The organism is Pseudomonas sp. A39 (assembly GCF_058145955.1).
In genome coordinates this window covers 1-57,671 of sequence record NZ_JBYVMD010000020.1, presented here as the reverse complement: position 1 = coordinate 57,671, position 57,671 = coordinate 1, and the positions used below count along the sequence as shown (strand labels likewise).

Here is a 57,671-nt window from a genome sequence, read left to right as displayed (position 1 = left end):
GGCAATCGCCACGCGCACTTCGGGGCCGACGCCACGGGCGATCAATGCATGGGCCAGGCGGTTGGCCTGGCGGTCCAGCTCGCCATAGCTCAGGGTTTGTGCGTCGAATTTCACCGCAACTGCCTCCGGGTTTTCCCGGGCGCGGTCGGCGACTAATTCGTGGACCAGGCGCTTGGCCGAGAAGCCGGCGTCGGTCTGGTCCCACAGCTGAAGAATGTGTTGTTGCTCGTCCTGGCCCAGCAGGTTGAGTTGGCTGATGGGTTGCTGTTGGTCGGCGACCATCGCCTGCAACAGGTTCTGCCAGTGGCCGGCCATGCGTTCAATCGTGGCGGGCGCAAACAGGTCGGTGGCGTAGTTCAGGGAGGCACGCAGGGTCGCCTGGCTTTCCTCCACATCCAGTGCCAGGTCGAACTGGGCAACGCCTTCATCCCAGCTCAGCACCTCGACATCAAGTTCGGTGAGGCGCTGCAGGTGATTGGCTGCCGAGGTCACGCGATGGTTGAACAGCACCTGGAACAGCGGGCTCAGGCTCATGCTGCGCTCGGGTTGCAGGGCTTCTACCAGTTGCTCGAACGGCAGGTCCTGGTGGGCCTGGGCCTCCAGGGAACGCTGGCGTACCTGTTGCAGCAGTTGCACGACGCTCATCTGCCCGTGGATATCGGCCTTGAGTACCTGGGTGTTGACGAAGAAGCCGATCAGCCCCTCGGTTTCCAGGCGATTGCGGTTGGCAATCGGCACGCCGACGCGCACGTCTTCCTGGCCGCTGTAGCGGTGCAGCAACGCCTGGTAGGACGCCAGCAGCACCATCGGCAACGTCACACCGGCGCCTTGCGCCAAGCGGCGCAAACCGGCCAGGAGCTGCGGTTGCAACTCAATGCCCAGGCGTGCGCCACGGTGACTTTGTACCGCGGGGCGCAGGTAGTCGAAAGGCAACTCCAGCACCGGCTGCACGCCACCCAACTGGGCCTGCCAGTACGCCAGTTGGCGGGCCTTCTCGCCGGCCTCCATCCAGTTGCGCTGCCACAGGGCGTAGTCGGCGTACTGGATCGGCAAGGCTGGCAAGTCTGGCATGTGGCCTTGGCTGAAGGCGGCGTACAGCTGCACCAGTTCCTCGACCATCAGTTGCATCGACCAGCCATCGGAGACGATGTGGTGCTGCACCAGCACCAGCACATGATCATCAGCCGCCAGGCGCAGCAGGTTGACCCGCAGCAGCGGTCCGCGCAGCAGCTCGAATGGCTGCGCGACCACCTCAGCGACCCGGGCCTTGAGGCTGGCTTCATCGGTGTCGGCCAAGTCGATTTCGATCAGGCCCGAGTCCTCAATCACCTGCACGGTAGCGGCGGCGTCCTGGCGCACATGGGTGCGCAGGCTTTCATGGCGCGCCAGCAAGGTATCGAAACTGCGTTGCAGCGCACCGAGGTCAAGCGGCCCTCGCAAACGCAAGGCGCTGGGGATGTGGTACGCGGTGCTGTGTGGGTCCAGTTGCCAGAGGAACCATTGGCGCTCCTGGGCGTAGGACAGCGGCAGCGGTTGGCGGCGGTCGGCCTTGAGCAAGGCCGGCGCAACCACGCCCTCCTCGCCCAGGGCCTGCACGAAGTCACCCAGCAGCGGGTGTTCGAACAGGGTCTTGAGCGCCACTTCCAGCGCCAGTGCCTGGCGAACCCGCGAGACCACCCGCGTGGCCAGCAGCGAATGCCCGCCCAGTTCGAAGAAGTGGTCATCTAGACCGACCTGCGGCAGGTCCAGCACGTCGGCCCAGATGGCCGCGACCTGCTGTTCACGCGGCGTCACGGGCGCCACATGACCTGTGCGCAACAGCGCCGCGTCCACCGCCGGCAATGCCTTGCGATCGAGCTTGCCATTGGGGGTCAGGGGCAGGCTGTCGAGGAACATCAGGTGCGCCGGTACCATGTAGTCCGGCAGGCGCTCGCGCAGGACCGCCTTGTAGACCTCCGGGGCGTCGGGCGCGGAACTGACCAGATAGGCGATCAAGCGGTCGTTGTCGGCCAGGACCACGGCTTCGCGTATACCGGCCTGCTCGCGCAGGCAGGCTTCGATTTCACCCAGTTCGATGCGGAACCCACGTACCTTGACCTGATGATCGACCCGGCCGATGTACTCCACCACACCGTCGGCGCGGTAGCGGGCCAGGTCGCCGGTGCGGTACAGGCGCTCGCCCGGCGCACCGTACGGGTTGGGCACAAAACGCTCGGCGGTCAGCGCCGGGCGCTCGTGGTAACCGCGCGCCAGGCCGACGCCACCGATCAGCAACTCACCGGCCGCGCCCACCGGGCTTGGGGTCAAGCCGGCATTGAGGATGAACAACGTGGTATTGGCGATGGGCCGCCCGACAAAAGGCTGGGCCTCGTGCAGACGATGGGCCGCCGACCAGATAGTGGTTTCCGTCGGGCCATAGAGGTTCCACAGCGGGCCTTGCAGGTCGAGCAGGCGCTGGGCCAGGTCCGACGGCAGTGCTTCGCCGCCGCACAGGCTTTTGATACCGCGCAGCCGTTGGGCGCGCGGGCTTTCCAGCAGCATGCGCCAGGTCGACGGCGTGGCTTGCAGGACGTTGGCGGATTGGCTGTGCACCAGGTCGATGATGGCTTCGGGGTCGAGGGCCAGTTCCTGACCACTCAGCAGCACGGTGGCGCCGACCGTCAGCGGCACGTACAGCTCCAGGGCGAAGATGTCGAACGAGAAGGTGGTCAGCGACAACACGCGGGCGTCAGCGCCGATGTCCAGGGTGCCGGCCATGCCGCAGGTGAAGCTGCACAGCGCCTGGTGGCGCACCATCACACCCTTGGGCTTGCCGGTGGAGCCGGAGGTGTAGATCACGTAGGCCAGGTGTTCCGGCGTGACGTTGACCTGCGGGTTGTGCTCGGCGGCGTTGTCATCCGCCTCGACCATCAGCACCTGCACACCCTGCGAGTGCGCCAGGCGGCCGTCCAGGTGCGGCTGGGTCAGCAACACTCGCGCACGGCTGTCTTCAAGCATGAAGGCCAGGCGGTCCGCCGGGAATTGCGGGTCGAGCGGCACGTAGGCACCACCCGCCTTGAGGGTCGCCAACAGGCCGATCACCATGTCCAGCGAACGCTCGACATGCACCGCCACCAGTACGTCCGGCCCTACGCCCGCCGCGATCAGGCGATGGGCCAGGCGGTTGGAGCGAAGGTTGAGTTCGCCGTAGCTGAGGGCCTGGCCATTGAACTGCAGCGCCAGCGCGTCCGGTTGTGCCAGGGCCTGGGCCTCGAACAGCCGGTGCACGCAACGCTCGCGGGGGTAATCAACCGACGTGTCATTCCAAGCCTCGACCATCTGTTGCCATTGGGGCGCGCTGAGCATCGCCAGCTCATCCACAGCCTGGGATGCATCGTGCACCACGGCGCGCAACAGGTTTTGCCAGTGCTCGGCCAAGCGCTCGACGGTCGTGGCATCGAACAGGTCGGTGGCGTAGGTCAGAGACGCCCACAGGCCTTCGGCGGACTCTTCGGTTTCCAGGTTCAGGTCGAACTGGGTGCTGTGCCCGGCCCAATCCACCGCTTGCAGGTCCAGGCCCGGCAACTGCAGCGGGGCTGCACGCAGGCTGTCCTGGTGATTGAACATCACCTGGAACAGCGGGTTATGGCTGAGGCTGCGCTCCGGTTGCAGGGCTTCGACCAGTTGTTCGAACGGCAGGTCCTGATGCGCCTGGGCGTCCAGGGCCTGCTGCTTGACCTGGGCGAGCAGTTGGTCGAAGGCCATCTGCCCGTGCACGTCGGCTTGCAGCACCTGGGTGTTGACGAAGAAGCCCAGCAGACGCTCGGTTTCCAGGCGATTACGGTTGGCGATCGGTACGCCGACGCGGATCCGGGACTGGCCGCTGTAGCGATGCAGCAAGGTCTGGAACGACGCCAGCAGCACGACGAACAGGGTCACCTCCTGACGCTGGGCCAGGGCCTTGAGCTCAGTGACCAGCGCGTTGTCGAGCTGGACTTGGCGGCGTGCGCCACGATGGCTTTGCAGCGCCGGCCGCGGGTGATCCAGCGGCAGCTCAAGCACCGGATGCTCGGTGCCCAGACGGGTGCGCCAGTAGTCGAGTTGGCGCTGTTTTTCACCGGCCGCCATCCAGTCACGTTGCCACTGGGCATAGTCGACGTACTGGATCGGCAGCGCAGGCAACGGGGACTGGCCCTGATAGAGCGCCACCAGCTCGTCGACCATGACTTGCATCGACCAGCCGTCGGAGATGATGTGGTGCTGGGTGATCACCAGCACATGGTGCTCGGCCTCGACCTCCAGCACGTTGACGCGCATCAGCGGGCCACTGACCAGGTCGAACGGGCGCTGGATTTCCTGCGCCACCGCGTGTTCGATCGCCGAGGCCGCGACCCGCTGGTGTTCGATCGGCATCGCCAGGCGCGGATGAATCACTTGCCAGGTGTGCTCGCCCTCTTCCACAAAGGTGGTGCGCAGTGGCTCATGGCGCTGCACCAGGGCCTGGAACGCCTGCTCCAGCGCCGCGACGTCCAAGCGGCCGCGCAGATGCAGCGCACTCGGCACGTGGTAAGCCGCGCTGGTCGGGTCCAGTTGCCAGAGGAACCATTGACGCTCCTGGGCGAACGACAGCGCCAGCGGCTGGTCCCGCGTCACCGCCACCAACGGCAGCGCCCTGGCGGTCTGCAACCCGGCGCAAGCGGCTGCGAACGCTTCCAGCGTCGGTTGTTCGAACAGTGTGCGCAACGGCACTTCCAGCTTCAGGTCATGACGCACCCGCGAGACCACTTGGGTCGCCAGCAACGAATGGCCGCCACGTTCGAAGAAGTGGTCGTTGAGCCCCACCTGTTCCACTTGCAACACCGCTTGCCAGATGGCGGCCAATCGCGCCTGCAGGGGATTTTGCGGCGCCAGGTAGGCCTGTTGCGCTTGATTCAGGTCCGGCGCTGGCAGTGCGCGACGGTCAAGCTTGCCGTTGTTGTTCAACGGCAAGGCCTCGAGGATGACCCAGTGCCCCGGCACCATGTAGTCCGGCAGGGACTGGCGCAAGGTGGCCGCCAATGCTTGCGGGTCCAGCGTCTGCCCCGTGACGGGCACCACGTACGCCACCAATTGCGTGCCCGTCGCGCTCGATTGTGCGATGACCGCCGCTTCACGCAACGACGGCAAGGCTTGCAGGCTGGCTTCGATCTCGCCCATTTCCACGCGGAAACCGCGAATTTTCACTTGATGGTCGATACGCCCGACATACTCCAGCGCACCCGCCTCGTTGTAACGGGCCAGGTCGCCACTGCGGTAGAGCCGTGCACCCGGCACGGCGGAGAACGGGTCCGGCAGGAAGCGCTCGGCGGTCAACGCCGGCCGGTCAAAATAGCGTTGCGCCAGGCCGTGCTCGGCGCCGATGCACAGCTCGCCGACGCCCTCGGTGGCCAGCAGCTCGAAACCACTGTCCAGCACATACAAGGCACGGCCTGCGATGGCCCGGCCAATCGGCACGCCAAACGCATCGCTGGCGTCCGCCCACTGGCAGTCGTGCACGCTGGACACGACGGTGGCCTCGGTGGGCCCGTAGGTGTTGACCAGGCGCACGCCACCCAGGCCGGCGGCGTGCCAGGCGCGCAGACCTTCCACCGACATCGCCTCGCCCCCCACGTGGACCTGGCGCAGGTTGCCCAGGGAGCGTCGGTCGACGGCGCATTCCTTGGCGAGCAGATACCAGTACGCAGCCGGTAAGTCCGCCAAGGTCACGCCCTGCTCAACGATTTCGCGGGCCAGTTGCCCGGCATCCCACAGCTCATCACCGCGCATGATCAACGCCGCGCCCACACACAGCGGCGGGTAGCATTGCTCGACGAAGCCGTCAAAGCTGAAGGTCGCGAATTGCAGCACGCGATCAGCAGCACTCAAGCGGCTGTAAGCCTCGGCGCTGTCGCAGAACTGGCTGAGGGCGGCATGGTCGATGGCCACCCCCTTGGGCAACCCGGTGGAGCCGGAGGTGTAGATCACATAGGCCAGGTCGGCAGCGGCGGCCTGGTTGGCTGGATGGGTCGACGGGTAGTCAGCCAACTCTGCACCGGCCGCGGTGAAGTCCAAACGCACCAGCCCTTGGGGCAGTGGCAGGTCGGCCAACAGCCCGGTTTCGCTGAGCAGCAGGTCCAGGCGGCTGTCCGCCAGCATGTAGGCCAGGCGTTCGGTCGGATAGTTCGGGTCCAGCGGCACATAGGCGGCGCCACTTTTGAGCACCGCCAGCAGGCTGACGATCAACTGCGGGCCACGTCGCGCTGCCAGGCCTACGCGCTGGCCTGGGCCAACACCCAGCGCCAGCAGGCGATGGGCAAGACGGTTGGCGCGGTCGTTCAGCTGTGCGTAGCTCAGGCACGCGTCGCCCGCTTGTACCGCCAGCGCGTCAGGCGTGGCGGCCGCCTGGGCGGCGATACGTTCGTGCACGCGCAGCTGGCGCGGGGCGGCACCGGGCGCCCGGCTATGGGCGAGCACGTCGCGGCGAGTGGCGGCGTCGAGCAGGCGCAGGTTGCCAAGCGGTGCCTGCGCGTCTGCGAGCATCTGCACCAGCAGGTGACGCAGGTTGCCGCTCAGTCGAGCGACCTGTTGCGCGCTGAATCGGGCCTGGTCGTAGCCGAACTCCAGGCGCAGGCTGGCGCCCAACTCGATCCCCAGCGTCAGCGGATAGTGGGTCTGCTCATGGTTGTGCAGGCGGCCGAAGGTCAGGCTGGCGGGCGCACCTTGTTTCAAGGCTTCGGCCACCGGGAAGTTTTCGAACACCAGCAAGGTGTCGAACAGCGCAGTGCCCTGCTGCCCCGCCCAGCCCTGGATGTCGTAGAGCGGCACATGTTCGTGGTCGCGCAGGCTCAGGTTGAGGGCTTGCAGTTCGCTCAGCCAGCCGGCCACCGACAGCGCAGGCGAGGCCGCGCTGACAATGGGCAGCGTGTTGATGAACAGGCCCAGTTGCTGTTCGATCCCCGGCAACGGTGCCGAGCGCCCCGCCACCGTGGCACCAAAGGCCACGCAGTCCTGCCCGGTATAGCGCTGCAGCAACAGGCTCCAGGCGCCTTGAAGCACGGTGTTGAGGGTGACTTTGTGGCGGCGGGCAAACTCGCCGAGGGCACGCGTGAAGTCGTCGCCCAGCAGCACCTGATGCTCAGCCATGCCTTTGCCTTCGGCCGGTACACGCAGCGCCTGCGCCAGCAAGGTTGGCGTTTGCAACGGTGCCAGGGTGGCTTTCCAGAACGCCTCGCCCGAGGCTTGCTGTTGCAGCCAGCCCAGGTAATCGCGGAACTGCCCCAGCGGCGCCGGCACGGCGTGCCCGGCGTAATGAGCGATGACTTCACCGAGCAACTGGGCATTACTCCAGCCGTCCATGAGGATGTGGTGGCTGGTGAAGATCAGGTGCCAGGCCGTACCGGCACCGCGTACCAGCATCAAGCGAAACAGCGGCGCTGCATTCAGTGCGAAACCTTTCTCGCGCTCGGCCACGGCGAGCGCATCGCAATCGGCGTCGATGTCTTCGATCACGTGCAACTGCACATCGACCTGGCGCTGGATCACCTGGTGCGCGCTGTCCAGGCCGAGCCAGTGGAAGCTGCTGCGCAGGATGTCATGGCGGTCCAGCGCGGCTTGCCAGGCACGGCCGAACGCCAGCAGGTCCAAGCCTTCGATGTCCAGGCGCAACTGGTTGATATAAGCCTCGGCCTCAGGTGCATAGAGGGTGTGGAACAACATGCCCTGCTGCATGGGCGACAACGGGTAGAGATCGGCAATCGCCGGCCCGGCGATGGGCAAGCCATCCAGTTGCTGCTGGGTCAGGCGTGCCAGAGGGAAGTCCGAAGGCGTGACCTGCCCCGCCGGCGTGGCGCAACAGTGTTCGATCAGGGCCTGGAGTTCCGCCGTGTAGTCATCGGCCAGGCGCTGGACCGTCGACACCTCGAACATCTCGCGGCTGAACCCCCACTGCAAGGCCAGTTCACCGCCATACACCTGCCCTTCCACGGTCAGCCAGTTGGCCAGCGGCGCCTGCGGGTCCTGGGCCTGGCCACTGCCCTGGGTGGACGGGACGAACAAGGCCGACTCGTTGAACTGGCGGTCGAACTGGCCCAGGTAGTTGAAGGTGATGCGTGGCGCGGCCAAGGCCGACAACGCTTCGCGGGCGTCAGGCGTGCCGAGGTAGCGCAGCAGGCCGTAACCGATGCCTTTGTGCGGCACGGCGCGCAGTTGTTCCTTCACCGATTTGATCGCCGCCGACAGCTCGCCATCGGCATGCAGGCGCACGGGGAACAGGCTGGTGAACCAACCGACGGTGCGGCTCAGGTCAACCGTGTCGAACAGGTCTTCGCGGCCATGGCCTTCCAGTTGGATCAGCGCGGCGGGCTGCTCGCTCCAGCGGCTGATGACCCGCACCAACGCAGTCAGCAGCAGGTCGTTGACCTGGGTGCGGTAGGCCGCCGGGGCGTCTTGCAGCAGTTGCCGGGTGTGTTCGGCACTGAGGCGGACTTCGAGCGTGTTGCCCAGGTGATTTTGCAGGCCGCCCTGGGGGTTGTCGCACGGCAGATCGGCACTCGCGGTCTGCGCCTGCCAATACGGCAGTTGCTCGTCCAGCGTCTGCGCATGGCGCTGCAACTGCTGCGCCCACCGCTGGTAGGCGCTGGTCTTGGCCGGCAGCGCGACGTTGCGATAGGCCTGTTGCAGGTCTTCGAGCAGGATGCGCCACGACACGCCGTCCACCGCCAGGTGATGCACCACCAGCAGCAGGCGCTGGGTGCCGTCGGCCATCACGGCCAGGACCGCGCGCAGCAGCGGGCCCTGTTCGAGGTCGAGACTGCGTTGCGCCTCGTCGCACAGTGCGGCCAACTCGGCCTCGTCAGCGACATGGGACTGCCACAACGAAGCAGTGGCAACCGGCTCGGCGTGAGCTTGCCGCCAACCGCCTGCCTGCTGCACAAAACGCAGGCGCAGGGCGTCGTGGTGGTTGACCAACCGGGTCAAGGCGGCCTCAAGGCGCGCGGGCTCAAGGGGTTCACGCGGGGTCAGCAGCAACGACTGGTTCCAGTGCTGACGCGCCGGGATCGCCTGCTCGAAAAAGCTGTGTTGCACGGGCGTGAGGATCACTTCGCCGGTCACCGGCCCCTGATCGATAGCCGTCGCCTGCTCGAAGGTCGCTACCCGCGCCAGACTGCGCACGCTCTGGTACTGGAACAGGTCCCGTGGGCTGAGGCGAATGCCTGCCTGGCGGGCACGGCTGACCACCTGGATGGAGATGATCGAATCGCCGCCCAGTTCGAAGAAGTTGTCGTCCAGGCCGACCGGTTCCACACCCAGCACATCGCTCCAGATCGCCGCGACGGCTTTCTGCAGGTCATTTTCCGGAGCGACAAAGGCCTGCTGTGGCGCGGCATCCGGCAATGGCAGGGCCTTGCGGTCGAGCTTGCCGTTGGCGGTCACGGGCAGCCTGGCCAGGGGCACCATATGGCTGGGTACCATGTACTCGGGCAGGCTGCTGAGCAGCCAGGCTTTGAGGTCGGCCGGCGCGGGGTCCTCCAGCACCAGGTACGCCACCAGTTGCTTGCCGCCCTGCACCAGCACCACGGCTTCGCGCACCGAGGGGTGTTGCATCAGGCGTGTCTCGATCTCGCCCAGTTCGATACGCAGGCCGCGCAGCTTGACCTGATGATCGAGGCGCCCCAGGTATTCGATCACCCCGTCGGCGCGCTGGCGTACGCGGTCGCCGGTGCGATACAGACGCGCACCATCACCGAAGGGGCTCGGCACAAAACGCTCGGCAGTCAGGGCCGGGCGTCGATGGTAACTGCGTGCCAGGCCAGTGCCGCCCAGGTACAGCTCGCCGCTGACGCCGGCAGGCACCGGGTTAAACTGGGCGTCGAGCACGTAGGTGCCGAGGTTGGCGATGGGCCGGCCGATGGGCACGCTGTCGGCGCCTTCGTCGACGCAGGTCCAGTGGGTCACGTCGATGGCGGCCTCGGTTGGCCCATAGAGGTTGAACAGACCGGCCTGTGGCAACTTGGTGAACACCTGCAGCTGCGCATCCAGTGGCAAGGCTTCGCCGCTGCACACGATGCGCTTGAGGCTGGCGCAGGCCTGCACACCGGGCTCATGGATAAACGCCTGGAGCATCGACGGCACGAAGTGCAAGGTGGTGATGCCATGCTGCCCGATGGTCTCGATCAGCCGCGCTGGCTCACGGTGTTCACCGGGGGCCGCCACCACCAGGCGCGCGCCGGTCATCAGCGGCCAGAAGAACTCCCACACCGAGACGTCGAAGCTGAACGGGGTTTTCTGCAACACCGCATCACTGGCGTCCAGGCCATAGGCCTGCTGCATCCAGCACAGGCGGTTGACCAGTGCGCGATGGCTGTTGCCGGCGCCCTTGGGCTTGCCGGTGGAGCCGGAGGTGTAGATCACGTAAGCGAGGTTCAGCGCGTGCAGCCTGACCTTCGGCGCCTCGGTGCTGTGGCCATCGAGCCAGCTGGCGGGGCGGTCCAAAGCCATCACCTGGATGCCATCGACAGGCAGCAACGGCAACAAGCGTTGCTGGCTGAGCAGCAACTGGATGCCGCTGTCCTCGATCATGTAGGCCAGGCGTTCCTGCGGGTATTCGGGGTCGAGCGGGACATAGGCACCGCCCGCCTTGAGAATCGCCAGCAGGCCGACCACCATTTCGACGGAGCGCTCGACGCAGATCCCCACCAGCACGTCCGGGCCAACACCCTGCTCGCGCAAGGCGTGGGCCAGTTGGTTGGCGCGCGCGTCCAGTTGGGCGTAGGTCAGCGTGGTTGCACCGAACACCAGTGCCGGCGCACCAGGGGTGGCTTGCACCTGGTCTTCGATCAGGTGGTGAATGCCGCGCTCGGTCGGGTACACCTCGGCGGTCTGGTTCCACGCGTGGACCAGCAATTGCTGTTCATCTGCGGCCACCATCGGCAACTCGCCGATGCGCTGTTCACCCTCGGCGACCATCGCCTGCAACAGGCTGATCCAGTGCCCGGCCATGCGTGCGATGGTCGGCGCGTCGAACAGGTCATTGGCGTAGGTCAGCGCGGCGTGCAGGGTGCCGGATTTTTCATAGGTGTCGAGGGTCAGGTCGAACTGGGTGGTACGGCCTTGCCACTCCACCAGCGACAACTCCAGGCCGGAGGCGGTGCTGACGCCGGCAATGTCGGCCACCACCGGCTGGTGGTTGTACATGACCTGGAACAATGGCGTATGGCTCAGGCTGCGCTCGACCTTGAGCGCTTCCACCAGCCGCTCGAACGGCAACTCCTGATGGGCCTGGGCCCCCAGTGCGTGTTCCTTGATGCTTTGCAGCAGCTCAGTGATACGGGTTTGCCCGGTCAGCTCGGTGCGCAGGACTTGGGTGTTGACGAAAAAGCCGATCAGGCCTTCGACTTCCGTGCGGTTGCGGTTGGCGATCGGCACGCCGACGCGGATATCGCCCTGCCCGGTGTAACGATGCAGCAGCACGTTGAAGGCACCGAGCAACAGCATGAACAGGGTGACGTTGTGCTTTTGCGCACAGGTGCGCAATTGCGCGGCCAGCTGCGGGTCGATCGCAAAATCATGCCGCGTGCCCTGATAGCTCGGCATGGCCGGGCGTGGGCGGTCGGTGGGCAGCTCCAGCACCGGGTGCTCATCACCCAGGCGCGCCTGCCAGTACTCCAGCTGACGCGCCTGCTCGCCAGCTTCGAGCCAGCGGCGCTGCCACAGGGCGTAGTCGCTGTACTGGATCGGCAACGCCGGCAATTGTGGGGCTTGGCTGCGCTCATGGGCGTCGTAGCAGCGGATGAACTCGTCGATCAGCACGTTCATCGACCAGCCGTCGGAGACGATGTGGTGCAGGGTCAGCAGCAACACGTGTTCCAGGGCGTCGAGCTTGAGCAGTTGCACGCGCAGCAGCGGACCGTTTTCCAGGTCGAACGGCAGCAGCGATTGACGGGTCGCAGCGGCGTTGACGGCCTCTTCACGCTCGCTGGGGGCCAGATGGCTCAGATCGAGTTGCTCGACGGTCAACGACGTGTCGGCCGCCACCTGCAACAGGCGTTCATCCGCCTGGCGCTGGAACACGGTGCGCAGGGTTTCGTGGCGCGCGACCAGGCTGGCAAACGCCTGCTCCAGCGCATCCAGGCTCAACGTGCCCTTTAGCCGCACCGCACCCGGCAGGTTGTAGGCTCCGCTGGCCGGGTCCAATTGCCAGAGAAACCACATGCGCTGCTGCGCGTAGGACAGCGCTTGGCGATCCTCCACTTGCACCCCTGCCGGAATCGGAAACCGGGAAAAGTCCACGCCTTCTTTCTGCAAGGCCTGCAGGAACAGTTGGCGCTTTTCCAGGGGCAACCCGATAAACCGGCGAGCAAGTTTCAAGGAGTCTTCAGCATTCATTTCTTGGAGTCCGGAGCAATAGGCAGGAAGCACAAAGGCACGTCGTCCCTATAAAACGAACCGGAGAGGGAAAAATTAGCGGGGGATGGGAGGCGCAGGGCGAGGTGTCATCAAGGGTTACATCAAACTCAGGAAGACCGCACAAAGTCGGGCTAGCATTGACGAACACCACTTTTTGCAACTAAGTTTAGTTACACGCAGAGAGCGCCGTGTCCAAAAATGAAAAGCTGCTCGCCAAACCGCTCAATGAGCACATGGCATTTACCTGGCCCGAACTCGTCACGCTGCTGCGTCGACTGGGCTACACACAGATTGAAGGGGCTGAAAGCCGCGTCAAGTTCGACATCGGTGACCCCAGTGCAATGATCACCTTGCACAAGCCTCACCCTGGCAACGAACTGAAACACTACATTCGGCGCCAGATCATCGAGCAATTGAAGTCAGGAGAACTGATTCAGTGAACAATCAACTGAAACACAAAGGCTACATCGGCTCTATCGAAGCCAGCCTCGAAGACAACTGCCTGTTCGGCAAGATTCTGTTCATCAAGGCGCTGGTGAGCTACGAAGCAAAAACCGTCGCAGAACTGGACGCCGCATTCCGGGAGGCGGTGGACGACTACCTCACTACGTGCCAGTCCCTGGGCCACACACCGGAGAAGCCTTGCAAGGGTTCCTTCAATGTCCGGGTCGGCCATGACCTGCACTTGGCGGCGGCCCTGGCGGCGACCCGCAAGAAAGTGACCCTTAATGACCTGACTCGCCAAGCCTTGAGCGATTTTCTGCAACACCACAGTGCAGACGCTTGCCCAGCGATAGGCTGATTATCCCAACCGCCGATACCCCAGCACCGCGGCCCCCAGCACCACCGCCCCGGCCACCAACGCGACCCAGAACCCGCTGGTGGCGCCAAAGTGGTCGATCATCCAACCGGAACTGGCGGCGCCGATGGCCACGCCGATGCTGAGGCCGGTGATCAGCCAAGTCATGCCTTCGGTCAGGCGGCTGGCGGGCACGATCCGCTCCACCAAGGCCATAGACACGATCAACGTGGGGGCGAAGAACAGCCCGGAGATAAAGATCGCCACCGCCAGCCCCGGAATGTTGCTCACCAGCAGCAACGGCAAGGTGGTCAACGCGGTGGCCACGCCGCAGAACAGGAACTGCCTGGGCAACGGCGCCTTGAGCTTGAGGGTACCGAACGCCAGCCCCGCCAGGCACGAACCAATGGCGTACACCGACAGCACAATGCTCGCCGCCGCCGGCTGGCCCTGATGCTGGGCAAAGGCGACGCTGACCACGTCCACCACGCCGACGATCACGCCCATGGCCAGCAGCAGGATCATCAGGATCAGCACCGAGGGCGATGCAATCAGCCAGCCGCCGTGATGGTCCTGATGTTCATGGACGGGAGGCTCGGTCTCACGTTGCAATACAAAGGTGGTGACGCCGATCGCCAGTAACAGCGCCGCCACCAAGGGCCCCGCCTCGGGGAACAGCACCACGCTCAAACCCACCGAAATGGGTGGCCCGATGATGAAGCACACCTCATCCAGCACAGACTCCAGGGCGAACGCGGTCTGCAATTTGGGCTGGCCACGGTACAACTCGGTCCAGCGCGCACGCACCATGGCCGACATGTTCGGCATGCAACCGGCCAAGGCGGCAAACAGGAACAACGCCCAGTTCGGTGCTTGCAAGCGGGTGCACAGCAACAACATCAACAAAGCCCCGCCGCCGATCAGCGCGGCAATCGGCAGCACCCGGCCCTGGCTGTAGCGGTCCACCAGCCGTGATACCTGGGGTGCACAAAACGCCGTGGCCAGGGCAAACACCGCCGCCACCGAACCCGCCAGGCCGTAACCGCCGTGCACCTGGGCAAGCATGGTGATCAAGCCAATCCCCGTCATCGACACGGGCATGCGCGCCAGCATGCCTGCCAGTACAAAAGCCCGGGCGCCGGGGACCTGGAACAACTCGGCGTAAGGGTTTGCCATCCTGCTGGACCTCTTCCTGAATGCCTGCGACTTGCTATCTGCAATGACCGAGGCAAAATACATACGGTGCGTATGTGACAAATCATGCGTAACATACGCAACGTATGTCAATCGTTCACCTGCCCATTGTGAGACCTACCATGAGCCGAGCCCGTGCCGAAATGATCGAAGACACCCGCGCCCGGCTGATCGCCAGCGCGCGACAGGCCTTTGCCACCCAAGGCTACGCGAACACATCGATGGACGATTTTACCGCTCGCGCCGGCCTGACACGCGGCGCGCTGTACCATCACTTTGGTGACAAAAAAGGGCTGTTGGCCGCCGTGGTTGCCCAACTCGACAGTGAGATGGACACACACCTACAGCGCATCACAGATGAAGCAACTGATCCATGGGCCGGCTTTTGCGAACGTTGCCGCGCCTATTTGCGCATGGCTCAGGACGCCGAGATCCAGCGCATTGTGTTGCAGGATGCGCCGGCCGTACTGGGCGATACCGGCTCCCAGCAACAGTGTGTCGAGTCATTGCGCGAACGGCTGGAAGCCCTGATGCAAACCGGTGTCATCCGCCCCGCCCCAAGCACCGCGCTGGCGCAATTGATCAACGGCAGCCTGGTCAACACCGCCCTGTGGATCGCCCGGGATGAGCATCCGGGCGAGCGGCTGGAGCAAGGTTTGCAGGGCCTGGAGCTGTTGTTGCGTGGCCTCAGCCTTACACCAACCGCTTGATCTGCTTGTGTCGCCACACCAAGCGGTAATACGCAGTCTGCAATACCAGCATGGCCAGGTAGGTCACCGGAAACGCCATCCACACCCCTTCCAGGCCGAAGTGGGCGTTCAACAGGTAAGCCATTGGCAGTTCAACGCAGAGCACACAGAAAATCGAGATCACCACCGGCATCAGCACCACACCGCTGGCGCGCATGATCCCGCCGATCACGGCCTGGAAGCCGAACACCAGGATGCTCCACAGCATGATGTGCAGCAGGTGTTCGGCATTGACCCGCGCCGCGTCGTCGGTGATGAACAGGCCGAGCAACCAATGCGACAAGACATAACCCAGCACAATCAGGCCACCGGTAAGGCAGGTGTTGATCAACAGGCCGGTGCGCAGGATCGGGCCGATGCGCTCCAGACGCCCGGCGCCAATCGCCTGGGCGCCGAGGATCGACGCGGTGATGGCAATCGACAGCGCGGGGAACTGCACGTAGTTGACGATCTGCGTCACCGCGCCATAGGCCGCCGTGGCCTGGGAGCCGTGGCCGTTGACCAAGGCGAGGATGACCAGTTCCGACAGCGACAGCACCACCATCTGCAGGCCGGTGGGCAAGCCGATACGCAGGACTTTGCCAAGAATCACACGGTCCAGGCGCAAAGCCGCGAGCAGTTCGCGGTCTGGCGCCATCACATGGTTTTTATGCCGAAGGCGCAAGATCAAAAACAGCATGGCTAACGCGTTGCCCACCAGCCCGGCATACACCGCGCTCTGGATGCCCAAGGGTGGCAAGCCGACCCAGCCGCGAATCAGCGCCGGGGTCAGCAGCAGGCCGACCAGGGTCGAAACCATCAGCGCCAGCAATGGCGAGATCGTGTCGCTGACACCGCGCAGCAACTGGGTGTAGAGGATGAACACCAGCAGCAACGGCATGATCAGCATCATCTTCTGCGCATAGCCGACCGCATCGTCGAGGACATCAACCGGTGTGCCCAGCGCCTGCAACGCCGGGCGCGCAAACAGGCTGCCCAACACTGCGGCAATCACACCCACCAGCGCGCCCAGGGTCAGGGTCGCGCCGGTGATAGCCTTCACCATTGCCGTTTCCTGGGCCCCCCAGGCCTGGCCGATCAACACCGAGGCGCCCGCCCCCAGGCCAATCACCAGGGCAATGAAAAAAAACACGATGGGAAACATCCCCGACACCGCCGCCAGCGCCTGGGTGCCGAGCATTTGCCCGACATAGATACCGTTGAGGGTGCCGGAAAAACTTTGCAGGAAGTTGGACAGCACCATCGGTGCCAGAAAGATCAGGTAGATCTGCCACAGCGGGCGTTGCAAAGGGCTTTGCATGAAAAACGGGGCCTCGAAGAACTAAAGCGTCCGAGGGTTATACCGTAAGTGGATCCTATCTTCCTGTGCTTTCGGGTTCGACCACCAAACAGGCGTTGCGCACTGTCGCACTCAGGTGTCGGGCATTGCCTTGCAACAGGCATTCGGCAATCGCGGGTTCCAGCTCGACCCGCAAGCGCCTGGCCAGCGCCCTCGCGCCAAATCGCAGGTCGTGCTGGCGGCACAGCCAAGCCCGCGCCTGCGCGTCCAGCACCAACGAACGCTGCTGCACCGCCAGGCGCTGGTTGAGTTTGTCGAGTTCCACCGCCAGCAGCGCCTCCAGCCACTGCGCGTCAATGGGCTCGAACATCAGGATACGGTCGATCCGATTGAGAAACTCCGGTTCGAAATGCCCATGCAGCGCCTCTTCCAACACCTGTGCCTCACCCCGTACAAACACGCGCAGCAGGCGTCGCCAGCCCTGGGTAAAACGCAGGCGATGCCGACGCGCCTGTTGCGCGCCGATGTTGCTGGTCATGAAGATCAGGCTGTTGCGAAAGTCCAACGTGCGCGTGCCGCCGGCTAAAGTCAGTTGACCATTTTCCAGTATGCCCAACAGGCTGCGTACCACCTCCTGGCTGGCCTTTTCCAGTTCATCGAACAGCACGATCCCCGGCCGGCTGTAGGTGCCCTGGATCAACTCGCTGTTGAACAGGCTGATGCCCTCCTTGCTGCCCACATACCCTGGCGGCGCGCCGGTCAGCGCGGCCGCGTAATGTTCCTGGGCCAGGGTGTGCATGTCGATGCGGCAGAAACCGTCGGCGCGACCGTGCAGCGCCTGGGCCAGCAGGCGCACGATTTCGGTCTTGCCGACACCGGTCGGCCCCATGAACAGGTTGACGCTGAGGGGGCGGTCACGCTCACTGATATCGGCCTTGACCACCTTGAGCAGGCCTTCCACCTGGGCCAGCGCCGCCTCCTGGCCGACGATCCGGCTGCGCAGCAGGGCCATCACCTGGGCCGGTTCAAAGGTAAAGCGCATGCCCTACCCCGCCGTCTGTTCTTTACCACCATGGGGCAAATTCCCCACCGGGCACTCCGCGACGCCTACCGTGCTGCGGGTGATTTTCTCCACGTTTTCCTGGGCTTTCTGCGCATCCAAGACCCAGGTGCGATAGAACTCGAACGGACAATCCGCCACGCCCTTGTCGCCATCGCCCGAGGCATGCATGCCGGTGTAGCCCCGATGCAGCAGCTTGAACAGATGGTTCTGCGACTGGTCATTGGCCCGCGCATCGCGGATCTGCGACACCGACAACTGCGCATACTGAATGCCCATCTCCTCCTCGCCGCACTCGCCCAGGGTGCGCCCATCAAAGCCGATGATCGCCGAGTGCCCGAAGTACGAGTACACCCCGTCGAACCCCGCTGCATTCGCCACCGCCACATAGCAGTTATTGGCCCAGGCCATGCTCTTGGACATCTGTACCTGCTGCTCCTTGGCCGGGTACATATAGCCCTGGCAACGCACGATCAGCTCGGCGCCCTTCATGGCGCAGTCACGCCAGATCTCCGGGTAGTTGCCGTCGTCGCAGATGATCAGGCTGATCTTCATGCCCTTGGGCCCGTCGCACACGTAGGTGCGGTCCCCCGGATACCAACCCTCGATCGGGCACCAGGGAATGCACTTGCGATAGCGCTGCACGATCTCGCCCAGGTTATTGATCAATACCAGGGTGTTATAGGGCGCCTTGTGCGGATGCGCTTCGTGGCGCTCGCCGGTCAGGGAGAACACGCCCCAGGTATTCGCCTGGCGGCAGGCCGCCGAGAAGATCGCGGTCTCCTCGCCGGGAATGCTCGCGGCGGTCGCCATCATCTCGTCATGGTCGTACATGATCCCCATGGTGCTGTATTCCGGGAACACCACCAGGTCCATGCCGGGCAGGCCCTGTTTCATGCCGATAATGATTTCGGCAATCTTGCTTGCGTTGTCGATGACCTCGGCCTTGCTGTGCAGGCGCGGCATCTTGTAGTTCACCACCGCTACACCGACGGTGTCCGGGCTGCTGGAAATGTCGCCATGGCGCATTACAACGCTCCTGTTCTAGTGACTGATCATCCACGGCCGTGGGCCGGTGCGGGTCTTGAGCCCCAAGGGATTGGCCTTGCTGGGCTCCACCTTCTTGCGGCTGCCGCAGCAACTGCAACCGGACGGGTGTTTGCGGCTGTCCTGGTATTCACCAAGGGTTTGCGGCGCGTTGGCGCTGCGCTCGTTGCCGGCGATGGCCCTGCGCTGGTTGGCCGACAGGGTTTGCAGCGCCGGAGCCGACACCCGCAACTGCCCGCCCGGCCCTGCGCAGTACGGGCATTGGCTGGGTTCATTACGCTGTGCAATCGGGCGCAACATCGTGAAGGTGCCGCAGGTGTCGCAGGCGTATTCGTAGGTCGGCATGGCTAGAGGTCCGGAGCGATGGGCAGGTCGATGCTGCCGTCGAGGAATTGAGTGGGGCCGCTGGCGTTGGGGTTGATGTCGAATTCGAAGATTTCCGTCGGCAGCCACAACGTGGCGCAGGCATTCGGGATGTCCACCACGCCGCTGATATGCCCTTGCACCGGTGCCGAGCCGAGCAGCGCATAACCCTGGGCCGGCGAGTAGCCGAACTTGGTCAGGTAGTTGATCGCATTCAGGCACGCCTGGCGGTAGGCGACATTGACGTCCAGGTAGTGCTGCTGGCCCTGTTCGTCCACCGAGATGCCTTCGAAGATCAAGTAATTCTTGTAGTTCGGGGTGATCGGGCTCGGCTTGAACACCGGGTTCTTGATCCCGTACTTGGCCATGCCGCCCTTGATCAGCTCGACCTTCATGTGCACCCAGCCAGCCATCTCGATCGCGCCGCAAAAGGTGATTTCGCCGTCGCCCTGGCTGAAGTGCAGATCGCCCACCGACAGCCCGGCGCCGTTGACGTACACCGGGAAGAAGATCTTCGAGCCCCGGGATAAATCCTTGATATCGCAGTTACCGCCATGCTCGCGCGGCGGCACTGTGCGTGCGCCGGTCGCTGCCGCATCGTCACGGGCCTGGCCGGTGAGTTTGCCCATGTGGGCGGTGGCGGCCAGCGGTGCGTTGGCCAGGGGCGGAACGCGAGTCGGGTTGGTGTCAATCAGCTCCTGCTCGCGACGATTCCAGTCGGCGAGCATCACCGGGTCGGGCAGGCAACCGATCAAGCCTGGATGGATCAGACCGGCAAAGTTCACCCCGGGAATGTGCCGCGAGCGGGTGAACATGCCTTTGAAATCCCAGATGGCTTTCTGCGCGCTGGGGAAGTGATCAGTAAGGAAACCACCGCCGTTCTGCCGCGAGAAGAACCCGTTGAAGCCCCACTGGGAATCGGCCTTGGCACCGATATCCAGCAAGTCCACCACCAGCAAATCCCCCGGCTCGGCGCCGTGTACACCCACCGGGCCCGACAGGTAGTGCACGGTCGACAAGTCCACATCGCGCACATCGCTGGCGTCGTCATTGTTCTTGATCGCGCCGGCGGTCCAATCGTAGGTTTCCAGGATGAAGTCATCGCCCGGCTTGACCCAACAGGCCATAGGGATATCCGGGTGCCAGCGGTTATGGATCTGCTCGTTCTCGGTGACAGGCTGGTTGAGGTCGACTTTGATCAGCGTTTCGGTCATGGACTGGCTCCTGGACGGATGACGGGGTGCGTGCGATCCAGTCTCGGGCGGCCAGGAAAAACGGGAAATACGTTGGATGACGTATGAACGACGGTGTCGCGGTTTTATTCCATCAATTCGCTCGATGACAGCTTAAGTATTTACTGATTGGACGCCAGGCCGGCAGGTCGTTAGATTCCACCGCGAAGATAGCTTTTAGCCATCACTCCTGACCCCTTGAATATCGAGCCTTTCATGAAAAACCCTGTGTCGTTGGCAATGCGTATCGGGCTGGGCTTCGCGTCCACCCTGTCGTTGCTGGTGCTGATCACTGCCGTCGGTATTCAACGCGTGGGTTTTATCGACAGTACGCTCAAGGATGTCGGTGAAAAAGCCGCCGTCGTCCAGCGCTACGCGATCAACTTCCGTGGCAGCGTGCACAACCGCGCCATCGCCATTCGCGATGCGGTACTGGTCAAGGATGAGCCGGCGCTCAACCGCCATCTGGCCGAGATCGATCAGCTCAAGCGCGATTACCAGGACTCTGCCGTGATGATGGACCGCCTGTTCGCCAACACCACCGCCAGCGCCGAGGAAACCCGTCTGCTGGGTGATATCAAAGCCATCGAGAGCCAGGCCCTGGCTTCCACCGAACGGGTGATCAACCTGCGTCGCAGCAATGACATCGCCGGCGCCCAGGACTTGCTGCTGGCCCAGGCCTCGGCCCACTACACCGAGTGGCTCAAACGCGTGAATGCGCTGATCGACTTCGAAGAAGCGCACATCAAGCAACGCCTGGATACCGTGCAATCGGCCGCAGGCACCTTTGCCGTGCTGATGGTGCTGGCCAGCGCCGTAGCGATCATCTTGAGCGTGCTGGTGTCACTGCTGATTATCCGCAAGGTCAAGGCCACCCTTGGCGCAGAGCCGGAGGAAGTCGCCGAGGCGATCCGCCGCCTGGCCGATGGCGAGCTGAACCAGCGCATCGAAACCCGCTACCCCGACAGCGTGATGGGCATCCTGAAAAACGCCCTGGCACGCCTGAGCGACACCATCAGCGAAGTGCGCTCGGCAGCCCAGGCCCTGCGCCATTCCTCGGTCACCCTGCTGTCAGTGGCCAGCGATAACCGCCAGCAGATCAACCTGCAGACCAGCGAAGCCCAGCACGTGGCGGCCGCGATCACGCAGATGGCCGCCTCGGTCAGCGAGGTCTCGGGCTACGCTTCCGCCGCCTCCAAGGCGACTATCCTGGCCGACGCCGAAGTGGACAGCGGCCACCGCCTGGTGGGCGAAGTGACCGTGTCCATCGAAGAATTGGCGACGATCCTCGACCAGGCCACCCTTCGGGTCAACCAGGTGTCCAGCGACAGTGAAAACATCGAAACCGTGATCGAAGTGATCAACGCCATCGCCGCCCAGACCAACCTGTTGGCGCTGAACGCGGCGATTGAGGCCGCGCGTGCCGGTGAACATGGTCGAGGGTTTGCGGTGGTGGCCGATGAAGTGCGCTCCCTGGCGACGCGCACCCAGGAGTCCACCCAGGAAATCCGCGACATGATCGGCAAGCTGCAAAGCGGCACCCAGGACGCCGCCGACATCATGCAACGCAGCCGCAGCCTGGCCCAGGCCACCGTGACGCAGACCCGCGACTCTCAGTTGGCGCTGGGCAAGATCAGCCAGGAAGTCGGCGCGATCAATGCGATGAACGCGCAGATCGCCAGTGTTTCCGTGCAGCAAAGCGCGGCGGCTGAAGAGGTTGCACAGAACGTCACGCGCATCCATAGCTCCACCGTGCAATCGGCGGCGGGCTCCGAGCAGGTGGAAAATTCCAATCACGAACTGGCGGAGCTGGCGGATCGCTTGAGCACCAAGGTGGCGTTTTTCAACGTGGCCTAGTGTTTGTCGCGTTTCATCTGCATGGTCAGGGTGAAACTGTCGGCGGGGTAGACCGATTCCGATACGGCGATCAGCACGCCGGCCTCATCGCGGTACTGGCGAATGATGGTCAGCCCCAGCGCACCGCTCTGCGCCTTGAGGCTGGCGGCCAATTCGGACGATAACTGTACCGGGCGCACCTGCTGGTCGACCACATCGATGTGCCGCGAGAAGGCCTTGCCGATCAGTGCCGCGATCAGTTCACCCGGGTGCTTGCGTGCTTCGGGAATCACCTCGGCAAAGGTCTGCTCGGCATACACGTCGGTCCAGCACAACGGCGCGTTGCCGGCGCCGGCATCGACCTTGATGCTCGACACGCAGAAGTAATGCCCGCCCGGCTCCAGCCCCAGGCGCCGGGCCAGGGCGATGTCGGCGACGAACTCGCGCACCGCCTGGATATCGCGGATATGGGTTTCGGCCACTTGCACGAGGTCGGCCACCGACGCCATCGCCTGGGAGTACCCCCCCTGGGGCGACGCCGCTTCGACGCGCGTGCCCACGCGCTTGCGCCGCGAGACCATGCCCTGCCCCTGCAACTGGTCAATGGCCGCGCGCACGGTGTGTCGGCTCACCGCATACAGCGAGCAGAGTTCGAACTCAGTCGGCAACAACGAACCCACCGGGTAATGGCCGCTGCCAATCCGGTCGATCAAATCCTTGGCAACCGCCGCATAACGCCTCTGGCTCACGCTTTCCATTTTTACCCTCGTTATCGAGTTGACAGTGTATCAGCACAGGCGCAATCATAATGTACGGACATATTAAATATGTATGGTTTAAAAATAACAATTAGGATTTTCCCATGTCGAGTACCGTTTTTGATTCCGCCCTGTTCCGCGACATGTTCGGCACCGCCGAAATGCGCGGCGTGTTCTCCGATAAAGCCCTGATCGAACGCTACATCGAAGTGGAAGTGGCCCTGGCCCGCGCCGAAGCACGTTGCGGCGTGATCCCGGCCGACGCGGCCGAGCAGATCGCCGCGCTGTCGCAGTACGAAGCCCTGGACCTGGCGCTGATGCAGCACGAAACGGAGATCGTCGGTTACCCGATCCTGCCGCTGGTTGAGCAACTGTCGACGATCTGTGGTGAAGCGGGCCGCTACGTGCATTGGGGCGCCACCACGCAGGACATCATGGACACTGCCGTGGTCCTGCAAGTACGCGCCGCACTGGCTATCGTCGAGCGCGATATCCAGACCGTGCGCGGGCTGCTCGCCGGCCTGGCCGAGCGTTATCGCGACACCCCCATGGCCGGTCGCACGCACTTGCAGCACGCGCTGCCGATCACCTTCGGCTACAAGTGCGCGGTGTGGCTGAGCATGTTCGACCGCCACGCCGAGCGCTTGGTGGAACTGCGCCCACGTGTCGAAATCGGCCAGTTCGCCGGGGCTGCGGGTACCCTCGCCTCCCTCGGCGACAAAGGCCTGGAAGTCCAGGAAGCGTTGATGAGCGAACTCGGCCTGGGCGTACCGCAGGCCACCTGGCACGTGGCCCGCGACGGGCTGGCCGAGACCCTGAACTTCCTCGGGCTGGTCACCGGTTCCCTGGGCAAGATCGCACTCGACATCATGATGATGATGACCAGCGAGCTGGGCGAAGTGTACGAGCCGTTCGTCAAGGGCCGTGGCGCCAGCAGCACCATGCCGCAAAAGCGCAACCCGATTTCCTGCGAGCTGATGTACGCCGCCGCCAAGGGCGTGCGCCAACACGCCGGGCTGATGCTCGACGCGATGATCCAGGACTTCGAACGCTCCACCGGGCCGTGGCAGGCGGAGTGGATCGCCATTCCCGAAGCCTTCGCCCTCAGCGCCGCGTCCCTCGGCCAGGCGACCTTTATGCTCGCCGGCCTGGAGGTGCGCCCCGAGCGCATGCGCAAGAACCTCGACATGACCCAGGGCCTGATCGTCGCCGAGGCCGTGATGATGGGCCTCGCCCCGGCCCTCGGCCGCCAGGTGGCCCATGACGTGGTGTATGCCGCGTGCCGCATGGCCAACGACCAGGGCACCAGCTTGCTCGACGCCCTGCTCGCCCAGGGTGAAGCCACCGCGCAACTGGACCTGGCCGAACTGCAACGCCTGACCGACCCGGCCAACTACCTGGGGCTCGCGCCGCAGATGGTGGACATCGCGCTGGCGCGCCCCGGCTCAGTCAAACGCTGAGTTGGCCTGGCTTTTGTCGTGAGCGAGCTTGCCTCGCGCGGGGCAAGCCCGCTCACTACAAAAAGCAGGGCAGAGCCCCCTATTAACATGTGCCCATAACAACAATGAGATCACAGACATGTCATCCACCCCCGCAAAAAAACCGCTCTACAAGGACCTGACCTTCCAGGTCGTCGCCGCCATGTTCCTCGGCATCGCCTTCGGCTTTCTCGCTCCCGAGCTGGCCGCCAGTTTCAAGATCCTTGGCGATATATTCCTCAAGCTGATCAAGACCGCCGTCGCGCCGCTGGTGTTTTTCACCGTGGTCCACGGCATCGCCTCGGCCGGCGATATCAAGCGCGTCGGTAAGGTCGGCTTGCGCGCGTTGATCTACTTCGAAGTGGTCTCCACCCTTGCCCTGGCCATCGGCCTATTGTGGGGCAACCTGTTGCAGATCGGCTCCGGCATGCACGACGCCCATCCGAGCAGCGCCGCCGCGGCCGCCGCGAGTGCCGCCGTGGCCAAGGGGCATGCGCCTGCGTCGACCCTGGACTTTATCTACGGCATCTTCCCGGACAATTTCGTCGGTGCCTTCGCCGGCGGCCAGTTGCTGCAAGTACTGGTGATCTCGGTGTTGTTCGGCTTCGCCCTGCTGGCGTTGAAGCCCGAACGCCGCGAAGTGATCGAAGACGGCCTGAACCGCATCTCCGAGTGCTTCTTCGAGTTCATCAACTTGATCATGAAGTTCGCGCCCCTGGGTGCCTTCGGTTCGGTGGCTTACGCGGTGGGCAGCAATGGCACGGCAGTGCTGATGTCCCTGGCCAACCTGGTGTTGATGTTCTACGTCGGCATCGCATTCTTTATCTTTGTGGTGCTCGGCGCCGTATGCCGGTTGAGTGGCTTCAGCCTGTGGCGCTTCCTCACCTATATCAAGGATGAAATCTTCATCGTGCTCGGCACCGCCTCGTCGGAAAGCGCCCTGCCGCGCCTGCTGCAAAAACTCGAGAAATTCGGCTGTTCCAAACAGAGCGTCGGCCTGGTGCTGCCCACCGGCTATGCGTTCAACCTCGACGGCACCTCGATCTACATGTCGCTGTGCGTGCTGTTTATCGCCAATGCCTACGGGGTGCCGCTGAGCTGGGAACAACAGCTGGGCATCATCGCGATCATGCTGGTGACCTCCAAAGGCGCGGCGGCGGTGTCGGGTGGCAGCTTCGTGGTGTTCGCCGCGACCGTCACGGCCATCGGCGTGCTACCGGCGGAAGGCCTGGCGCTGCTGTTCGGCGTGTACCGCTTCATGTCGATGGCCATTGCCACCTGCAACACCATCGGCAACAGCGTTGCAACGGTGGTGGTGTCGAAATGGTCCGGGGAGTTCTCCCAGCAGACCGCCCAGGATGAATACCAACGTGTGCTCGGGCGTGCTGCCGGCGCTGCGCTTTAACGGAGCCTCTTGATGACGACGCTGCGAATCGAACATGACGCGTTCGGCCCCGTGTCCATACCGGCCGACCGCTACTGGGGTGCGCAAACCCAACGGGCGCTGGAGGTCTTCGGCGGTAAACAGCCGTTCCCCGCCAGCCTGATCCGCGCCTTTGGCCAACAAAAACGTGCGTGTGCGCGTGCCAATGCACGCCTCGGCGTACTGGCGCCGGCCCTGGCGCAAGCGATCGAACAGGCCGCCGAAGCACTGGCCAAGGGCGACCTTGACCAGCACTTCCCGCTGTCGATCTGGCAAACCGGCTCCGGCACCCAGACCAACATGAACGCCAACGAGGTGATCGCCAACTGCGCCAACCTCGCGCTCGGCGGCGAACTGGGCAGCAAGTCGCCGGTGCACCCCAACGACCATGTAAACCGCTCGCAGTCGTCCAACGACAGCTTCCCCACGGTGATGCACCTGACCACCGTGCTGGAACTGCGCGGCCGCCTGCTGCCGGTGCTGGGCCATCTGCGTGATGAGCTCAGTAACAAGGCCGACGCCTGGCGGGAGGTGCTTAAAATCGGCCGCACCCACCTGATGGATGCGGTGCCCATGAGCCAAGGCCAGGCGTTTGGCGCGTTTGCCCAGCAGATCCAGCACGCTATCGCGCGCATCGAAGCGTGCATGCCGCGCCTGCGCCTGCTGCCCCAAGGGGGGACAGCGGTGGGCACCGGACTGAATACACCGGTGGGTTTTGACCGGGCGTTCTGCGAGGAAATCAGCCGACTCACCGGCGAACGCTTCGAAACCAACCCGTGCAAGTTCGAAGGCATGGGCACCCACGATGCCTTGGTAGAGGCCTCTGGGGCGTTGAATGTGCTCGCCGTGTCACTGACCAAGATCGCCAATGACATCCGCCTGCTCGGCTCGGGACCGCGCTGCGGCCTGGGTGAATTGATCGTGCCCGACGACGGCCTGACCTCTTCGATCATGCCCGGCAAACGCAACCCCACCATCGCCGAAGTGCTGGTGCAGGCGGCGATGCAGGTGATCGGCAACCACACCACCATCACCCTGGCGGGGGCTTCCAGCACCTTCGAATTGAACGTGGCCAAGCCGGTACTGATCCACAACCTGCTGCACTCGATCGAGGTACTCAGCGACTGCGCCAGCCTGTTCACCCACAAGCTGCTGGGCGGCCTGGAACTGAACCGCCCGCAACTGGCGCACAACGTGGAGCACTCATTATTGATGGCGACCGCGCTGAACCCGGTGCTGGGCTATGACCGCGTGGTGCAGATCACCCGCAAAGCCGCGGACGAGGGCCTGTCACCCAAGGACGCGGCGGTGCAACTGGGGCTGATAACCGCCGAAGAATATGAGCGACAGGTGCGGCCGGAAAGGATGATCAGCCCCGGCTGATCACGGAACGTCGCGGCCCACACTCAACCCCGTAACGACTGCGCTTGTTTTTCTTTTTTTACGTAGTCGACATTGACCCAATTAAACCTTTCATCTTCTGCGCCCCTGCCGCCTTTGCCATCAGTGCCAATATCGACTTCTTTCATCAGGCCCGGGCGCCGGAGAAGTTCAGCCGCGAGTCCAGACCGGTCTGTCGGTGGAGACTCTGCAGCAGCACTTTTTAAGCTATCGAAGCTGATATAGTTATCCGCGCCCCAATACTGTTTGAACTTTTCGTCAAGGGCTTGAAGCAGTTCAACGTCACTCATTTTTTCATAGCTTGGCGCTGCATTCTGCCTGGACACCCTTTCAATAGTGTCGCGCCCAATAAGCCCGTCGGACTTGTCAGCATCATGGTCGGAATCCAGTTTGCTATTGAGTCCCGGCCGACTGATGATTTCCCTGGCCAACAGGGTCATCCGGTCATCCGACGCATTGCCAGTCAAGGGCTGACCCGCGACTTCACGAAGCGCTCCCTGAGTGATTTTTCCATTCGCGTCGGGTTTGAAATAATCAAGATTATTACTCAACTCGCTCGCCAAGTCTGAGTCCTTGGTTCCTTTGAACGCATTAGCGACCTCAGTATTCTGCGGGCTCATGCCTTCGCCTTGCGACGATGCGGACATCCCCCAGGAAAGAGGTTGAATGGGCGCATTTCTGCCGAATGCCTGGGGGCGATAGTTCTCGTCATAGGTGTTTTCAACACGTTGGCGCTGCATGGAACCGGTGTACCTTCCGGCCCCGCTCTGCATGGAGGGTGCCTCTTGGGTTTGGTAGTAATCAACCACCCTGTTCGCGTCACCCTGGCTGATCAGCCCGTCTTCACGGCCGTCTTGGTTGATTGCATCGAGCAAATGACTCATTTCAGGACGGCTGAGAATCTCGTTGGCCAGCATTGTCATGCGGTCGTGCACCGGGTGACCGGTCAATGGACGGTTGGCAGCGTCCTCAAGGACTGCACGTGTGACAAAGCCGGACGGTCCCTGGAAGTAACTGAAGCTATCGGCAAAATCCCGTGCAACCGTGGTATTTGAGGGCGCGCGATAGTCCCCGGGTGAATGATTCATCGCAGGCGGGTTAAACGCTCCGACGTTATTAACGGGACGCTCATATTGCGCAGGGTAAGCCTGCGAAAATGACGGTGCAGTGCTCGGCTCTCCGGCCCTGGACTGCTGGCCGGCAGACGCGTCATCGCTCGTGTAGTAATCAACGAGCTGTTCAACGTTTTCACGGTCAACAAGACCGTCGTGTATACCGCGCTCATTCAACTTATCCAACTTACGGTTCACATCCGGGCGATTCAGGATTTCGCCTGCCAATAGCGTCATATTGTCGTCGACGGAATTACCCGTCAGCGGACGAGCCGCCACTTCACGGAGTTTGGCCTGGTCCACAAAGCCGGTCTTGGTATTGACGAAGTAGTCAAAGTTATTCCCAAACGTCTTCACCAGATCCAAATTTGAAGTGTGCTTGTATTTGTCCTCCCGCGAGGTGGGTTGCCCGTCAAGATCAGGCCGATTGAAACTGAGTGGATAATTTTGACCGTAGTGAGTATTTAACATGGCAACACCTCAGGGAGTAGATGCATCACAGCCGACCAACGCTCGGCTGGACACTTTGTCGACACCCATCTGTGGCCACACAAAGAGCAACGGTTCCAGTGGAATATAGGTAAAAAACAGCACTTACGAGGCGGCAAACCAACCTGCATTCACACCGATAAGTACCGGCTGATGATCGCCTCATCCACTCGGTCGCGGGTCTCTTCAATCACAAACCGCCCCTTCTCGATCACCAGAAAACGGTCCGCGATTTCCAGGGTAAACGACAGCACCTGCTCCGACACCACAATGGTCAAATCGCGCACGTTACGGATTTCCTTCAGCGTGCGGGCAATGTCCTTGATGATCGACGGTTGGATGCCCTCTGTCGGCTCATCCAACAACAGCACCTTGGGGTTGGTCGCCAGCGCCCGGGCTATCGCCAGTTGTTGTTGCTGCCCGCCGGACAGGTTACCGCCCTTTCGCGACTGCATGTCGTGGAGCACCGGAAACAGCGCATACAAGTCTTCCGGCACCTTGCCGCGTGCCGATGCCGGCAAGCCGGTCTGAATATTTTCCAGCACGGTCATACTCGGGAAAATCATGCGGCCCTGGGGCACATAGGCGATCCCCCGCGCGACCCGTTCATGGGTTTCCAGCGCCGAGACATCCTGCCCATCTACGCTGACTTGGCCCTTCCACTGCGGCAGGATGCCCATCAGGCTCTTGAACAACGTGGTCTTACCCATGCCGTTGCGGCCCATCACCGCGACAATCTCGCGCTGGGCGACGTTCAGGTCCAGGTCATGGAGAATCTGGCTCTGCCCGTAGCCGCAGGCCAATTGGTCGATCTTGAACATGCGCGGCTCCTCAGTGGCCCAAATACACTTCGATGACTTTCGGGTTGCTTTGCACCGACGCCATGCTGCCCTCGGCCAGCACCTTGCCCTGGTGCAGCACCGTGACCTTGTGGGCGATGCTTTTGACGAACTCCATGTCGTGCTCGATCACCAGCACCGAACGGCCCTGGCTGATGCGGTTGAGCAGCTCGGCGGTTTGCGCGCGCTCATTGACGCTCATGCCAGCCACCGGTTCATCGAGCATCAGCAACTCGGGGTCCTGCATCAGTAGCATGCCGATCTCCAGCCACTGCTTCTGGCCGTGGGACAGCAGGTCGGCCTGTTGTTGCAGCAGGTCGCCGAGAAAGATCTCCCGCGCCACCTCCTCCACCCGTGCGATCACCTGGGCATTGCGCTTGAAAAACAGCGCGCCCCATACCTTGCGACCGGCCGGGTAAGACATCTCCAGGTTCTCGAACACCGTGAGGTTTTCGTAGATCGACGGGTTCTGGAACTTACGACCCACGCCGGCACGCACAATGTTGTACTCGCGCATTTTCGTCAGCTCCTGGCCGTCGAACTGGATGCTGCCGCTGGTGGCGCGGGTTTTGCCGCAGATCAGGTCAAGCACGGTGGTCTTGCCGGCGCCGTTAGGGCCGATCACCACGCGCACTTCATTGCGGTCGATATACAGGTTGAGGTTGTCGACCGCCTTGAAGCCGTCGAACGACACGGTGAGGCCTTCGATGGCCAGCACCGGTTTTTTCATTTCAAAGCCGACGGCGGTCATGGCTGGGTCTCCAGGATTTTGCTTGTGGCCTTGGGTGTTAACGGTGCGTTCACCGGGGTCGCCGCTACAGGTTTACGCCGCAACATTCTCGCCAGCGCCTGACGCCCATGGCTGTCCCACAAACCGGCGAGGCCGTTGGGGAAGTACATCACCACGGCGATAAACAGCCCGCCCATGAGGTACAACCACAACTCGGGGAAGGACTCGGAAAAGTAGGTCTTGCCGTAGTTCACCAGCAACGCGCCATACACCGCACCGAGCAGTGACATGCGCCCGCCTACCGCCGCGAAGATCACCATCTCGATCGACGGCACGATGCCCACGAACGACGGCGACATAAAGCCCACCTGCAAGGCAAACATCGCCCCGCCAATCGCCGAGAACGCGGCGGCCACGCAGAACACGAAGATCTTGAAGCTGGCCACGTCATACCCGGAGAAACGCACGCGTTCTTCCTTGTCGCGCATCGCCATCAGCAACCGGCCGAGCTTGGAAGCAAGGATGAACCGGCCAATGAAGATGCAGCCGAACAGCAACCCGGCGTTGATGAAGTACAGGATCATCTTCGCGCTGTCGGTGCGCAGGTCCCAGCCAAGCAGGGTCTTGAGGTCGGTGATGCCGTTGACGCCACCGGTCAGGCCTTGCTGGCCGACGATCAGCACCGTGAGGATCAGCGCAATCGCCTGGGTGACGATGGAGAAATACACATCGCCCACGCGCCGCTTGAACAGCGCCATACCGATGATGAACGCCAGCAGCACCGGCACCGCAATCACCGCCGCCAAGGTGAAGCTGAAACTGTGGAACGGCTGCCACAGCCACGGCAGCTCGGTGATCTGGTTCCAATCCATGAAGTCCGGAATGCCCGGTGTGGACTGGATCTTGGTGCTTTCCGGGTCCGAGGCCTCAAGCTTGAGGAACATTGCCATGCAGTAGCCGCCGACGCCAAAGAACACGCCCTGCCCCAGGCTGAGAATGCCGCCATAGCCCCAGCACAACACCAGGCCCACCGCGACAAACGCGTAGGTCAGGTATTTGCCGACCATGTTCAGGCGGAACGCATCCAGGGTCAGGGGGAATACCACCAGGATCAACAGCGCCAGCAACACGATGCCGATCAGGTTTTGCTGGCCGCCCAGCAGCTTGTCTAAAGCCTTCATCCGCTCGCCTCTACTTGCGCACTTTGATGGAGAACAACCCTTGCGGGCGCAGCATCAGGATCAGAATCACCGAGGACAAGGTGAGTACCTTGGCCATCGAGCCACTGAGGAAGAACTCCGACAGCGATTGGGTCTGGGCAATCACGAAGGCCGAAGCGATGGTGCCGAACAGACTCTGCGCGCCCCCGAAGACCACCACCAGGAAGGTGTCGACGATGTACTGCGAGCCCGCCGTCGGCCCGGTGGAGCCGATGGTGGTGAACGCCGCGCCGGCCACCCCGGCGACGCCGCAGCCCAAGGCGAAAGTCATGCGGTCGACCTTGCGCGTATTGATGCCCACCGCGCGGCTCATCAGGCGGTTCTGCACCGTGGCGCGCACCTGCAGGCCCCAACGCGAGCGGTAGAGCATCAGGAAGATCGCGGCGGTGAGCAGCAGGGTCAGGGCCATCATGAACAGGCCATTGCGCGGGATCTCGACGGCATCGGTGAAATTCACCGAGCCCATCAGCCAGGCCGGTGGTTCAGCGCTGACCTCGCGGGCACCGAACACTGAGCGGAAGGTCTGCTGCATCACCAGCGACAGCCCCCAGGTGGCGAGTAAAGTGTCCAGCGGGCGCTTGTACAAGCGGCTGATCATCGCCCATTCCACCAGCCAGCCAATCGCACCGGCAACCAGGAATGACAGGGCAATGGCGAAGAAGAAGTAATAGGGTTGGAAGCCCGGCGCAAAGTGCGCCGTGAGGCTGGAACACACGTAGGTGGTGTACGCGCCGATGGTCAGGAACTCACCGTGGGCCATGTTGATCACCCCCATCTGGCCAAAGATGATCGCCAGCCCCAATGCCATCAGCAACAGCACGCAGAACACGGACAAACCGTTGAACCCCTGCATCGCCGCGATGGCTCCAAATTCCGATAGCCATTCCATGATGATGGTCTCCTGAGAGCCAGGTTGAATTGCAATCTGCGTCTGCTTTATGTGGAGCGGGCTTGCTCGCGAATGCGCAGTGTCATTCACAGGTGTATTGACTGATCCACCTCGTTCGCGAGCAAGCCCGCTCCCACATTTAGCTCAGCGCCAAGACCAGGGTTATTGATAGCCTTTGGGGAACGGATTCGGCTCGATCAGATCCGACTCGTAGATCACCTTGAACTGGCCGTTGGGCTGCACTTCGCCGATGCGCGACTTGCTCCATAAGTGATGGTTCTCGTGAATCTTCACGTAGCCTTCCGGCGCGGTTTTCAGCTCGATGCCAGGCGACGCGGCCACCACTTTATCCACGTCGAAACTGCCGGCCTTCTCCACCGCCGCTTTCCACAGCCACGGCCCCAGATAGGCCGCCTGGGTCACATCGCCGATCACTGCGTCCTTGCCGTATTTGGCCTTGAAGGCCTCGACGAAGGCTTTGTTGTTCGGGTTATCCAGACTCTGGAAGTACTTCATCGAGGCATAGAAACCGGCCATGTTTTCACCGCCGATGCCGAGCAGTTCGTCCTCGGTGACCGACAGGGTCAGCAGGGTCTGCTTGGCCGAATTAACGCCCGCCGCGTTGAGTTGTTTGTAGAACGCCACGTTGGAACCACCCACCACCGCCGCAAACACCACATCAGGCTTTTTCAGCTTGACCTTGTTGATCAGCGAACCGAACTGGGTGTTACCCAGCGGGTAGTAGTCTTCGCCGACCACGGTGCCGTGCAGGACGTTCTCGATGTGCTTGCGCGCGATCTTCATCGAGGTGCGCGGCCAGATGTAGTCGGAGCCGACCAGGTAGAAGGTCTTGGCGCCCTTGGTCTTGGCGATCCAGTCAAGGCTGGCGAGAATTTGCTGGGTGGCCTCCTGCCCGGTGTAGATCACATTTTTCGACTGTTCCAGGCCTTCATAGAAGGTCGGGTAGTAGAGCAGGCCGTTTTCCTTTTCGAAGATCGGCAGCACGGCTTTGCGCGAGGCCGAGGTCCAGCAGCCGAACACGGCGGCGACCTTGTCGTTGACCAGCAGCTTCTTGGCTTTTTCGGCGAAGGTCGGCCAGTCGGAGGCGCCGTCTTCCTGGATCACCTTGATCTGCCGTCCGAGGATCCCGCCTGAGGCGTTGATCTGTTCGATGGCCAAGCGTTCGGCCTGGATCGAACCGGTTTCGGAAATCGCCATGGTGCCGGTGGCGGAGTGCAACTGGCCGACGGTGACTTCGGTCGGGGTCACGGCGAGGCCTTCGTTATCGGCCAGCACGCCCTGGCTGAACAGAGCGGCCGCCAGCAATGACAGGGCCAACAGCGGTGTGGAGCGGATCAATCGTAGTGCCATGGGGCGACTCCTCTGCAATGAGGGGTCCAGCATGGCGGCAGTGGACCGGTGCGGGTATACGCAGCCTGACGTAACGGGGTACGTCATTTGACGTATGCCGCTGCGCACTGTTTTCGAGCAAGATCCCGCCCGCCCTGACAGCACCGATCAATGTGGGAGCTGGCTTGCCTGCGATGGCGGTGTATCAACCGACTTCCCCATGCCTGACCCACCGCCATCGCAGGCAAGCCAGCTCCCACATTTTGAATCGGGGCACGGAACTTGCTCATCCACCTTGCCCACTCCCCGGAGCCATCCCGCCGTGCACCCTCCTTCCGGCACCCAGCGCATCGTCAAGATCCGCCGCGACTACAACACCTGGGTCGCCGACGAGACCATGGAAGACTACGCCCTGCGCTACACCCCCAAGTCCTTTCGCAAGTGGTCGGAGCTGCGCATTGCCAACACCGCCCTCGGCGCGGTGTCGTTCCTGGCGCTGGAGGCCATCGGCGGCGTGCTGGCCTTGAACTACGGCTTTACCAACACCTTCTGGGCGATCCTCGCCATCAGCATGGTGATCTTCCTCACCGGCCTGCCCATCAGCTATTACGCCGCACGCTACGGCGTGGACATGGACCTGCTCACCCGTGGCGCCGGCTTCGGCTATATCGGCTCCACCATCACCTCGTTGATCTACGCCAGCTTCACCTTCCTGTTCTTCGCCCTGGAAGCGGCGATCATGGCGCTGGCACTGGAGCTGTATTTCCATATCCCGCTGGCCCTGGCCTATGTGATCTGCTCGCTGCTGGTGATCCCGCTGGTGGCGTACGGCGTGACGCTGATCAGCCGCCTGCAACTGTGGACGCAACCGATCTGGCTGTTGTTGCTGGTGCTGCCGTATGGCTTTGTGGGGTGGAAGAACCCCGACGCCTTCAGCGACTGGACCAGCTTTGTCGGACGCAGCGGTGACGGCGGCGGCTTCAACCTGTTGGCGTTCTGCGCCGCCTGCACGGTGGCGTTGTCGCTGGTGACGCAGATCGGCGAACAGGTGGACTACCTGCGTTTCCTGCCCGAAAAAACGGCTGCCAACCGCAAGCGCTGGTGGGCCGCCCTGCTCTGCGCCGGCCCCGGCTGGATCATTCCCGGCGCCTTGAAGATGTTCGCCGGGGCGTTCCTGGCGTTTCTCGCGCTGCAACATGAAATCCCCATGGAACGCGCCGCCGAGCCAACCCAGATGTACCTGGTTGCGTTCCGCTACGTGTTCAGTTCGCCGGAATGGGCGCTCGGCGCCATGGTGCTGTTCGTGATTATTTCGCAAATGAAGATCAACCTGACCAATGCCTACGCGGGCTCCCTGGCCTGGTCGAACTTTTTCGCCCGTGTGACCCACAGCCATCCCGGCCGCGTGGTGTGGCTGGTGTTCAATGTGGCCATCGCGCTGATGCTGATGGAGTTGGGCGTTTTCGACGTGATCGACCAGGTGCTGGGGCTCTACGCCAATATCGCGATCGCCTGGATCGGCACGCTGGTGGCGGACCTGGTGATCAATAAGCCATTGGGCCTGTCGCCCAAGCACATCGAGTTCAAGCGCGCGCACCTCTACGATATCAACCCGGTGGGCGTCGGCTCGATGCTGATTGCGTCGTTGCTGTCGATCCTCGCCCACTTCGGCCTGTTCGGTGCCCTGGCCCAGGCGGCACCGCCCTTCGTGGCCCTGGGCACGGCGCTGGTGATGGCGCCGCTGCTGGCCTGGCTGACCCAGGGCAAGTACTACATCGCCCGCACCAGCGACGTGCAGTTGATTCACCCGGTTGCCCCCGCGACCCACGCGGTGTGCGGGCTGTGCAGCAACCCGTTCGAGACCGCGGACATGGCGTTCTGCCCGGCCTACAGCACGCCGATCTGCTCACTGTGTTGCTCGCTGGATGCGCGCTGCGGTGATCGTTGCAAGCCCCACGCCCGCCTGGTCACCCAGTTCGAAGGCGTACTGCGCTGGCTGCTGCCCAACACGATGATGCCGCGCCTGCACACACGCCTGGCCCATTACCTGGGATTGTTGCTCGCCCTGGTGCTGATGCTTGCCGGCGCATTGGCGTTGATCTACGTACAGGCGGCCCAGGGCTTGCCCCATTCCGAAACCCTGTACCAGGCGTTCTTCAAGGCGTTCCTGACGCTCTCGGTGCTGGCCGCCGTGCTCGCCTGGTGGGTGGTGCTGACCCGCGAAAGCCGTGGCGTAGCCCAGGAGGAATCCGATCGCCAAACCCTGCTGCTGATGCAGGAAATCGACGCCCACAGCCTCACCGACCAGGCCCTGCAGCAAGCCAAGGAAGCCTCGGAAGCCGCAAATGCCGCCAAGAGCCGCTACGTCACCGGGCTGTCCCACGAACTGCGCACGCCGCTCAACAGCATCCTTGGCTTCACCCAGATTCTGCAGCGCGACAGCGCCATGCCCGAGCAGCATCAGGATGCGCTGGCGACCATCCTGCGCAGTGGTTCGCACTTGGTGTCATTGATCGACGGTTTGCTCGACGTGGCCAAGATCGAGGCCGGCAAGTTGCGCCTGGAACTCACCGAAATCCCCTTCCCCGAGCTGCTCCACGACCTGGAGCAGATGTTCACCCCGCAAGCCCACGACAAGGGTCTGCGTTTTCGCCTGGACTGCGTGGGCAAGATCCCGGCGGTGGTGCGTGGCGATGAAAAACGCGTGCGCCAGATCCTGATCAACCTGCTGGGCAACGCCGTGAACTTCACCGACAGCGGCGAAGTGCGCCTGCGGGTCAGTTATATGCGCGAGACCGCCAACTTCGAGATCATCGACACCGGCATCGGCATCGATCCTGGGCAGTTGGAGCGGATATTCCAGCCGTTCGAGCGCGGCGACCTGATGCGCCAGGACAACGGCGTGGGCCTGGGGCTGACTATCACGCGCATGCTCACTGCATTGATGGGCGGCGAGCTGCGAGTAACCAGCGAGCTGGACAAGGGCACCTGCTTCCAGGTGCGGCTGTTCCTGTCTCAGGTGCGCGCGCCGCAAGCGGTGGTGCACGTGGAGCACGACATCATCGGTTATCAAGGCGAGCGGCGGCGCATCCTGGTGGTGGATGACCATGTAGACCATCGCAAGGTGCTCAGCGGCATGCTCACGCCGCTGGGCTTCGAGGTGATCCAGGCCAGTAATGGCCAGGACGCGATCCGCCAGGTGGCGCTGCTGGCGCCGGACCTGATCCTGATGGACCTGTCGATGCCGACCCTGGATGGCTACGAAACCAGCCGCCTGATACGCCGTAATGCGCTGTGCACCGCACCGATCATCGTGATCTCGGCCAACGCCTTTACCGACGACCGCGAACGCAGCATTGCCGCCGCCTGCAACGACTACCTGGCCAAGCCGGTGCGCACGCCGGAGCTGCTCGGGCGCCTGCAACAGCACCTGGACCTGCACTGGCTACGGCGCACCCAGCGCTCGATACCGCCACCGCCACCCCGTGTGCTGCCCGGCGCCGAAGACCTGGCGGTACTCGCCGAACTCAGCGCCATCGGTTACGTGCGCGGCCTGCACGAAAAACTCGACACGATCCTTGCGCAGCACCCCGACACCGAGCCTTTCATCAGCAAGGCACGCGGGTTGCTCAAGGGTTTCCGCCTGGATGAACTCAACCGAACCCTCAAGGAGGCCGAAGATGAATGCACTCACCCGCAGCACTGAACCCGGCGTTGTGCTGATCGTCGACGACACGCCGGATAACCTCGCGATGCTCTCCGACGCCCTCGACGACGCGGGCTATATGGTGCTGGTGGCCCTCGACGGCCTCAGCGCGTTGAACCGCGTACAACGCCGGCGCCCGGACCTGATCCTGCTGGACGCAATGATGCCCGGCCTGGACGGTTTCGAAACCTGCCGCCGGCTCAAGGCGCAACCCGCCAGTGCGGACATCCCGGTGGTGTTCATGACCGGGCTGACCGACACCAGGCACGTGGTGCAGGGCTTTGAAGTGGGTGGCAGTGACTACGTGACCAAGCCGATCCAGACCGACGAGGTACTGGCGCGGGTGGCGGCACATTTACGCACGTCGCGTATTTTGTTGTCGGCGCGGGAGGCGCAGCAGCCGAGTGTGTTGACGCTTGAAGATGAGCCGGCGCATAGGCTGCTGTCGGCCCGGTTCCAGTTGACCGAGCGTGAGGTAGAGGTGCTGCGCTGGGTGGCGTGCGGGAAAACCAATCGGGATATCGGGGATATCCTGGGGTTGAGCCCGAGGACGGTGAACAAGCATCTGGAGCATGTGTATGTGAAGTTGGGCGTGGAGACCCGCACAGCGGCCACCTCCGTCGCCCTGGCCGCCCTCTGAATGTGCGGGGTGCCCGCTCGCACATTTTTTGCTCTTCATCGAGGCTGAAATCGGTTACCCGCCGAAGGTGTGTGAGGGCCTGCGCAACGTCGGATCAAACGGATTGATCCGTGGCCCGATCGCCGCCGCTTCGCGCTTCAATAACTCCACCACCATCGGCAACCGGCTCGGCCCCAGGCGGTCACTGATGGTCGCCACACTCAACGCCGCCACCGCATGCCCGTCCCGATTCAGTATTGGCACCGCCAACCCCGCCATGCCTTCCAGCACCCCGGTATTGCGCGCCGCATACCCCAGGTTGCGCACGTTCTCCACTTCCGAGCGCAACAGCACTTCGTCATACAGATGGAAATCCTTGAGCCGTGGCAGGTTGTAGCGGATCACCGTCTCGCGCTCTTCCTCCGGCAAAAACGCCAGGATCGCCAGGCTGCCCTGCCCCACGCCCAATGCCACACGCCCGCCGATATCACCGGTGAAGGTGCGGATCGGGTACGGGCCTTCGCTGCGGTCCAGGCAGATCGCATCGAAGCCACTGCGCGCCAGCAGGAACAGCGAGTCGCCCAGTGAAGCACTCAGGCGCAGCATGCTCGGCCGCACCAGGTCGCGCAGGTTGCCGGTCTTGCCTGCATTGGCCGCCAGGGCGAAGAACTCCAGGCTGAGGCGATAGCGCTTGCTGCGTGCGTCCTGCTCGACCATGCCTTCGTCCATCAGGCTGCGCAGCAGGCGGTGGGTGGTGGGCTGGGACAGGCCCACCTGTTGCGCGAGCTGCGTAACGCGTTCGCCACCCTCCGGCACTTCACCCAGGGTGCGCAGCAGCGCGAACAGACGAGACACTCCGCCCACCCCGACTTCTTTGCTCTTTTCATTTCGATCAGTGGAATGCATAACAACCCATCTCTTTGCAAATTCCGGTGAGTGAATAAAACTGAAAATAACAGTCCGTTCAGTGAAATTCTATCTTCCGCCCATCCTAGTCTTCGTCCTAATCTGCGTCCACAGGGGCGAAATGAACAACAACCGGCAGCCGACTTGAGATCGAGCGCCAACGCACCCGCAACACCCTTTTCGCATCTGCCCAAAACAAAAAAGCGCGTCTCGACGCGACTCAAAAAAAGGTGGAACGCAGACATGGCATTTCTCCAACTCAACGCCTTGAGCAAACGCTACGGCGCCGTCGACGCGGTGGTCGCCACCGACCTCGCGGTGGAAAAAGGCGAGTTCGTTTCCCTGCTCGGCCCCTCGGGCTGCGGCAAGACCACCACCCTGCAAATGATCGCCGGCTTCGTCGATGTGAGCGGCGGGCAGATCCTGCTCGACGGCCGCGACATCACCCACGCCAAGCCCGCCAGCCGTGGCCTGGGCGTGGTGTTCCAGAGCTACGCGCTGTTCCCGCACATGAGCGTGCGCGACAACGTCGCCTTCGGCCTGAAGATGCGCAAAGTGCCGGCCGCCGAGATCGCCAGCAAGGTCAAGACCGTACTGGAACTGGTGCGCCTGGCGCCGCACGCCGACCGCTACCCACGGGAGTTGTCCGGCGGCCAGCGCCAGCGCGTGGCCCTGGCTCGCGCGTTGGTGATTGAGCCGCCGGTGTTGCTGCTCGATGAGCCGTTGTCCAACCTCGACGCTAATTTGCGCGAAGAGATGCAGTTCGAGATCCGCCGCATCCAGTGCGCCGTCGGTATCACTACTTTGATGGTCACCCACGACCAGGCCGAAGCGCTATCGATCAGTGACCGCGTGGTGGTGATGCAGGCCGGGCGCGTGACCCAGATCGACGCGCCCTACACGCTCTACGAACACCCGCGTACGCGCTTCATCTCCGACTTTGTCGGCAAGGCCAACCTGCTGCCGGGCGACTACGACACACTCGGCACCCCGCAAGTGCGCCACGAGAGCGGCGACGGCGAACTGACCCTGAGCCTGCGCCCGGAAAAGATCCAATTGGTGGACGCAGGCACAGGTCGCCTGCAAGGCCAGGTCATCAATCGCTACTTCTTCGGCAGCCAATGGCTGTACCACATCGACACCGCCCTCGGCGAAGTCACCGTGGTGCGCAGCAACGACGGCAACGCGCCGCTGCGTTGCGGCACAGCGGTAGGCCTGGACTGGCACGCCAGCCTGTTGCGCGTGTTGGCGGCGGATGAGGTGCACCCATGAGTCGCGGCTACCTGCTCTCGCTGCCGGCGCTGGTGCTGTTTGTCGGGCTGCTGATCCTGCCGTTGGGCCTGACCCTGGTGCTGTCGTTCAACGTGTTTGACTACCAGGTGGGCGTGAAGGCCGATGAATGGACCTTCGGGCACTACCTGTCATTGTTCAGCGATTCGTACTTTTACGAGATTTTCTGGCGCACCTTCTGGATCAGCGCGCTGGTCACCCTGCTGTGCGTGGTGATCGGTGTGCCCGAGGCTTACATCCTCAGTCGCATGGGCACGCCGTGGCGCTCGATCTTCCTGATTCTAATCCTCACGCCCTTGCTGATTTCGGTGGTGGTGCGCGCCTTTGGCTGGAGCCTGTTGCTCGGCGCGGACGGGCTGGTAAACCAAGTGATCCAGTTCCTCGGTGGGCGCCCGGTGAAGCTGCTGTACACGCCGTTCGCGGTGATCATCGCCCTGGTGCACGTGATGCTGCCGTTCATGATCATCCCGGTGTGGACCTCCCTGCAGAAACTCGACCCGTCGGCTGAACAAGCCGCGTTGTCCCTGGGCGCCAGCCAGGCCACGGTGATGCGCAAGATCGTGTTGCCGCAGGTCATGCCCGGCGTGCTGTCCGGCACCTTGATCGTGTTCGGCCTGGCCGCCAGCTCCTTTGCGATCCCCGGCCTGCTCGGCGGGCGTCGCCTGAAAATGGTCGCCACCGTGGTGTACGACCAGTACCTCTCGGAACTCAACTGGCCCATGGGCGCGACCATCGCGGTGGTGCTGCTGTTGGTCAATCTGCTGATCATGCTGAGCTGGAACCGCATGGTCGAAGGCCGCTACAAAAAGTCCCTGGGGGTTTAAGCGCATGTCCAGAAACGGTCCTTTGGCCCTTGGTTTCCACGGTTTGGTGGTGCTGTTCATGATGGCGCCGCTGGTGGTGGTGTGCCTGGTGGCCTTCACGCCCGAAAACACCTTGAGCCTGCCCACGTCGGGCTTCTCGCTGCGCTGGTTTCGCGCGGTGTTCGAGCGGGCGGATTTTATCCAGGCGTTCTATAACAGCCTGATCCTGGCGTTCACCGCTGCGACATTGGCCACCTTGATTGCCGTACCGGCGGCGTTGGCGATCAGCCGGTATTCGTTTGCGGGGCGCAACTTTCTCAGTGCGTTGTTCCTGTCGCCGATCATCATCCCGCACCTGGTGCTGGGCGTGGCCATGCTGCGCTTGTTTGCGCTGATGGGCGTCAACGGCAGTTTTACCTGGCTGATGCTGGCCCATGTGGTGATCATCACGCCGTATGTGCTGCGCCTGGTGCTGGCTGCAGCCATCGGTATTGATCGCAGCGCCGAGCATGCCGCCGAATCCCTGGGGGCTGGCCGTTTCACGCTGTTTCGCCAGATCACCCTGCCGATGATCCTGCCCGGTGTCGCCGGGGGGTGGTTGTTAGCCTTCATCAACAGTTTCGACGAGGTGACGCTGTCGATCTTCGTCAGCTCGCCGGCCACGCAAACCCTGCCGGTGCGCATGTATGTGTACGCCACCGAGTCCATCGACCCGATGATGGCGGCGGTGTCGGCGCTGGTGATTGCGCTGACGGCGGCGACCATGATTCTGCTGGATCGGGTCTACGGCCTGGACCGTGTGCTGGTGGGGAAACATTGATGGCCTTGTTCAAACGCTTAGCCGAGACCGGACGCCCGGTCCTGTCCTTCACCCTCGACGGCCAGCCCGCCAGCGGCTTGCTGGGTGACACGGTGCTCACCGCCGTGCTGACCTGCGCCGAGCACCTGCGCGGGAGTGACTTCAGCGCCGAACCGCGTGCCGGTTTCTGCCTGATGGGCGCGTGCCAGGACTGCTGGGTGCGCCTTGAAGATGGGCGCCGCGTGCGCGCCTGTTCGACGCTGCTGGAAGAAGGTCAGGCGGTCAGCCGCGATCCGGGGCGCCAGCCATGAAGCCGGTGGTGATTGTGGGCGCAGGCCCGGCAGGCATCAGCGCAGCGCGCACCCTGCTCGACCACGGCATCACACCGTGCCTGGTGGATGAGAGCCTGCGCGGTGGCGGGCAGATTTATCGGCGCCAACCCCAAGGCTTCCAACGCACCGCCAGGCAGCTCTACGGATTTGAAGCGAGCAAGGCCCAAGCCGTGCACCGCACCCTGGATGAGCTGGCGCCGCTGATCGACTACCGGCCGCAAACCCTGGTGTGGAACGCCGAGGACGGCCGCCTGGATATGCTCAACAACGGCCGCGCCGAGAGCCTCGACTACGCGCAGATCATCGTCGCCACGGGCGCCACCGACCGCATCCTGCCGGTGCCGGGCTGGACCTTGCCCGGTGTCTACAGCCTCGGCGCGGCGCAGATCGCCTTGAAATACCAGGGCTGCGCCATCGGTGAGCGCGTGGCGTTCTGTGGCAGCGGGCCGTTGTTGTACCTGGTCGCCTATCAGTACGCCAAAGCCGGGGCCAAGGTCGTGGCGGTGCTCGATAGCGCACCGTTCAGCGCGCAGTGCCGAGCGCTGCCGGCGCTGCTCGGGCAACCGGCGACCTTGGCCAAGGGCTTGTATTACCGCGCCTGGCTGACGGCCCATGGGATTGCCGTGCATCAGGGCGCCACGCTCACACAGATCGAAGGCGAACAGCGGGTCAGCGCTATTCGTTGGGGTGAGCACAGCCTGGCATGCGACGCCGTGGGCTTTGCCCATGCCCTGCGCAGCGAGACGCAACTGGCGGATCTGCTCGGTTGTGAATTCGCCTGGAACACGTTGAACCGCGCCTGGCTTCCACAACGCGACAGCGCCGGGCGCAGCAGTGTCAGCGGTGTGTACCTGGCGGGCGACGGCGCCGGGATCATGGGCGCGGACGCCGCGCAGATGGCCGGCGAGCGTGCTGCGCTGGCGGTACTGGAGGACGCGGGCATTGCCATTGATCAGCGCCGCCCCGCCGTGTTGGAGCAACAACTGGCGGGTATCCAGCGCTTTCGCCAGGGCCTGGAAACCGCGTTTCCTTTCCCTGAGCAGTGGGCGGCACAGGCACCGGATGCGTTGATGGTGTGCCGCTGCGAAGAAGTCAGCGCCGGCGATATACGGGCGGTGGTGGATGAAGGCCACTGGGAGATCAATCGGGTCAAGGCCCACTGTCGCGTCGGCATGGGCCGCTGCCAGGGCCGCATGTGCGGGCCGGCGGCAGTGGAGATTGTCGCCGAGCGCAGCGGCCGGGGCATCGAAAACGTCGGCCGCTTGCGTGGCCAGGCGCCAATCAAGCCGCTGCCATTTGGCGTGGAGGCGCAGTCATGATCGACGTCATCGTGCTGGGCGGTGGGATTGTCGGCGCGTCGGCGGCCTTGATGCTCGCGCAGAAAGGCCAGCGCGTGACCTTGGTGGAACGGGACTTCTGTGGCTCGCATTCCAGCGGCGTGAATTATGGCGGTGTGCGCCGCCAGGGCCGGCCATTGCATCAGTTGCCGCTGTCGCAGCGTGCCCATCAACTGTGGGCCGACTTGCCGGGCCTGATCGGCATCGACGGCGAATACGTGCGCTCCGGGCATTTGAAGCTGGCGCGCAGTCATGCTGATTTCGCCGCGTTGCAGGCGTATGCCGAACAAACCCGTGGCTTTGACCTGGGCTTGCAGTTGCTCGACTACGCCGAGCTGCGCGCACGCTTCCCCTGGGTCGGCGATATTGCGGTGGGCGCCTCGTTGTGCCCGCAAGACGGCCACGCCAACCCACGATTGGTGTCCCCGGCCTTCGCCCGTGCCGCGCAGCGCCTTGGCGCATCGGTGTACGAGCAGGCTGAGGTGATTGGTATAGAACATGACGGCCAGCACTTTCAGGTGCAGTGCGCCAACGGCCTGCACCTGCAAGCGCCCTGGCTGCTGAACTGTGCTGGCGCCTGGGCCGGCACCGTCGCCGCGCAGTTTGGCGAAGCGGTGCCGATCACCTCGGCGCATCCAGCGATGCTGGTCACCGAGCCGCTGCCGGTGGTGATGAATGTGAGCACCGGCGTTGAAGGCGGCGGAATTTATGCGCGGCAGGTCGCCCGGGGCAACTGCATCCTCGGCGGCGGTCGCGGTTTTGCCCTGGGCCCGCTGACCGCGCGGCCGGGGCAGGCAGCGGTGCTGGAGATCCTGCGCAATGCCGGCGAGCTGTACCCGTTCCTCAAGGGTGCCCAGGCGATTCGCACGTGGAGCGGCACCGAAGGTTATCTACCCGATCACGAACCGGTGATCGGCCCCAGCAGCACACAACCTGGCCTGCTCCATGGCTTCGGCTTTGCCGGCGCCGGGTTCCAGCTCGGTCCCGCGGTCGGTGAAGCCCTGGCAGAGATCGTCTGCGACGGGGCCAGCCGCCAACCCATCGAAGCGTTTTCCATCCGTCGTTTCCAAGCCTGAGAGGAAAAACATCCATGAACCCACGTATTGCGCTGTCCTGCTTGTCCCTCGCCCTGCTCGCTTCCACCGCGCACGCCGCGCCCACGCTGTACCTGGGCATGAACGGCGGCACCATGGAACGGGTGTACGCCGACAAGGTGCTACCCGCGTTCGAAAAGGCCAATAACGTCAAGGTGGTGATCGTGCCCGGCACCTCGTCGGACATCCTCGCCAAGATCCAGGCCAACAAAGACAACCCACAGATGCACGTGATGTTCCTCGACGACGGCATCATGTACCGCGCCATCTCCATGGGCCTGTGCGACAAGCTGGCGCCCAGCCCGCCCCTGGAACAGATCCCGGCCAAGGCCAGAATCAAGGAGGAAGCCGTGGCCGTGACCCTCGGCGTCACCGGCTTGGGCTACAACGCCAAGATGTTCAAGGAAAAAGGCTGGGCCGCGCCCACCTCATGGATGGACCTGGCCGACCCGCGCTTCAAGGAGAAAGTGGTGTTCCAGTCCTTGGCGTCGTCCACCTTCGGCCTGCACGGCTTCCTGATGTTCAACCGCATCCAGGGCGGCGACGAAACCAACGTCGAGCCCGGCTTCAAGGCCTGGCCGAAAACCGTCGGCCCCAACGTGCTGGAGTACATCGCCAGCTCGGCGAAAATCTCCGAGATGGTGCAGACCGACGAAGCCGCGATCTTCCCCCTCACCCCGACCCAGGTCGCCACCCAGAAACTGCTCGGCGTGCCGATGGAATATGCACAACCCAAGGAAGGCGCGGTGGTGCTGAACGTGGCCGAATGCGTGATCGCGCGCAACGACCAACCGGAACTGGCGCAGAAACTCGCGGCCTTTTTGCTGACCGCCGAGGCCCAGGCACCAGCGTTGGAGGAAGGTGACCAGATTCCGTCGAACCCGACCACACCGACCACCGACAAGACCCGCGCGCGAGTGGAAGCCATGCAGGGTTACCTGCAGACCGCGATTTCGATTGATTGGGACCAGGTCAACCAAGCGCGGCCGGAGTGGAATGCGCGGTGGAGTCGGTCCATCGAACGCTGATGGCGGCTACAGCGGAGCAATGGGGAGCGCGCGTTTGTGGGCGGTCTTCAGGTAGGCGCGTTCCACAAGGTTCTTGACCCGCTCACTCACCGGTTCGCCCATCAGGTAGGCGTCGACCTCTTCGTACGTGCACGCATAGGCATGCTCGTCGAGCTTGCCCGGCGCCAGTTCTTCCAAATCGGCAGTGGGCGGTTTTTGCACCAGGTTGACGGGTGCACCGAGGGCGCTGGCCAACAGGCGCACTTGGGTCTTGGTCAGGCCCGACAGCGGGGCCAGGTCACAGGCGCCGTCGCCAAACTTGGTGAAAAAGCCCATCAGCGCTTCGGCGCCATGGTCGGTGCCAACCACTAGGCCGTTGTGCAGGTTGGCCACGGCGTATTGCGCGATCATGCGGGTGCGGGCCTTGACGTTTCCCTTGATGAAATCGACGTGTTCGGCGCTGGCGTCGGTGGCGGTCAGGCTGGCCATCAGGCCGTCGACGCTGGCGGCGATGTTCAGGGTGTCGATGTGGTCCGGGGTGATGAAGTCCAGGGAGGACTGGGCGTCGCGTTCATCAGCCTGGGTCTTGTAGGGCAGGCGCATGGCGATAAAGCGTGCGGCGTACGCCTCGCTGCGCAGTTGCTGTACCGCCAGTTGGCACAGGCGGCCGGCGGTCAGCGAGTCCACGCCGCCGCTGATGCCAAGCACCAGGGCCTTGCAGCCTGAGTGGCGCAAGGTGGCCTTGATGAAGTCGATGCGCCGTTGGATTTCCTCAGGCTCGCCGCCTTGGACCAGCGCGCGGTTGATATTCAGTTCCCGTGCGATACGTTCTTGCATGTCACACCTCCACACTGCCAACGTTGAACACTTGTGCTGCGTACTGCAAAAACGAGGCGTCTTCGCAGACGTTTTTGACCGGGTCATCGGAGAATTTCACCACCGGTTCGCCGTGTACCCGCACCAGCTTCATCACGATGCTCAGCGGCTCGACGCCTTCCACATCGCAGGCCAGGCTGGTGCCCATGCCGAACCCGAACTTGGCCTTGCCACGCACGTGGCGCAGGATCGGCAGGCATTTCTCGAAGTTGAGGCCATCGGAGAACATCAGGTCCTTGGTCATCGGGTCGATGCCCAATTGCTTGTAGCGGGCGAGCACCTTGTCGGCCCAGGCGATGGGATCACCGGAATCCTGGCGAAGACCGTCGTACAGTTTGGCGAAGTACAGGTCGAAGTCCTTGAGGAAAAAGTCGGTGCTGATGCAGTCGGTCAGGGCGATCCCGAGGCGACCACGGTATTCACGTACCCAGTTTTCCAGCGCGGCATTCTGGCTTTCGCGCAGCCGGCCCAGTTGCTGGTGCACCATCAGCCATTGGTGGGCCATGGTGCCGATCAGCGGCAGGTCGAATTCGTAGGCCAGGTGCGCGTTGCTGGTGCCGACGAACTGGCCGGGGAAGTCGCGACGCATGATGTCGACCACTTCACGCTGGGCCTTGAACGACAGGCGCCGGCGCGTGGAGAAGTCGGAGACGCGCAAGTCGGCCAGTTCATCGCGGCTGAGGTTTTTCTCCAGCCAGTCGAACTTCTGGTACAGCTTGCGGGTGACGTCTTCGAGGGTCACGTCAGGGTATTTGTCGCGGTTGCGCAGTTCGCTGACCAGGGCCAGTACCGGCTGTTCGAACATGATGCAGTGCAGCATCGGGCCGACCACGCGGATGTTCAGCTGGCCGTCGACTTCACTGACGTGGATATAGCGCAGGTTGAAGCGGAACAGACCAAGGAAGCGCTCGTAATCCGGCGTGAGGTATTCGCGAAAGCGTGGGTTGAACAGAAAGCGCAGCTCGCCTTCGCGCATGTGCAGGCCGGCCATTTTTTCAAGTTCGGCGCGCAGCTCGGGGATCAGGTGGCCGAGTTTTTCCTTCGAACGGACGATGAAGTTGTACTCGACATCGACATTCGGGTGCTGGTGCAACACGGCTTGCATCATGGTGAAGGTGTAGTAGTCGGTGTCGAGCAAGCCCTGGATCACCGGGGACTCGTAGTCGTATGCACTTTCCATGGTGTCTCTCCTTAACGCGTGGCCATTGCGGCCAGTTCTTCGCGGGTGCTGCTGATGACGGCACCGGCCTTGAGCAATTCATTGACGGCCCGTACGCCGCCCTCTTCCGTGATGCCCCTGCACGCCGGCAGGTGCAGGACCACGTCCAGGCCGGCCTTGAGCAGTTGCAACGCGGTGGTCTTGACGCAGTAGTCCAGCGCCAGGCCGCCGACGATCACGCGGGTGACGCCCTGGGCCTTGAGGTACTCAATGACGCCGGTGGACAGCTTGTCGTGCAGGTCGTGGTAGCAGGCACCGTAGGGGTGCAGGTCGGGTTCGACGCCTTTCCAGATGAAGTAATCGTAGTCATAGGGCGTGGGCAACGCGTCCAGCAGGGTGAAGCCTTCGGTGCCGGGGACGCAGTGGCTCACCCAGGTCACATCGGCATGAGCCAGGCCGGTGGGTTGCAGCATCTCGCTGTGCTGCGACACCACCCAGGGAGCGTGCGGGGTGTGGGCGTCCTTGCTGCCGACGCGATGGCCGGCGAGGCTGGCCATGTAGTTGAGTTCGGCACCGATCTGGTCACCGCCGGCCACAGGCAACTCGTTGGGGCACAGTGGCGTGAAGCTCTTCTGGGCGTCGACGTCGAATGAGGCAATGGCGGTTTTCGCGAGGGTCATGGCGTTTCTCCTGTGGCCTGGAAACAAAAGTACACGTCATGTACTTTCATTGCAAGAAACATTTGGTTATCTATCCTGGCGTCAGTACATGACATATCTGTTTGATCCGTTAGACTGTGCCCCATTGTTATTCGCAAGGAGTTCACATGCCGCTTAGCGCCTACCTCCACACCGTCGACCTGTGCGTACTGTTCTACTGCCGCCGCGCGGGCGAATTGAAGCTGCTGCTGAACAAACGCGACGCCGAGCCGTTCGCCGGGCACTGGGCGTTGCCGGGGGTGGTGGTGAATGGCAGCGTGCAAGATCTGCGCCTCCAGGATGCGGTGGAGCGCTTGCGGGCGGGTGACAAGGTGGGGTTTGAACTGGCCTGGAACGAGCAAGTCGGCACGGTGGGCGATGCGTTTCGCGACCCGCGTTGCTGGTCGTCGTCCACGTACTACCTGGCGATCGTGGCGGATGAGGTGACGCTCGGCGAGCATCAAGCCTGGTATTCACTGAATGCCGTGGCGGACGGCAGCATCAAGCTGCCGTTCGATCACAACATGATCGTGGCATCGGTACAGGAACGCCTGTTTTCAAAGTCGCTGTACAGCAGCTTGCCGCTGATGTTCCTGGGCAATGAATTCAGCGCGCCGGAAGCGACCACGATCTTTTCCCTGGTGCTGGCACGGCCGGTGTTGAAGACCAGTATTCGCCAGCGCATGTTGAAGCTGACCGAGGCGGGGTATCTGCGGGAGACGGGGCGCAAGAAGCAGGGTGAAGGCGGCAGGCCCCAGGCGACGGTGGAAAACCTGAAGCCTGGGGACATTTACTTCTTTGATCGAAGTTTCGCCGAGTAGGCGGCGTCAATTCATCCAGTTGCCGCCATCGACGTTGTAGGTCTGGGCCACTACATAGTCGGCCTCCTGCGAGGCCAGGAAGATCGCCATCCCGGTCAAATCTTCCGCCGTGCCCATCCGTCCAAAGGGCACCTCATCCCCTACCCGCTTTTTCTTCTCGCCGGGCGCCAGCCCCTCATGCTTGGCAAACAACGCGTCCACCCCATCCCAATGTTCCCCATCCACCACGCCCGGTGCGATGGCGTTGACGTTGATGCCCTGCTTGATCAGGTTCAGCCCCGCCGATTGCGTCAGGCTGATCACCGCTGCCTTGGTCGCACAGTAGACCGCCACCAGCGCCTCGCCCCGGCGCCCGGCCTGGCTGGCCATGTTGATGATCTTGCCGCCGTGGCCCTGGCCGATCATCTGCCGCGCAGCGGCCTGCAGGGTGAACAGCGTGCCGGCGACGTTGATCGAGAACAGCCGTTCATAGCTGTCACGGGTGATGTCGACGAGGGGCGCCAGGTCGAACAGCGCCGCGTTGTTGATCAAAATATCCAGCTTGCCGGCCTGGGCCACCACGGCGGCAATCGCGCTGTCGATGGACGCTTGGTCAGTGACGTCCATGGCTACCGCATAGGCTTGTGGGCCCAGTTCAGCCGCTGTGGCCTGGGCCCGTTGCAGGTTGATATCGGCGATGGCCACCGTGGCGCCTTCGGCGATATAGGCCTGGGCGAAGGCGCGGCCGATACCGCGCGCCGATCCGGTGATCAGCGCGCTCTTACCTTCCAGTCGTTTCATGGGTATGTCCCGTCAAAAATTACTTCGGATAACCGGCGCGTTTCATCTCGCGCTCGGTGGTGGACTGCGCTTGCAGCAGGGCCTGGTCAACCGACATGCCGCCGGTCAGCGCCGCCGAGAACAGCTTGCCGACCGAGGTGCCGATGGCCTGGAACTCAGGGATCGTCACGTATTGAATGCCCACGTACGGCACCGGCTTGGCCGATGGGTGCGCGGGGTCGGCGTGTTTCATCATTTCCAGGGTCACCTGGGCAAACGGGGCGGCCTTCAGGTACGCCTCGTTGTAGGTGGACTGGCGGGTGCCGGGCGGTACGTTGGTGATGCCTTCCTTGTCGGCGACCAGTTGGATGTAATCCTTGGAGGTCGCCCAACTGATAAAGGCCTTGGCGGCGTCCTTGTGCTTGGACGTGGCCGGGATCGCCAGGGACCAGGCGTAGAGCCATGACGAGCCTTTATCAGTGACTTCGGTCGGCGCGGCGGCAAAACCGACGCTGTCGGCGACCTTGCTCTGGCTTTTATCGGTGGTGAAGGAGCCGGCCACGCTGGCATCGACCCAGATCGCGCACTTGCCGCTGTTGAACAGCGCCAGGGTTTCGTTGAAGCCGTTGCTGGACACGCCCGGCGGGCCGTATTGCTTGAGGGTGTTGACGTAGAAATTGGCCGCGGCGGTCCACTCGGGACTGGTCAGCTCGGGCTTCCACTGCTCGTCAAACCAGCGCGCGCCAAAGGCGTTGGCCATGGTGCTCAGCAAGGCGATGTTCTCGCCCCAACCGGCCTTGCCGCGCAGGCACATGCCGTATTGGTCCTTATCCTTGGCGGTGAGCTTGGAGGCGAACTCGCCGAGCTGGGTCCAGGTAGGATGCGACGGCATAGTCAAGCCTGCCTGCTTGAACAGGTCGGTGCGGTAATAGGTGACGGTGCTTTCGCCATAGAACGGCAAGGCGTACAGGGTGTTATTGACCGACAGGCCTTGGCGTACCGAGGGGAAGATATCGTTGGCGTCGTAATCGGCGGGCAGCTGGGTCAGCGGTTCCAACCAGTGCTTGGCGCCCCAGAGCGGGGTTTCGTAAGTGCCGATGGTCAGCACGTCGAACTGCCCGCCCTGGGTGGCGATATCGGTGGTGAGGCGCTGGCGCAGCACGTTTTCTTCCAGCACCACCCAGTTGAGCTTGATGTCCGGGTGCTGTGCTTCGAACACTTTGGACAGGCGCTGCATGCGGATCATGTCGCTGTTGTTGACCGTGGCGATGGTGACGGTGTCGGCAGCCTGGCCGGGCATGGCCAATGCCAGGCCGGAAAGCAGGAACAACGCTTGCGGGAGCTTGAACATAGCGGTTTCCACCTGTTGTTTTTGTTGTTGAGGGCCGATTACAGCAGCTTGGCCAGGCCCTCACAAACGCAGGGCGGATGCTCGACTGATACTTTTTTAACCGTCGCCTGTCAGTTAAAAAAGTATCAGTGCCAAGCGAAACCGGGGGTAGCGCGGGTATCGCCAACCCGCGTATTTTGAGGCGATTCCACCCATACAAGAGGCATTACCATGCCCATCAGCCGCGCCCAACTGTTCGAACACCGTCCCGCCGAACTCGAAGTGATCCTGCCCGAACCGGATCATTGCTTTCGCTGGTTCGAACACGACTATCCCTATGAGCTGGCGCGCTGGAACCACCACCCTGAATTCGAAATCCACCTGATCCGCCAGGGCAACGGCAAGCTGGTGGCCGGCGACTACATTGGTGCGTTCAGTGCCGGGCATGTGGCACTGATCGGCCCCGATCTGCCCCACGACTGGATCGGTGAGCTGGCGCCCGGCGAATACCTGAGCGGCCGCGACGTGGTGCTGCAATTCGACGGCGCCGCCCTCCTCGCCCTGCGCAAGACCCTGCCGGAGCTCGGGGACCTCTCGGCGTTGTTCGAACAGGCCCGTCGTGGCCTGGAATTTATTGGCGAGGCCGCTGTAAAGGCAGCGCACTTGATGGAAGCCATCGGCAACGCCCAGGGCCTGCAACGGTTGATCCTGTTCCTGCAACTGCTCGACAGCCTGAAAAATGCGCCGACGCAACAGGTCAAGGCCCTGGCCAGCCCCTGCTATGCGCCGACCCTGGACGCACGCAGCGCCGAACGCATCAACAAGGCGTTCGACTATTTGATGCGCGAGCTGACGGGCGATGTGCGCCTGTCGGTGATCGCACAACAACTGGACATGAGCGAACCGGGCTTCTCGCGTTTCTTCAAACGCAACACTGGCCACGGTTTTATCGACTTGATGCGCAAGTTCCGCGTGCAACGCGCCTGCCGGCTGTTGCTGCAAAGTGATATGTCGGTGGCCGATATCTGCTTTGAAGTGGGCTACGCCAACCTGTCCAATTTCAATCGGCACTTCCGGATCGAAATGAACCAGACACCGAGTGACTATCGGCGGGAAACAGCCATGCACCTGTTCCAGCGCATTGAAAAAATGACACCCAGTCAATTCTGACCAAAAGGTCGACTAATCCCGTTTTTTTGCAGGCTGATCAATCGATTGAGCAAAGTTGGTACAACCTGTGCAAACGTTTGCGGTATGAACTTGGCCACCCAGTTCACCTCTTCCCGAAGCATCGGGTCTAAACCGCGTACGAATAGGGATTTTCAATGCACTTCACCTCAAGGCGTCCTACCCCCTTTGGTGTTTCCTTGCTACTGGCTGCCGTTACGGGAGTACTCAGCGCTCCCATTTTGGCGCAGGAAAAACCTGTCGATGACTCAGCACAGGGCGAAACGCTCAGCCCTGAGGCAAACCCGGCAAAAAAAGGCGTGTACCTGTCGGACTGGTTCAACCAGGACCTGACGTTGATCGGCAGCAAAGACATCAGTTTCGGCCCCAAGCCGCAGGATGATATCTACCTGGAGTACGAATACTTCGGCCGCAAAGGCCCCTTCGAGCTATACGGCTATATCGACGTGCCGAAGATCCTCACCATCGGCAACAGCAATGACAAAGGTGTGTGGGACCATGGCTCGCCCGTGTTCATGGAGCATGAGCCACGTATCTCCATCGACTACCTCGCAGGCCGCAGCCTCGCCATCGGGCCGTTCAAGGAATGGTATGTCGCGTTCGACTGGATCTACGACCACGGCAGCAATAAGGAAAATCGCGCCAACACCCTGTACAGCGGCCTCGGCACCGACATTGACACCCACTCGCGGGTCAACCTGTCGGCCAACTTCTACGGGCGTTACCAGTGGGAAAACTATGGTGCCAGCAATGAATATTCCTGGGACGGTTACCGCGCGCAAATGAAGTACATCGTGCCCATCGGCAAATTCGACAACGGCGCCTCACTGACCTATATCGGCTTCACCAACTACGATTTCGGCTCGGACCTGCACAAGGACAACCCGGCGCGCACCGCCAATTCCGTGGTGGCCACCAACGTGCTGTTGTATTCGTTTACCCACCTGCGGTTCACCCTGGTCGGCCGTTACTTCCATAACGGCGGCAACTGGGAAGACGGCAGCGAGTTGAATTTCGGCGAAGGCAACTTCCGCGCCCGCTCCGACGGCTGGGGTTATTACGCCGGCGTGGGCTACCAATTCTGATCAAGGAGCTATAGATGAAAGCATTTACCCGTCGCTCTGTTACCGGCTTCTCGATGGCTGTCGGCCTGGCGCTGCTACCCCATGTGGTGCTGGCGAATACGCCTGCGCCGATCAAACCCAAGGTGATGCTGATCACCATGTTCGCCCCCGAGGCGCAAACCTGGATTGATCGCCTGGAACTCAAGCAGGAAGTGCGTGTACCAGGGCTGTCCGCCGAATACCCGGTGATCCGCTGCAACACCCAGGACGTGTGCCTGCTGGTGACGGGCATGGGCCAGACCAATGCCGCCGCGTCCACGTTGGCATTGGCGCTGTCGCCCAAGTTCGACCTGCGCCAGAGCTACTTCCTGATCGCCGGGATCGCCGGTATCAGCCCCAAGCACGGCACCCTCGGCACCGCCGCCTGGGCGCATTACCTGGTGGAGTTCGGCACCCAGTGGGAGCTGGACTCACGGGACGCGCCCAAGGATTGGCCGACCGGCTATATCGGCATCAACACCAAGGGCCCCAACGAAAAACCACCGTTGGACTACAAGACCGAAGTGTTTGAGCTGAATCCCAAATTGCAGGCCAAGGCCTTCGCCTTGTCGCACAACGTCGAGCTGACGGAAAGCAAGGAATCCAGCGCCTGGCGCAAACACTACCCCGCCGCCCCTGCCAACCAACCGCCGCAGGTCACCCGCTGCGACACGCTGGCCGGCAATACCTGGTTCTCCGGCACACGCCTCAGCGAACGTGCCGAAGTCTGGACCAAGCTGCTGACCGACAACAAAGGTGAATACTGCACCACCCAGCAGGAAGACAACTCCACCTATGAAGCGTTGCTGCGCGCCAGCCGCGAAGGCTTGGTGGATATCCAGCGCCTGGCGGTGGTACGTGCCGGCTCGGACTTCGACCGCCCTTACCCTGGCTACAGCGAAGTGGACAACCTGCTGAAATACGCCGATCAAGGCGGCTTCGTGCCGGCGCTCGAGAACCTCTACCGCACGGGCAACCCGTTGGTACAGGCGATCCTGAAGAACTGGTCGGCCTGGGAGAAAGGTGTTCCCGAAGCTTGATGGAGATCGACAGGTGGGAGGAGTAAGCCCCTCCCACATTTTCACCGTGTCAGGGCAGGAAGATGATTTTGTCGGGGCTGCCCTGGTTCACTTCTTCGTAACACTCCACGCCATTTGCCAACGCGACTTCACGCAAGCCCGTCGGCAACGGCAGCAAGCCTTCATCAAAGAAGCGCCCGAACTGTTCCAGCATCACCGCGCATTGCTCGCCGTTGTAGAGCAGCGAATTGATCCCCACCACCGAGCCGCCCTTGCGATACAGGGCCAGGGCCGGCAGTTGCACATGACCGTCCACCGGTGCCGCGATAATCGCGATACGACCGAACGGCGCCAGGCCCGCCACGGCCGCCGGCAGCCAGAAACCGGTGGTGTCGAAGATCACATCGGCGCCGCCCTTGAACACGGCATTCACCTGCGCACCCAGTTCTTCCGGCGTGCCCAGGGCAATCGCCTCGAAGCCCTGCGCTTGCAAGACTTCAACCTGCTCCGGTCGACGCACGGCGGCCAGTACTTGGGCGCCGCGGATTTTCGCCAAGGCCAGGGTCGCGCTGCCCACCGCGCCATTGGCGCCAATCACCAACAAGCGCGTGCCCTGGATCACCCCGCTACGCTCAAGGGCGTCCCAGGCGGTGGTGTACGGTACGCCGAGGCTCGCGGCCTGGGCAAAACTCAGGTGGGTGGGTTTATGCGCCACACCCTTGGCCGACACGGTGAGGTACTGGGCGTGGGAACCGTCGGCAAAGAACCCCAGGTCGCGGCCGGTGCCCCAGACTTCCTGACCCACCAGTTCCTGTGGCCCCTCCACGACGACACCGGCAAAGTCGCGGCCGGGAATGCGTGGCAAGGTGGTGTAGGGGAAGCGGCCGAGCACGTTCTTGACGTCGCTGGGGTTGAGGCCCGCGGCCTTGATCTGTACCAGCACTTCACCCGCGGCCGGCACCGGGGTGGCGACGTCGACAAAGCCGAGGGCGGCGAGATCGCCGGTGGCAGTAAATTGCAGTGCTTTCATGGCCAATATCCATCGAAGAAAAAAAGCAGGTCAAGACAACCAGGTGCCCACCAGCTGCCGGCCCATGGGCCAGAGCTTTTCGCCCAGCAGCATGCCCATCAGGCCTATCAAGGCGATGGCCGGGGGCGCGGGCGAGCGGAAATCCAGGGCACCATAGATCACGCCGACAAACAGGCCGATGGCGAGGGAAATCAGATAGTTCATGGTGAGCAGCGCCGTGTGGTGAGAGGCGCTCAGTGTAGAGAGGCGTTTCCTGAAGCATCGGCCAAGTGCTTCAGGATTTCGGCCATCCGTTCAACCGGCGTAGTGCGAGGGCGCCACGCCGAGTTCGCGGCGAAACATGTCGCTGAAGCTGCTGGGTGAATAGCCGAGCGAGCGGGCAATCCCGCTGACCGACTGGCCCTGGATCAATTCCGCCACCGCCGTGGCCAATTGCACCTGGCGACGCCACTCGGCGAAGCCCATGCCCAGGTTGTGCTGGAACAACCGCGCCAGGGTGCGCACGCTGGCACCAGCGGTTTCGGCATGTTGCTCAAAAGGGATCTCCAGGGAGGGCGCGGCCATGACCGCCTGGCAGACATTGATCAGTCGACGGTCAGCCTCAACCGGCATGGCGATGCGGATCGGCGAGCGGCGCGCCCGTTGCAGCTCCAGCAAGGCCAGGCTGACCACCGCGTCGTAGTACGCCGCCTCACCGTTGTCGCCCTCGTCCACCAGCGTGACGATCAACTCGCGGAGCAGCCCTCCCACCTCGATCACCTGCACCTGGCTGTCCAGCGTCGCTGCCAATGCTGGTCGCAGGTAGATATTGCGCATCTGCAAATCCGACACCACGCGGATCCCATGTTCCACCCCCGGCGGCAGCCACACCGCACGTTGAGGCGGCACCACCAGGGCTTCACGGGGCGTCTCGACCCACATCACGCCGCTCATGGCGTAGAGCAACTGGCCCCATTCGTGGCTATGCGGCTCCACGTACAGCCCACGCGGGTAGGTACGCGCCAAGGGCTGTACGGGAACGGCGTGGTCACTGAGGTCGGGGGGCGCGGCCAGGGCCATGGGGATGCACATCAATCAAGGAAGAGTCGCCATGGTAATGACCACCGCTGGAGAATCCGAGTGAATTTTTGCGGCACGGGACGATCACTTGTTTATACATGGAGGGTTAATGGACCAATGAATAACGCAAAACTATTTGTGATCGACTACAGCCTGCACGGTGAACCCAAGTCCTTCATCATTCGCCTGGAAAAGCTTGATGCAGCAGAAGCCTGGCACTGGGCAAGCTGTGACGCAGGGGTGGGCCGTATCGGTCGGTTCGCCCGCGAGCAAGTGAAGAAGACCAGCCAGCAGCAAGCCGAAAAGTTCGGTATTACCCACGTACAATGGCGCCGCTCGGACGCGCGCGCCCAGGCTTGATCAGGGAGTGACAAACATGAATTTATCCATACCGGTCAATGGCAAGGCGCGCATTGATTACACCCAGGAAACGCTTTTTGGGCCCATGGCCAAGCATGTCGAGTGCCAAGTGAGCGTGCAACGGCGAGCTGGCGGGACTGTGCTGAAGGTGTTCCAGCCTTTGCCGGACGATCTGCACGCGGCGCAGACCGTGGTGTTTGCGCTGGAGGGGCGGCGTACCCGCGCAGTGGTGAAGGATAGCCAGCACCTGTCTGACCATAGCTTGCGGCTTGAACTGGAAACCCAATAGGGAATAAACCGCAGCTTACCTGTGGGAGCTCGATGGCCCTAGGTATCTACACCACTCTGGATATGGCGCTGGACCGGTGGCGAGGAAGCTTGCTCCCGCCGGCTGCCTGACAGCTGACCACAATCTAACCGTTACCCCGCGATCCAAATGTGGGAGAGGGCTTGCTCCCGCTGGCGGCCTGACAGCCGAGCGCCACCTAACGGTTAGACCGCGATCCAAATGTGGGAGGGGGCTTGCCCCCGATAGCGGTGTGTCAGTCGATTCATCAGGTGACTGATTCAGCGCCATCGGGGCATCGGTATCTATACAATTCTGGCTATGGCGCTGAACCTGTGGCGAGGGAGCTTGCTCCCGCCGGCTGCCTGACAGCCCACCGCCATCTAACGGTTAGACCGCGATCCAAATGTGGGAGGGGGCTTGCCCCCGATAGCGGTGTG

The 57,671-nt window shown here is 62.9% G+C and carries 45 protein-coding genes and 1 pseudogene (1 of these 46 running past the window's edge); 23 read left to right on the top strand and 23 right to left on the bottom strand.

Annotated features, from left to right (window positions below; genetic code table 11):
- On the bottom strand, positions 1 to 12,381 hold the 5' portion of the coding sequence (locus AC3ZU9_RS16835) for a non-ribosomal peptide synthase/polyketide synthase (RefSeq protein ID WP_490091008.1). 1,659 nt of this gene lie to the left of the window's left edge; 12,381 of the gene's 14,040 nt are visible here — the first part of the coding sequence; it begins with the start codon at positions 12,379 to 12,381; its stop codon lies off the left edge, out of view.
- 209 nt (positions 12,382 to 12,590) lie between these two features.
- On the opposite strand from AC3ZU9_RS16835, the gene AC3ZU9_RS16830 reads away from it, so the two are divergent.
- Positions 12,591 to 12,842: a type II toxin-antitoxin system HicA family toxin gene (locus tag AC3ZU9_RS16830; RefSeq protein ID WP_490091007.1), complete on the top strand. Its 252-nt coding sequence runs from the start codon at positions 12,591 to 12,593 to the stop codon at positions 12,840 to 12,842.
- Positions 12,839 to 13,204 carry a type II toxin-antitoxin system HicB family antitoxin gene (locus AC3ZU9_RS16825; protein WP_012723745.1) on the top strand — a complete coding sequence of 122 codons (366 nt, stop codon included), beginning with the start codon at positions 12,839 to 12,841 and terminating at the stop codon, positions 13,202 to 13,204. The genes AC3ZU9_RS16830 and AC3ZU9_RS16825 overlap by 4 nt, the downstream gene beginning before the upstream one ends.
- Here AC3ZU9_RS16825 and AC3ZU9_RS16820 read toward each other — a convergent pair whose 3' ends face one another.
- Positions 13,205 to 14,377, bottom strand: a complete 1,173-nt coding sequence (locus AC3ZU9_RS16820) for an MFS transporter (RefSeq protein WP_490091006.1) — start codon at positions 14,375 to 14,377, stop codon at positions 13,205 to 13,207.
- Between the two features lie 140 nt (positions 14,378 to 14,517).
- On the opposite strand from AC3ZU9_RS16820, the gene AC3ZU9_RS16815 reads away from it, so the two are divergent.
- Positions 14,518 to 15,105, top strand: a complete 588-nt coding sequence (locus tag AC3ZU9_RS16815; protein WP_012723743.1) for a TetR/AcrR family transcriptional regulator — start codon at positions 14,518 to 14,520, stop codon at positions 15,103 to 15,105.
- Here AC3ZU9_RS16815 and AC3ZU9_RS16810 read toward each other — a convergent pair.
- The 5 genes from AC3ZU9_RS16810 to fmdA are packed head-to-tail and all read right to left on the bottom strand — an operon-like array spanning position 15,089 to position 20,107.
- Complete coding sequence (locus tag AC3ZU9_RS16810; RefSeq protein WP_012723742.1) at positions 15,089 to 16,444, bottom strand: MATE family efflux transporter; 1,356 nt, start codon at positions 16,442 to 16,444, stop codon at positions 15,089 to 15,091. The genes AC3ZU9_RS16815 and AC3ZU9_RS16810 overlap by 17 nt on opposite strands.
- Before the next feature lie 55 nt (positions 16,445 to 16,499).
- On the bottom strand, positions 16,500 to 17,465 hold the full coding sequence (locus AC3ZU9_RS16805) for an AAA family ATPase (protein ID WP_012723741.1): 966 nt from the start codon (positions 17,463 to 17,465) through the stop codon (positions 16,500 to 16,502).
- 3 nt (positions 17,466 to 17,468) lie between these two features.
- Positions 17,469 to 18,512, bottom strand: coding sequence for an aliphatic amidase (locus tag AC3ZU9_RS16800; protein ID WP_046036255.1), 1,044 nt, complete (start codon positions 18,510 to 18,512; stop codon positions 17,469 to 17,471).
- Between the two features lie 15 nt (positions 18,513 to 18,527).
- Positions 18,528 to 18,875, bottom strand: coding sequence for an FmdB family zinc ribbon protein (locus AC3ZU9_RS16795; RefSeq protein WP_093546270.1), 348 nt, complete (start codon positions 18,873 to 18,875; stop codon positions 18,528 to 18,530).
- A gap of 2 nt (positions 18,876 to 18,877) precedes the next feature.
- Entirely contained in the window at positions 18,878 to 20,107 is a 1,230-nt protein-coding gene (gene fmdA / locus AC3ZU9_RS16790; protein WP_010211069.1) for a formamidase, read from the bottom strand.
- 234 nt (positions 20,108 to 20,341) lie between these two features.
- On the opposite strand from fmdA, the pseudogene AC3ZU9_RS16785 reads away from it, so the two are divergent.
- A pseudogene (locus AC3ZU9_RS16785) lies at positions 20,342 to 20,854 on the top strand (MCP four helix bundle domain-containing protein); the annotation flags it as partial.
- Between the two features lie 69 nt (positions 20,855 to 20,923).
- A complete protein-coding gene (locus AC3ZU9_RS16780) occupies positions 20,924 to 21,982 on the top strand; it encodes a methyl-accepting chemotaxis protein (protein ID WP_375360276.1) in 1,059 nt (352 codons plus the stop codon).
- Here AC3ZU9_RS16780 and AC3ZU9_RS16775 read toward each other — a convergent pair.
- Positions 21,979 to 22,710: a GntR family transcriptional regulator gene (locus AC3ZU9_RS16775; protein WP_490091015.1), complete on the bottom strand. Its 732-nt coding sequence runs from the start codon at positions 22,708 to 22,710 to the stop codon at positions 21,979 to 21,981. The genes AC3ZU9_RS16780 and AC3ZU9_RS16775 overlap by 4 nt on opposite strands.
- Before the next feature lie 113 nt (positions 22,711 to 22,823).
- Here AC3ZU9_RS16775 and AC3ZU9_RS16770 point away from each other — a divergent pair, with 113 nt between their 5' ends.
- The 3 genes from AC3ZU9_RS16770 (at position 22,824) to AC3ZU9_RS16760 (ending at position 27,003) form a co-directional block, all read left to right on the top strand.
- Positions 22,824 to 24,179 (top strand): class-II fumarase/aspartase family protein, encoded by a 1,356-nt coding sequence (locus AC3ZU9_RS16770; protein WP_093546262.1) that lies wholly within the window; start codon positions 22,824 to 22,826, stop codon positions 24,177 to 24,179.
- Between the two features lie 118 nt (positions 24,180 to 24,297).
- Complete coding sequence (locus tag AC3ZU9_RS16765; protein WP_320400584.1) at positions 24,298 to 25,602, top strand: cation:dicarboxylate symporter family transporter; 1,305 nt, start codon at positions 24,298 to 24,300, stop codon at positions 25,600 to 25,602.
- A gap of 12 nt (positions 25,603 to 25,614) precedes the next feature.
- A complete protein-coding gene (locus tag AC3ZU9_RS16760; RefSeq protein ID WP_490091005.1) occupies positions 25,615 to 27,003 on the top strand; it encodes a class II fumarate hydratase in 1,389 nt (462 codons plus the stop codon).
- A gap of 23 nt (positions 27,004 to 27,026) precedes the next feature.
- Here the strand turns inward: AC3ZU9_RS16760 and AC3ZU9_RS16755 are convergent, their stop codons facing one another.
- From AC3ZU9_RS16755 to urtA, 6 genes are all read right to left on the bottom strand, one after another.
- Complete coding sequence (locus AC3ZU9_RS16755) at positions 27,027 to 28,604, bottom strand: hypothetical protein (protein ID WP_490091004.1); 1,578 nt, start codon at positions 28,602 to 28,604, stop codon at positions 27,027 to 27,029.
- A 149-nt stretch (positions 28,605 to 28,753) separates the two neighbouring features.
- Positions 28,754 to 29,443 (bottom strand): urea ABC transporter ATP-binding subunit UrtE, encoded by a 690-nt coding sequence (urtE, locus tag AC3ZU9_RS16750; protein WP_122811666.1) that lies wholly within the window; start codon positions 29,441 to 29,443, stop codon positions 28,754 to 28,756.
- A 10-nt stretch (positions 29,444 to 29,453) separates the two neighbouring features.
- A complete protein-coding gene (gene urtD / locus AC3ZU9_RS16745) occupies positions 29,454 to 30,212 on the bottom strand; it encodes an urea ABC transporter ATP-binding protein UrtD (RefSeq protein WP_046036246.1) in 759 nt (252 codons plus the stop codon).
- Entirely contained in the window at positions 30,209 to 31,372 is a 1,164-nt protein-coding gene (gene urtC / locus AC3ZU9_RS16740; RefSeq protein WP_021493284.1) for an urea ABC transporter permease subunit UrtC, read from the bottom strand. Before urtC ends, urtD begins: the two co-directional genes overlap by 4 nt.
- A gap of 10 nt (positions 31,373 to 31,382) precedes the next feature.
- A complete protein-coding gene (urtB, locus tag AC3ZU9_RS16735) occupies positions 31,383 to 32,300 on the bottom strand; it encodes an urea ABC transporter permease subunit UrtB (RefSeq protein WP_163825866.1) in 918 nt (305 codons plus the stop codon).
- Positions 32,301 to 32,462: 162 nt separating this feature from the next.
- Positions 32,463 to 33,671: an urea ABC transporter substrate-binding protein gene (urtA, locus tag AC3ZU9_RS16730; protein ID WP_490091003.1), complete on the bottom strand. Its 1,209-nt coding sequence runs from the start codon at positions 33,669 to 33,671 to the stop codon at positions 32,463 to 32,465.
- 301 nt (positions 33,672 to 33,972) lie between these two features.
- Between urtA and AC3ZU9_RS16725 the strand changes: the two genes are divergently transcribed.
- A complete protein-coding gene (locus AC3ZU9_RS16725; protein WP_046036245.1) occupies positions 33,973 to 37,356 on the top strand; it encodes an ATP-binding protein in 3,384 nt (1,127 codons plus the stop codon).
- A complete protein-coding gene (locus tag AC3ZU9_RS16720) occupies positions 37,331 to 37,996 on the top strand; it encodes a response regulator (protein ID WP_012723736.1) in 666 nt (221 codons plus the stop codon). The genes AC3ZU9_RS16725 and AC3ZU9_RS16720 overlap by 26 nt, the downstream gene beginning before the upstream one ends.
- A gap of 54 nt (positions 37,997 to 38,050) precedes the next feature.
- On the opposite strand, the gene AC3ZU9_RS16715 is transcribed toward AC3ZU9_RS16720, so the two are convergent.
- Positions 38,051 to 38,881: an IclR family transcriptional regulator gene (locus AC3ZU9_RS16715; RefSeq protein ID WP_490091002.1), complete on the bottom strand. Its 831-nt coding sequence runs from the start codon at positions 38,879 to 38,881 to the stop codon at positions 38,051 to 38,053.
- 243 nt (positions 38,882 to 39,124) lie between these two features.
- Here AC3ZU9_RS16715 and AC3ZU9_RS16710 point away from each other — a divergent pair, with 243 nt between their 5' ends.
- From AC3ZU9_RS16710 to AC3ZU9_RS16680, 7 genes are read left to right on the top strand one after another with little or no spacing between them, the layout of a single operon-like run.
- Positions 39,125 to 40,153, top strand: coding sequence for an ABC transporter ATP-binding protein (locus tag AC3ZU9_RS16710; protein ID WP_122811665.1), 1,029 nt, complete (start codon positions 39,125 to 39,127; stop codon positions 40,151 to 40,153).
- Entirely contained in the window at positions 40,150 to 40,995 is an 846-nt protein-coding gene (locus AC3ZU9_RS16705; RefSeq protein ID WP_490091001.1) for an ABC transporter permease, read from the top strand. The genes AC3ZU9_RS16710 and AC3ZU9_RS16705 overlap by 4 nt, the downstream gene beginning before the upstream one ends.
- 4 nt (positions 40,996 to 40,999) lie before the next feature.
- A complete protein-coding gene (locus tag AC3ZU9_RS16700) occupies positions 41,000 to 41,794 on the top strand; it encodes an ABC transporter permease (protein WP_012723732.1) in 795 nt (264 codons plus the stop codon).
- Positions 41,794 to 42,084, top strand: coding sequence for a (2Fe-2S)-binding protein (locus AC3ZU9_RS16695; RefSeq protein WP_102060363.1), 291 nt, complete (start codon positions 41,794 to 41,796; stop codon positions 42,082 to 42,084). Before AC3ZU9_RS16700 ends, AC3ZU9_RS16695 begins: the two co-directional genes overlap by 1 nt.
- Complete coding sequence (locus AC3ZU9_RS16690) at positions 42,081 to 43,424, top strand: FAD/NAD(P)-dependent oxidoreductase (RefSeq protein ID WP_012723730.1); 1,344 nt, start codon at positions 42,081 to 42,083, stop codon at positions 43,422 to 43,424. Before AC3ZU9_RS16695 ends, AC3ZU9_RS16690 begins: the two co-directional genes overlap by 4 nt.
- A complete protein-coding gene (locus AC3ZU9_RS16685) occupies positions 43,421 to 44,518 on the top strand; it encodes an NAD(P)/FAD-dependent oxidoreductase (protein ID WP_012723729.1) in 1,098 nt (365 codons plus the stop codon). Before AC3ZU9_RS16690 ends, AC3ZU9_RS16685 begins: the two co-directional genes overlap by 4 nt.
- A 14-nt stretch (positions 44,519 to 44,532) precedes the next feature.
- Complete coding sequence (locus AC3ZU9_RS16680; protein WP_490091000.1) at positions 44,533 to 45,564, top strand: ABC transporter substrate-binding protein; 1,032 nt, start codon at positions 44,533 to 44,535, stop codon at positions 45,562 to 45,564.
- Positions 45,565 to 45,570: 6 nt separating this feature from the next.
- On the opposite strand, the gene nadE is transcribed toward AC3ZU9_RS16680, so the two are convergent.
- Genes nadE through AC3ZU9_RS16665 form a run of 3 tightly spaced genes read right to left on the bottom strand, consistent with a single transcriptional unit; the run spans position 45,571 to position 48,258 of the window.
- On the bottom strand, positions 45,571 to 46,380 hold the full coding sequence (gene nadE / locus AC3ZU9_RS16675) for an NAD(+) synthase (RefSeq protein ID WP_490090999.1): 810 nt from the start codon (positions 46,378 to 46,380) through the stop codon (positions 45,571 to 45,573).
- A 1-nt stretch (position 46,381) separates the two neighbouring features.
- A complete protein-coding gene (gene pncB, locus AC3ZU9_RS16670) occupies positions 46,382 to 47,599 on the bottom strand; it encodes a nicotinate phosphoribosyltransferase (RefSeq protein ID WP_046036237.1) in 1,218 nt (405 codons plus the stop codon).
- An 11-nt stretch (positions 47,600 to 47,610) separates the two neighbouring features.
- Positions 47,611 to 48,258, bottom strand: a complete 648-nt coding sequence (locus AC3ZU9_RS16665) for a nicotinamidase (RefSeq protein WP_046036236.1) — start codon at positions 48,256 to 48,258, stop codon at positions 47,611 to 47,613.
- A 146-nt stretch (positions 48,259 to 48,404) separates the two neighbouring features.
- Between AC3ZU9_RS16665 and AC3ZU9_RS16660 the strand changes: the two genes are divergently transcribed.
- Complete coding sequence (locus AC3ZU9_RS16660; RefSeq protein WP_490090998.1) at positions 48,405 to 49,097, top strand: NUDIX hydrolase; 693 nt, start codon at positions 48,405 to 48,407, stop codon at positions 49,095 to 49,097.
- A gap of 6 nt (positions 49,098 to 49,103) precedes the next feature.
- Here the strand turns inward: AC3ZU9_RS16660 and AC3ZU9_RS16655 are convergent, their stop codons facing one another.
- Entirely contained in the window at positions 49,104 to 49,877 is a 774-nt protein-coding gene (locus AC3ZU9_RS16655; protein WP_490090997.1) for an L-iditol 2-dehydrogenase, read from the bottom strand.
- A 19-nt stretch (positions 49,878 to 49,896) separates the two neighbouring features.
- Positions 49,897 to 51,207: an ABC transporter substrate-binding protein gene (locus AC3ZU9_RS16650; RefSeq protein WP_490090996.1), complete on the bottom strand. Its 1,311-nt coding sequence runs from the start codon at positions 51,205 to 51,207 to the stop codon at positions 49,897 to 49,899.
- A gap of 210 nt (positions 51,208 to 51,417) precedes the next feature.
- Here AC3ZU9_RS16650 and AC3ZU9_RS16645 point away from each other — a divergent pair, with 210 nt between their 5' ends.
- From AC3ZU9_RS16645 to AC3ZU9_RS16635, 3 genes are all read left to right on the top strand, one after another.
- Complete coding sequence (locus tag AC3ZU9_RS16645) at positions 51,418 to 52,356, top strand: AraC family transcriptional regulator (protein WP_012723688.1); 939 nt, start codon at positions 51,418 to 51,420, stop codon at positions 52,354 to 52,356.
- A 155-nt stretch (positions 52,357 to 52,511) separates the two neighbouring features.
- Positions 52,512 to 53,459, top strand: a complete 948-nt coding sequence (locus AC3ZU9_RS16640; RefSeq protein WP_046036232.1) for a nucleoside-specific channel-forming protein Tsx — start codon at positions 52,512 to 52,514, stop codon at positions 53,457 to 53,459.
- 14 nt (positions 53,460 to 53,473) lie between these two features.
- Positions 53,474 to 54,517 (top strand): purine-nucleoside phosphorylase, encoded by a 1,044-nt coding sequence (locus AC3ZU9_RS16635; RefSeq protein WP_320400574.1) that lies wholly within the window; start codon positions 53,474 to 53,476, stop codon positions 54,515 to 54,517.
- 49 nt (positions 54,518 to 54,566) lie between these two features.
- Here the strand turns inward: AC3ZU9_RS16635 and AC3ZU9_RS16630 are convergent, their stop codons facing one another.
- The 3 genes from AC3ZU9_RS16630 to AC3ZU9_RS16620 form a co-directional block, all read right to left on the bottom strand.
- Positions 54,567 to 55,526 (bottom strand): quinone oxidoreductase family protein, encoded by a 960-nt coding sequence (locus tag AC3ZU9_RS16630; RefSeq protein WP_490090995.1) that lies wholly within the window; start codon positions 55,524 to 55,526, stop codon positions 54,567 to 54,569.
- A 30-nt stretch (positions 55,527 to 55,556) separates the two neighbouring features.
- Positions 55,557 to 55,730, bottom strand: a complete 174-nt coding sequence (locus tag AC3ZU9_RS16625; protein WP_012723684.1) for a DUF1427 family protein — start codon at positions 55,728 to 55,730, stop codon at positions 55,557 to 55,559.
- Between the two features lie 90 nt (positions 55,731 to 55,820).
- Positions 55,821 to 56,585, bottom strand: a complete 765-nt coding sequence (locus AC3ZU9_RS16620) for an AraC family transcriptional regulator (protein ID WP_046036228.1) — start codon at positions 56,583 to 56,585, stop codon at positions 55,821 to 55,823.
- A gap of 117 nt (positions 56,586 to 56,702) precedes the next feature.
- Here AC3ZU9_RS16620 and AC3ZU9_RS16615 point away from each other — a divergent pair, with 117 nt between their 5' ends.
- Both AC3ZU9_RS16615 and AC3ZU9_RS16610 read left to right on the top strand, forming a co-directional pair.
- Positions 56,703 to 56,945, top strand: coding sequence for a DUF6555 family protein (locus AC3ZU9_RS16615; protein WP_012723682.1), 243 nt, complete (start codon positions 56,703 to 56,705; stop codon positions 56,943 to 56,945).
- Positions 56,946 to 56,961: 16 nt separating this feature from the next.
- Positions 56,962 to 57,234: a hypothetical protein gene (locus AC3ZU9_RS16610; RefSeq protein WP_046036226.1), complete on the top strand. Its 273-nt coding sequence runs from the start codon at positions 56,962 to 56,964 to the stop codon at positions 57,232 to 57,234.
- The last annotated feature ends 437 nt before the right edge of the window (positions 57,235 to 57,671 follow it).

Coding starts and splice junctions, on each gene's coding strand:
- AC3ZU9_RS16820 (WP_490091006.1), bottom strand. CDS start 14,377: ATGGCAAACCCTTACGCCGAGTTGTTCCAGGTCCCCGGCGCCCGGGCT.
- AC3ZU9_RS16815 (WP_012723743.1), top strand. CDS start 14,518: ATGAGCCGAGCCCGTGCCGAAATGATCGAAGACACCCGCGCCCGGCTG.
- AC3ZU9_RS16810 (WP_012723742.1), bottom strand. CDS start 16,444: ATGCAAAGCCCTTTGCAACGCCCGCTGTGGCAGATCTACCTGATCTTT.
- AC3ZU9_RS16805 (WP_012723741.1), bottom strand. CDS start 17,465: ATGCGCTTTACCTTTGAACCGGCCCAGGTGATGGCCCTGCTGCGCAGC.
- AC3ZU9_RS16800 (WP_046036255.1), bottom strand. CDS start 18,512: ATGCGCCATGGCGACATTTCCAGCAGCCCGGACACCGTCGGTGTAGCG.
- AC3ZU9_RS16795 (WP_093546270.1), bottom strand. CDS start 18,875: ATGCCGACCTACGAATACGCCTGCGACACCTGCGGCACCTTCACGATG.
- fmdA (WP_010211069.1), bottom strand. CDS start 20,107: ATGACCGAAACGCTGATCAAAGTCGACCTCAACCAGCCTGTCACCGAG.
- AC3ZU9_RS16780 (WP_375360276.1), top strand. CDS start 20,924: ATGGTGCTGGCCAGCGCCGTAGCGATCATCTTGAGCGTGCTGGTGTCA.
- AC3ZU9_RS16770 (WP_093546262.1), top strand. CDS start 22,824: ATGTCGAGTACCGTTTTTGATTCCGCCCTGTTCCGCGACATGTTCGGC.
- AC3ZU9_RS16765 (WP_320400584.1), top strand. CDS start 24,298: ATGTCATCCACCCCCGCAAAAAAACCGCTCTACAAGGACCTGACCTTC.
- AC3ZU9_RS16760 (WP_490091005.1), top strand. CDS start 25,615: ATGACGACGCTGCGAATCGAACATGACGCGTTCGGCCCCGTGTCCATA.
- AC3ZU9_RS16755 (WP_490091004.1), bottom strand. CDS start 28,604: ATGTTAAATACTCACTACGGTCAAAATTATCCACTCAGTTTCAATCGG.
- urtE (WP_122811666.1), bottom strand. CDS start 29,443: ATGTTCAAGATCGACCAATTGGCCTGCGGCTACGGGCAGAGCCAGATT.
- urtD (WP_046036246.1), bottom strand. CDS start 30,212: ATGACCGCCGTCGGCTTTGAAATGAAAAAACCGGTGCTGGCCATCGAA.
- urtC (WP_021493284.1), bottom strand. CDS start 31,372: ATGAAGGCTTTAGACAAGCTGCTGGGCGGCCAGCAAAACCTGATCGGC.
- urtB (WP_163825866.1), bottom strand. CDS start 32,300: ATGGAATGGCTATCGGAATTTGGAGCCATCGCGGCGATGCAGGGGTTC.
- urtA (WP_490091003.1), bottom strand. CDS start 33,671: ATGGCACTACGATTGATCCGCTCCACACCGCTGTTGGCCCTGTCATTG.
- AC3ZU9_RS16720 (WP_012723736.1), top strand. CDS start 37,331: ATGAATGCACTCACCCGCAGCACTGAACCCGGCGTTGTGCTGATCGTC.
- AC3ZU9_RS16715 (WP_490091002.1), bottom strand. CDS start 38,881: ATGCATTCCACTGATCGAAATGAAAAGAGCAAAGAAGTCGGGGTGGGC.
- AC3ZU9_RS16710 (WP_122811665.1), top strand. CDS start 39,125: ATGGCATTTCTCCAACTCAACGCCTTGAGCAAACGCTACGGCGCCGTC.
- AC3ZU9_RS16705 (WP_490091001.1), top strand. CDS start 40,150: ATGAGTCGCGGCTACCTGCTCTCGCTGCCGGCGCTGGTGCTGTTTGTC.
- AC3ZU9_RS16700 (WP_012723732.1), top strand. CDS start 41,000: ATGTCCAGAAACGGTCCTTTGGCCCTTGGTTTCCACGGTTTGGTGGTG.
- AC3ZU9_RS16695 (WP_102060363.1), top strand. CDS start 41,794: ATGGCCTTGTTCAAACGCTTAGCCGAGACCGGACGCCCGGTCCTGTCC.
- AC3ZU9_RS16690 (WP_012723730.1), top strand. CDS start 42,081: ATGAAGCCGGTGGTGATTGTGGGCGCAGGCCCGGCAGGCATCAGCGCA.
- AC3ZU9_RS16685 (WP_012723729.1), top strand. CDS start 43,421: ATGATCGACGTCATCGTGCTGGGCGGTGGGATTGTCGGCGCGTCGGCG.
- AC3ZU9_RS16680 (WP_490091000.1), top strand. CDS start 44,533: ATGAACCCACGTATTGCGCTGTCCTGCTTGTCCCTCGCCCTGCTCGCT.
- nadE (WP_490090999.1), bottom strand. CDS start 46,380: ATGCAAGAACGTATCGCACGGGAACTGAATATCAACCGCGCGCTGGTC.
- pncB (WP_046036237.1), bottom strand. CDS start 47,599: ATGGAAAGTGCATACGACTACGAGTCCCCGGTGATCCAGGGCTTGCTC.
- AC3ZU9_RS16665 (WP_046036236.1), bottom strand. CDS start 48,258: ATGACCCTCGCGAAAACCGCCATTGCCTCATTCGACGTCGACGCCCAG.
- AC3ZU9_RS16660 (WP_490090998.1), top strand. CDS start 48,405: ATGCCGCTTAGCGCCTACCTCCACACCGTCGACCTGTGCGTACTGTTC.
- AC3ZU9_RS16655 (WP_490090997.1), bottom strand. CDS start 49,877: ATGAAACGACTGGAAGGTAAGAGCGCGCTGATCACCGGATCGGCGCGC.
- AC3ZU9_RS16650 (WP_490090996.1), bottom strand. CDS start 51,207: ATGTTCAAGCTCCCGCAAGCGTTGTTCCTGCTTTCCGGCCTGGCATTG.
- AC3ZU9_RS16645 (WP_012723688.1), top strand. CDS start 51,418: ATGCCCATCAGCCGCGCCCAACTGTTCGAACACCGTCCCGCCGAACTC.
- AC3ZU9_RS16640 (WP_046036232.1), top strand. CDS start 52,512: ATGCACTTCACCTCAAGGCGTCCTACCCCCTTTGGTGTTTCCTTGCTA.
- AC3ZU9_RS16635 (WP_320400574.1), top strand. CDS start 53,474: ATGAAAGCATTTACCCGTCGCTCTGTTACCGGCTTCTCGATGGCTGTC.
- AC3ZU9_RS16630 (WP_490090995.1), bottom strand. CDS start 55,526: ATGAAAGCACTGCAATTTACTGCCACCGGCGATCTCGCCGCCCTCGGC.
- AC3ZU9_RS16625 (WP_012723684.1), bottom strand. CDS start 55,730: ATGAACTATCTGATTTCCCTCGCCATCGGCCTGTTTGTCGGCGTGATC.
- AC3ZU9_RS16620 (WP_046036228.1), bottom strand. CDS start 56,585: ATGGCCCTGGCCGCGCCCCCCGACCTCAGTGACCACGCCGTTCCCGTA.
- AC3ZU9_RS16615 (WP_012723682.1), top strand. CDS start 56,703: ATGAATAACGCAAAACTATTTGTGATCGACTACAGCCTGCACGGTGAA.
- AC3ZU9_RS16610 (WP_046036226.1), top strand. CDS start 56,962: ATGAATTTATCCATACCGGTCAATGGCAAGGCGCGCATTGATTACACC.